This is a genomic window from Paraburkholderia sp. JHI2823 (assembly GCF_038900695.1).
Taxonomy (GTDB): Bacteria; Pseudomonadota; Gammaproteobacteria; order Burkholderiales; family Burkholderiaceae; genus Paraburkholderia; species Paraburkholderia mimosarum.
This window is the reverse complement of the sequence record NZ_JAYMRY010000044.1, coordinates 1-55,813: the sequence shown is the minus strand read 5'-3', so window position 1 is coordinate 55,813 and position 55,813 is coordinate 1. Positions and strand designations below refer to the sequence as shown.

The following is a 55,813-nucleotide window of genomic DNA, read 5'->3' as shown; positions in this document are numbered from 1 at the left end:
CGGCATCGGACGATGCCGTCACTGCATCTGCGTCGCGAGCCAAGGACGGCCACCACCAGCGGTTACCTCACTCAGGTCACCAACTATGGGAACTGCCAAGGTGCACGATTGACCTTCATCCGGGATGATGACAATCGTGCCTAAGGTGCACTGCGTCAAACGCAACGGTGACCTGGATGCGCGCTAGTCCCAGCCCTGACTCCCCGGCAAGGTTGCCGCGAACGCCGTGCCTTGCGGAAGGCTTTTGCGGCGCTACACGCCCGCGAGACGTTGCCGGGCGATCCTGGTATCAGCGGAATCGCGTCGTCTCCCCCGTGCGGCCGCTCGTCCACTACAAGATGTGCGTCCACAGACTTACGAAGATGATCCATTCTTCATTGCCGCGATGCCGATGCGTCGAGAGCGACAACCAATGATTGGGTACGACAGCATCAGGATCGCCAAGTCGTTGGTTCGTGCGCGAGCCGACCATTCATTCTCCCGCCCACCTCTTGAAACCAGATACTCGACGAGTGACAAGCGCCGGATGCGCGAAGTGCGGCCCGTGCGATGGCACTGCAAACGGCCTGCGCGCCGCTCGTGCACCTGCGCACGTTGCTCGCGCGTCGCTGCTTGACTCAAGCGCGCACTGCAACGAGTCCACTGTCGCCAGGTACCAAACCTGGATCGGCGCGCCCCAAACGCGCTGCGGCTTCGCAACCATCCGGCGGCAACAACGGGTGCCGGCACTCGAATGGCGCATCCGACCGAATCACGCGCTCAGGTGAGCGCCATTGAGCGAGCAGTGAGAGGTAACCATTTGTGGGAACCGGTTACCTGACAGCGCCCGAGCCACGGGTGTTACTTTCAGGTCACCGTCACCTGGGCGTTCATTTATTGGTCGGGAGTCCTGGCGCACTTCATGCGCGGGGAGTGTGGAATGCGCGCCCACCTGCCGACCATCCCGTCCGTCCCGAACCAGTTCGTGATGCACCGCGGTCCGGGCGACGCGAAGGAAGCCGATGGTCCCGTTCGTAGCGCGCAGTTCCTGGCGTTTGCCTGCGAAATGGGGGAGTCCATTCTTGCGCGCGTTGTGAGGAGCTTCCTGTCCAACGAACTCACGTGAATGACCGAGCCGAACGAGTCTCTGACTTCATGAGATAGATCCAGGCCGTTCGATTCGCAATTCCCGAAGGGAATCGACGCTGGGAATTCCCGAACGCCAAACATGCATACAGGATGAATTATATGTATGCACAAAAATATCAATTGTTGATATGTGGCGTGCGTCGGTAATCTGGCCGATATCCCGACCAGTCAGTGCCCAGCAAGCCATGACCCGCACCGCGATCTACGAATGGTTGACGAGTTTCGTGCCCAACCCGGCCGCGCCGCGGTGGAGCGAGCGGGCACGGCGTTGCGGCGGAGCGCTCATCGGTATTGCCTTCACAGGGCTCGCCACGCACATGGTCTTCGGCGCGGCTGGCGACATTCCGCTGCTCGTCGCGCCCATGGGCGCATCGGCGGTGCTGTTGTTCGGTGCCTCGGACAGCCCCCTTGCGCAGCCGTGGTCGATTCTCGGCGGCAACTTCGTCTCTGCGCTGGTCGGCGTGGCGTGCGCGCAATGGATCGCGTCGCCGGTCGCCTCGGCCTCCGTGGCGGTCGCGCTGGCGATCTGCGTGATGTTCCTGTGCCGCTGCGTGCATCCGCCTTCAGGCGCCGTCGCGCTGACCGCCGTGCTCGGGGGGCCCGCTGTCCACGCGCTCGGCTTTCACTTCGTGCTCGTGCCGATTGCATTCCAGTCCATCGCCTTGCTTAGCGCCGCGCTTGCATTCCACGCCTTGACCGGACACCGCTATCCGCGTGCGGCGTTTCGCCCGACGCCCGAGGCGGCAGTCTTGCCGGTTGCCACGCTCACACAACACCTTCTGGAGCCGGTCGATTCTCCGCGCAAATCGTTCGAACAACTAACTTGTGAGGAGATCATGTCGATGGGTTGTCCCGCCGTACCCGCGACGATGGGTGCACGGGCTGCGCACGAGATGTTCCGCCGGCATGGCGCTTCGACGCTGCCCGTGGTCGACGCCATGGACCGCGTGGTTGGCGTGGTCGCGCATCACGCGCTCGGCGATCTGGCGCCGCCCGAGGGTCTAAGGCGCTTCTGGGCCGGGCTGCGCCGCGCAGTGCTGCGCGAGTCGGCGCGCGTCGAGGAAACGGTGGAGGCCGTGATGGCGGCCGGCGTGCACGCAGTCCATCGCGCCACGCCGCTCGCGCATCTCGTGCCGATCTTCATCGAGCACGCCTACCACGACATCCCGGTGATGGACGATGCCCGGAGGCTGGTGGGCGTAGTCAGGCATTCGGACATGATCCGCTGGCTCCATCACCACGCAGGCGCCGCGCAGGGCGCAGCCGCGGGCTGAGATCGCATCACACCACGAACAGTAACGCCGCGAACACCGCATAGAGCCAGCCGACATGCGTGAGCTGACGGCTGCGCACTTTCGGTGCGCGAAACGACCACTGCAGGAACAGGATGGCGACCATGGTCGTCACGGCCGCAAGAATCGACGGCGTGCCGAGATGCCAGGGCGTGAAGAAGAGCCCGAACGCCGTGGGGATGGTGGCCTGGATCATCATCGCGCCACTAATGTTCGCCAGTGCCAGCCGCTCCTTGCCCTGGCGCACCCAGATGATCGCGTTCATGATCTCGGGCAGCTCGGTTGCGATCGGGCTGAAGAGCAGGGCCGTCAACTGGGGGCTCAGGCCGAGCCAGGGGCCCACCGCGCCGATCTGCTGCACGAACAGATGCGAGGCCGCGAAGATCACCACGAGGGCGCCCATCGTCTGTAGCAGAATCCACATCATGCCCGGATTGTCGTCGTGCGGGCGCAGCTTCAGCGGTTCGAGATCCCCTTCCACTTCGCCGCCGTCTTCGGCCGAAAGCTCCTTCCAGCAGTAGAACGCGTAGGCGGCGAGGAAGGCCACGCCCAGCATCGGTTTGAAGCTGAACATTACGAGCCCGAGCGCGATCTTCGCGACGAAGATCGCGAGGAACCACAACTGGTCGCGACGCAGGCGGCGCGTATTCACATCGACGATGGCTGCGCGCTCGCGGCCCACGCGCGCGGCGGTCGCGAGCAGCGCGACGCCCACGACGGCGTACGCGATCGTGCTGAGCGCGAGCGGGCCTCCGATTGCGGCGCCCACGCCGATTTCCTTGTGGGCAGGATCGCCGCCGAACGCCACGGCGACCAACGTGACAACGCTCTCTGGCAGCGCGGTGCCAAATGCTGCGAGAATCGTGCCGGTGGCGGTTTGCGTGACCTTCAGCTTGTTGCCGAGCCATTCGACGCTGTTGACGAAGGTCTCGCAGGACAGATAGATGATGCCGGCCGAGGCAATGAGGAGCGCGAACGTCAGGATCATGACGAGCGCTCCGAGGCGGACAGGGGACGATGCGTGGCGCTATGCGGGGGGCGAATCATTGTTTTTGCCGTTATCTGCGAGCCGGGCACCGAAACCATGACGCATCCCTTCGCCCGGCCCGGGTGTAAGGGAAAACGTCATAGGTCTCGTCAGGCCGCGCATTGCAGTGATTTGCAACACGGCTGCCGACGCCATGGTGCACTCGCACCAATTATGTTGACGGCGGCGCAACGCCCGAGCAGGCGCTGCAGACTACTCCCCTAAGACAGGGGGCGATTATAGCCGAAGTTCGTGGCGGCGAACGATTTTGGGCGCGCTCGACCGCCAGGCGGGACGGGAATGTGGCGCACGTCGGCAATCCCTCATCGCCTGCCTGTGAAGTCGGCCGACAGCCAGCGGCGATTATGCATAACGCTTTGCCGGGACGATGTGAAAACCAGACAGGCCGTTGCCCAGCGGCGGCGCATTTTTTCTTCGGTATAGCTTGATAGTCGTTTAGCATAGCCAGGTACTCTGGGTGCTTGCGTGAGAAATGGAGCAGCGGATGGCAATGATTTCGCATGTATACATCGGGGTGGACGATTTCAAACGGGCCTTCAGGTTCTATTCGCCGATCATGCAAACGCTGGACTTCGCGCTGAAATTCTGCGAGCCCGACTACCCTTGGGCGGGCTGGATGGAGCCCGGTGTGGCGCGGCCGCTTTTTCTGGTCGGCCGGCCGTGGGACGGCAACGCTGCGCAGCCCGGCAATGGGCAGATGGTCGCGCTGCTTGCGCCTTCGCGTGATGCGGTGGACACGGCGTACGCCGCCGCGCTCGCGCATGGCGGCACGGACGAAGGCGCGCCAGGCCTGCGCCCCCACTATCACGCGAACTACTACGGCGCGTACTTTCGCGACCCCGAAGGCAACAAGCTCTGTGTTTGCTGTCACGATCCGGCCGACACTTGACCGGGCGACGGGCCATCGGAGGGCGCATCACACGAGTGTCCGATACGCTGTGCTACGCTTGCCCGGCCTTGGGCCGAGGGTGCTGAAGGGTTGCGCGCGGTCGCAGGAAGGCAATGCAACCGCGATCGCCGGCGGACGGCCCGGCGTATCGAAGTCGAAGTCGAAGTCGAAAAGCGAAGTCCTGAACCAAAGTCCCGAGCGAGGCGTGATCAGCGCGCCTTCGCGGGGACGACGATCAATAACAGGAAGAAGACCCAGATGAAAATGCACAAGATACGACGCGCAGCTTCGCGCGGCCGCTTTCGCACGCTCGTGACCGCCTTGCTGCTCGCGGGCGGGGCGCAGGCCGCGCATGCCGCCACCGAAATCCAGTTCTGGCATGCCATGGAGTCCGAACTTGGCGAGCGCGTGAACGCGATCGCGCAGCAGTTCAACGCGTCGCAGAGCGAATACAAGATCGTGCCCGTCTTCAAGGGCACCTACGACCAGACGCTCGCCGCCGGCATCGCGGCGTATCGCAGTGGCGACGCGCCCGCGATCCTGCAAGTGTACGAAGTCGGCACCGCTACGATGATGAACGCGAAAAAGGCCGTGCTGCCCGTGTACGACGTGATGAAGACGGCCGGCGTGCCGCTCGACGAAAAGGCGTTCGTGCCGACCATCGCGAGCTACTACAGCGACGCGAAGACAGGCCATCTAGTGTCGATGCCGTTCAACAGCTCCACACCGGTGCTCTACTACAACCGCGACGCCTTCAAGAAGGCTGGCCTGCCCGAGGCGCCCCCGAAGACCTGGCCCGAAGTCGCCGAGGCCGCCGCGAAGCTCAAGGCCTCGGGCATGAACTGCGGCTTCACCACGGGCTGGCAGGGCTGGATTCAGATCGAGAACTACAGCGCATGGCATGGCGCGCCGATCGCGACGCGCAACAACGGCTTCGACGGGCTCGACGCGCAGCTGGAAATCAACAAGCCGCTGCAGGTCGCGCACATTGCCTTCCTGCAGAACATGGCGAAGCAGGGCACGTTCACCTACGTGGGCCGCAAGGACGAAGCCACCGCCAAGTTCTATAGCGGCGATTGCGGCATCATGATGGGCTCGTCGGGCGCGCTTGCGAACGTGCAGAAGTATGCGAAATTCAACTTCGGCACCGGCATGATGCCGTACGACCCGAGCGTGAAGGGCGCGCCGCAGAACGCCATCATCGGCGGCGCGAGCTTGTGGGTGCTGGGCGGCAAGAATCCCGAGGTCTACAAGGGCGTCGCGAAGTTCCTCGCCTACCTGAGCTCGCCGGCCGTCGCAGCGAAGTGGCATCAGGACACGGGCTATCTCCCGGTGACGAAGGCAGCCTACGAACTCACGCAGCAGCAGGGCTTTTACGCATCACACCCGGGCGCGGATACGGCCACGAAGCAAATGCTCAACAAACCGCCGCTGCAGTGGACCAAGGGGCTGCGCCTCGGCAACATGCCGCAGATCCGCACGATCGTGGACGAAGAGCTCGAACAGGTCTGGACGGGCAGCAAGACGCCGCAGCAGGCACTCGACTCGGCCAATTCGCGCGGCAACGAGCTGCTCCGGCGTTTCGAGCAGCAGGCAGCGAACTAACCCGTAGCGGACGAGGTGACGCGACGGAGTGACGCCTGCCTCGCGACGGATAGACAGCGCCCCGGGAGCGGACTCCGGTCCAGTCCTTCGGGGCGCTGTGCTTTTGTCGGCAAGGTAGCGGGCCGCCCGCAGTGCGATGGCGGCGCGCCGCCACTCGCAGCCGAAGGGGCAGGCAGCGCGTTTAGAACCACGCGTCCTGCATGTCGAGCGTGGTGCGATCGAGCGAGGCGAGCAGATCGAACTGCGCGCCCGTCTTCGGTAGCTCCCACGCGAAGAAGTAAGCCGCGGCGGCCAGCTTGCCGCGATAGAAGTCCGCGTCTTCGCCGCTCGTCTTCGCGAGCGCCGTACGCGCGACCAGCGCCTGTTCGAGCCACACCCACGCCATGACCACATGGCCGAACGCTTCCAGGTAGACGGACGCATTGGCGAGCGTCACCGCCAGATCGCCCGCTGCCCAAAGCTGGCGCGTAACCTCCGCCAGGCGCTGCAGCGCCGCCTGGAGCGCGCGCGCGTGGGCGGCATCGCCGGCGGTGCCCGAAGCCTGCGCGCGATCGAGCGTGGCCTCTACGCGCTCCATGAAAATCTTGAGCGCCGTGCCGTCCTTCACGACGACCTTGCGGCCGAGCAGGTCGAGTCCCTGAATGCCGTGCGTGCCTTCATGGATCGGATTGAGACGATTGTCGCGATAAAACTGCTCGACGTTGTACTCGCGCGTATAGCCGTAGCCGCCATGCACCTGAATGGCGAGATCGTTCGCTGCGAGACACCATTGCGAGGGCCAGCTCTTCGCGATGGGCGTGAGCAGGTCGAGCAGCAGCGCGAGCGGCTCACGCTCGGCGCCGCTTGCCGCGTTTGCTTCGTCCACGAGCTTCGCGCACCAGAGGTTGAGCGCGAGCGCCCCTTCCACGTAGCTTTTTTGCGCGAGCAGCATGCGGCGCACGTCGGCGTGCTCGACGAGCCTCACCTGGGGCGACGCGGGATCCTTGCCGGCCGCGCCCAGGGAACGCCCCTGCGGGCGGTTGCGTGCGTAATCGAGTGCATGCAGATAACCGGTGTAGCCGAGCATCGTCGCGCCGAGCCCCACGCCAATGCGCGCCTCGTTCATCATGTGGAACATATAGGCGAGTCCATGATGCGGCTCGCCCACGAGATACCCGATCGCGCCCGCACGGCCGCCCGGCGTATGCTTCGTGCCTTCGCCGAAGTTCAGCAGGCAGTTCGTCGTGCCCCGATACCCCATCTTGTGATTGAGGCCCGCGAGCACGACGTCGTTGTGCTCGCCGCGCGAGCCGTCCTCGTTCACGAGATACCTGGGCACGATGAAAAGCGAGATGCCTTTCACGCCGGGAATGAGCTTGCCGTCGGGTCCGGGAATCTTCGCGAGCACGAGGTGCACGATGTTTTCGGAAAGCTCGTGCTCGCCGCCCGAGATCCACATCTTGTTGCCGCGCAAACGGTATTGCGCGCCGAGCGGCGACTCACACTCGAAGTCGGCGCGCGTGGCGACGTCCGAGAGCGACGAGCCGGCCTGCGGCTCGGAAAGGCACATTGTGCCGAAGTAGCGGCCTTCCAGTTCGGGCCGCACGAACGTATCGATCTGTTTTGCGCTGCCATGGGCGAGCAGCAGGTTCGCGTTGCCGATGGTGAGAAACGGATAGGCGCTCGTGCCGACATTCGCGCCCTTGAACCACGCGAAGCCCGCCTTCTCGACGACGAGCGGCAACTGCATGCCGCCGTACTCATAGTCCTGGCCCGCGGCCATCAGGCCTGCCTCGCTGAACGCCTTGAGTGCTGCCTTCACCTCGGGAATGATCGTCACCGTTTCGCCGTCGAACTGCGGCTCGTGCTGATCGTTCTTCTTGTTGTGAGGCGCGAACAGGTCGGTGGCGATCTTCTCGCAGGTGTCGAGCGCGGCGTCGAAAGTCTCGCGCGCGTGGTCGGCATAGCGCCCGATGCGCGTGAGGCTCTCGACATCGAGCCATTCATAAAGCAGAAAGTTGAGATCGCGGCGGGAAAGGATCAGCGACATGGTGGAACGGTCTCGCATCATGGAGAGAAGACGGGCAGCCTACCGAAAATAGAACGACCGTACTATTGGTATTTTCAGCAGTCTGGAGTTTGCAAATGCCTGTCATGCAAAGGGCTTCCTGAAGTTTCGCGGTCCACTGCCGTAAACTCGTGCGCGGGTTCCGATTCTTTCGCTGCACCCGCCAACGAGTGGCGCCCACGTTGACGCAGTGGTTCTTTCGCCGCGCGATTGATTCGCGTGCATCGAGAGCCGCCGGCCACTTCCGCGCTAACGTTCACATAACGCCCGCTTCGACTTTGCATCCTGATTCAAGTGTCGCTCATGCTGGCAGACTTGCCTCGCCGCGCGCAGTCGCTTCGGCTGCCCGGCTCGCTACGCGTCGTCAAGCGTGCCGCCGCGTTTTTCTCGTTGCAAGCGACGAGCGCGAAGCTGCGAGACGTGTTCGGGCTCGTCGCTTCGTCGTGATAGCGTGGCACGACGCCCCGGGGGGTGAACAAGCCGTGAACAAGGAGACCTTGCCGTTATGAGCGTTCTGGGCTGTGTCGTCTACAAGCACAACCTGTGGCTCGTCGTCGTTGCGCTGCTGATCTGCGGTGCGGGTTCGTGGGTTACGGCGCGGCTCGTCTTGCGCGCGTTTTCCACGCATGCGCTGCAGCGAATCGGCTGGTCGTTTATCGCGGCCGTGGTCGCCGCCGCCGATATCTGGTGCACGCACTTCGTCGCCATGCTCGGCTTCGAGCCCGGCGTGCCGGTCGCCTTCGATCCCGTGCTCACCATCGCGTCGCTGCTCATCGCGCTCGCGGGCAGCTTTGCGGGCTTCGTCATTGCCACGAGCCCGGTCACCCAACGGCTCACACGCGTGGCGCCCGCGCTGGGCGGCGCGATCGTCGGCCTGGCGGTCGCGCTCATGCACTACGCCGGCATGCTCGCTTATCGCGTGGAAGGCATCGTCATCTGGCATCGCGGCTGGATCGCGATATCGCTCGTGCTCGCGGTGGCGATCAGCGCGCTTGCATTGCATCTGGCCGGCGCGGCCGCCGCTCGAGCACAAGACAACGCGGCCAGCATGCGTGCGAGCACCAATGCGCCAGCCCGCCGTGTGGCGGTCGTGCTTGCGCTCGCCATCGCCGCGCTTCACTTCAGCGGCATGACGGCGTTCCAGGTCGAGCCACTCGCGATCGGCGGGCATTTCTCGAACCCGGCGGCGCTGCAGGCGCTCGCGCTTGCCGTGGCCTGCATGGCGTTCGTGATCGCGGGCGCCGGCTGCGTGAGCTTTCTGCTCGACGACAGCGTGCGCGCCGAATCGGTCGAGCATCTGCGCACGATGGCGATGAGCGACATGCTCACCGGCCTGCCCAATCGCGCGAGCTTCAACGCGCGCATCGACGCGGAACTGGCCCGCACGCAAGACACCCGCAAGCTCGCGCTGATCGGCATCGACCTCAACCGTTTCAAGGAAATCAACGACCTGCACGGCCATCACGCGGGCGACGAGGTGCTGCGCATCCTCGCACGGCGTCTGGCGAGCCTCGTGCGCGAGGGAGAATTCGTTGCGCGCGTGGGCGGCGACGAGTTCGTCGCGCTCATGCGTTTCAACACGCGCGACGAACTCGGGGATTTGCTCTCGCGCCTCCAGGACGCGCTGTACCGCCCCGTGCGCTACGACGATGCGGAAGTGCTATCGGGCGCGAGCCTCGGCGTCGCCATCTACCCGGACGACGCGACGAACAAGACGGTGCTCATCAACAACGCCGACCTCGCCATGTACCGGGCGAAGTCGGACCTCTCGCACTCGGTGTGCTTTTACGAGCCCGCGATGGACGAGGTTGCGAGGGCGCGCCGCTCGCTCACGCACGATCTGCGCGAGGCGCTTGCGCGCGGGCAGTTGAGCGTGCACTACCAGATGCAGACTTCCGTTGCGACTGGCGAAGTGTGCGGTTATGAAGCGCTGCTGCGCTGGGAGCATCCGCGCCTCGGCTTCATTTCGCCGGCGCGATTCATTCCGCTCGCGGAGGAAAACGGTCTCATTCTTGGCATAGGTGCATGGGTGCTGCGCGAGGCCTGCTCGCGCGCCGTTGCGTGGTCACCGCCGGTGAAGGTGGCCGTGAACCTTTCGCCCGTGCAATTCGCGCATGCGGACTTGCCCAAGCTCGTGGAGACCGTGCTGGTGGAAACCGGGCTCGCGCCCGAGCGGCTGGAGCTGGAACTCACCGAATCGGCCATCTTCGCGGACCGCGCCCGCTCGCTCGACGTGCTGCAGCGAATCAAGACGATCGGCGTGAAACTGGCGCTGGACGACTTCGGCACCGGCTGTTCGTCGCTCGACACGTTGCGTTCGTTCCCGTTCGACAAGATCAAACTCGACCAGTCGTTCGTGAGCGAGTCCGAGTCGAGCCGTGAGGCGACGGCGATCATTCGCGCGGTGCTGGCGCTCGGCAAGAGCCTCGGCATTCCCGTGCTGGCCGAAGGCATCGAGACCAAGGAACAGCTTTCCCTGCTCGCCGACGAAGGCTGCGACGAAGTGCAGGGCTTCCTGCTGGGCCGCCCGGCGCCGCTCAGCCAGATCGTGGCGAGCGGCCAGCTTTCGCTGCAGACCGACGACGAGCAGGCGATCCAGATGGGGCAGGGCTGAAGCGCTTCCTGCGCTGCCTCGCTATTTCGGTTGCGCCGTAGCTCACGAAGCGCCGCTGAGCGACGCGACCACGTGCGACGGACTCCATCACGCGTGCGCCGGAAGGGGGCGCCGCTCCGCCATGACGGCTCCCAGCCGTGCTTCTGGCCGCGGCCTGGAAGCGATCCGCGCCAGGCGGCGCAATCCCATGAACACCCTCCCTTAACCCCGGCTTTTCGGTCGATTAACCGTGAGGCAGGTAACCGACAATCTGTTCAAACGCACCCGCACTTATCGAGGCAGATATGTCAAGCAGCATTACGATCACGGACGAACTGGTTGCTGAAATCGCGGACCGGATGGCAGACGAGGGCCAGAAGGTGTCTCCAATGGCCATCTGGTCCGAAGTCCACACCGGTTCGGTGGTCGCGGTGGCTGCGTCACTGCGCAAGTGGCGCGAAGAACGCGCGCCGCGCGTGCCGCAGGCCGTGGAGCGCCCGGCGTTGCCGGAAGCCGTGACCGACACGATGCGCGAAGCGCTCGACCGGCTGTGGACGTCGGCGCAGGACGAGGCTGAACGGGCCGTGGCGCGGCGCCTCATTTCGATGCGCGAGCGCGTAGAGGATGCCTGCAACGAGCGCGACAACGCGCTCGAAGAGCTGCAAAACACTGTCCAGGAGCTCGACGCCCTGCAAGTCCAGCTCGATCAGATGACCCACGCGTACGAGACGAAGGCCGACGCCGTGGCGGGTCTGGAAGAGGACATCGCGCTCGCCATGCAACGGGCCGACGCTGCGGAGCAACGCGCCGAGGCGCTTGCGGAGCGCGTGTCGGCGCTCGAAGCGGAGCTGGAGGGCGCCGTCGCGGAACTGGCCGCCCAGCGTGAAGCGCATGCCCGCCAGGCGACCGAAGCGGCAACCGGTGAGGGCGAGGTGAGCGAACAAGCCGAACTCGTTGCGAGCCAGAACGACGAAGCGGAGCGCGCGGCACTGGAAGCGACGCATTCCGAAACGGTGGCCCGCCTCGAAGGCGAGCTGGAGTCGATTCGCGCGGCCCTGCAGGCCGAGCAGGACGCGCACGCGGCGCAGCGGGAAGAGGTTGCCGGCGCCCAGGCTGCACGAGATGCCGCCGCGACCGAATTGCGGAATATTGAGGCGCAGCTTGCGACCCTGACCGATGAGCGCAGCGCCGACGCCGCCGAAATCGCCCGGCTCTCGGCCAGCTTGAGCGAGGCGCAGGCGTGCGCCGACGCGGCTCAGCGGCGCGCAGACGAACTCGCTCAGAGCACGGCGGAGAGCGCAACGGACGATGGCGCAGCCGAGGCGTCGCCGACCGCTGCCGCTGCCGATCCGGAAGAAGTCGAAGCGCTGAAGGCGCAGCTCGCGCGCGAGGCCGAAGCGCACGCCAGGCAGATCGCCGAAGCGCGCGAGAACATCAAGAGGTGGTCCGAGTATGCGAACGGACTGAAGCAGCAACTGGCCCAGGCCAACGAAAAGGCGCTCGTCGTCCAGGCGCGCAGCGCGGGCGAAGCGTCGTTGAGCCGCCGTCTCGCCGCCGAGCTGGGCCAGGTCGCGCCCGAGCATGAATTGCTGCTCAAGGAGTCCCAGCAGCAGGTGGTCGTCGAAGCGATCAGCGCTCATCTCGAGCAGCAAGGCTACCGGTACGATACCAAGACCGGCATGGTGACCAGGCTGGCCGCCGAAAACGCGCCCGCCTGACGATGCGGCCGAGTCCATGATCGACGGCGCGTCGCGTCCACATCGGGCGTTTTCTCGCGCCGTCGTCATTCAACAAAAATTCAAAACGAGCTCGAAGACAGACTGGCCGCATTAATTTCCTTTGGCGATACGTGAACCATTTTTTGCGCAAGGCAGTTATGGTGCTGTTCTTCGCAAAGATTGATTTCCAATATGTAGGTGCCATCGCCTGGAAACTCGGCGAGATATCGAAAGTCCCGTGATTCGCCGGCGGGGACGTCGATTTCGGCGTCGAAATTCGATCGAGACATGAAATGAGCGGTGTGCGTTTCTTTTTCGGTAGGCTTAAAAAACGTGATCACGAAGAGATCAGGTTTTACCAGCTGACTCAGGGTCTTGCTCGCATTGTGAACCGTCAAGGTAACTTCATACTGCCTTGTCACCGGGTCCAGCGGAAGGACTGATAGATCTGCCCGAACGAAATCCGGTTCGGCGCCGACTACTTCTCTACCCTGTTCATAGTACGCGGGATTCTGGAAAATGAACGTCTGCAAGGCCCACCATGCACCAATCATTAACCCGATAACAACCGCTAAACTCTGAATACCTGCAGATAGCTTTGAGAATGAATCAATCCACACGCTCGAAGATTGCGGATTGTTCGGAGCGGCCTTGCGGCCACCAGGCGAGTATTTTATTTTATCGGGCCAACGCCAACGTGTCGAACCCCCGGTCATTCGTTTGCCAAATGGTCTCATTTGATTTCCCTGGTTTGCGTGGAGAAACCGCCGCATCTGCGAGTTGGCGTCGAGCCCCTTTTTGGGGTGCCAGCTTGCTCAAGCGTACAGTGAAGCCGCTGAAGGCTGCAAATGATCGAATGATGTTCCCATTTGAGACCCCCTCTGCGCGTCGTCGAAGGGCGAGTCTCCGGGCGTAGCCGACGCCTGACTGTGGGAACAGCCATGCGTGCAACTGACGCTTGATGGCCGACCGCCTGCGGATGCAAGCGGCCGAAGCAGGACCCAACGCGGAGCTTCTGTCATCAAGCACCGAACGACACCTTCGAGGCCGATAACTGCAGTCCGGGTGTGAGGGCTACGGCACGCCGCTCTCGTCTCTTGGGGGCAACAGCGTGTCAATCTGTGTCACGAGGTGTGCGCCGCGCTGACACAGCAGCATTCCCTTTTCCGGGAATCGCAAGCGGCGAGCGCTGCGGTCGACGAGGCGGATATTATAGGTATTCGGCTCCTCTCATAGTAAGGCAGCCGCATTGGGACAAAGTCGTCAAAGGAAGGGCGGGGCGTATCAGTTAGGTGTACTTCTAATGAGGCGAGCGGTATGCCTCGCATGCATCGAGCCTTGGCTGCGGAATGTGCGCTCGCGAGGCGCTAGAGGTGAACGATTTGCGTTCGATCAATCACGTAGCCGCCTTCTCGATACGCCCGTGCGCGGTGGCTGTGCCATTCGACATTGACTTCCGCACATAGCGTGCGAATTCCTGCGCTGCAGGCGCAACCGTCGCGGGCAATTGCAGGCAGATCGCGAACTCAGGGAGCGGGGGCAAACCCGCTGTGTGAGGCGCGAGTGCTTCCAGATTGGCGGGCACGGTGGAGGCAAGCCACGCTGTGACTGCGAGGCCCGCTTGCACTGTTGCAGCAGTCGCTTCGACGTTGCCGCTCTCAAACACCGTGCGCCATGCGATGCCCTCATCCGCGAGCGCACCGAGCACCACCGGACGAAACGCGCAGCGCTCATCCACCATCGACACCGGTAATGGCCGCTTCCGAGATGCGTCACTGCCATTCGCGGTGACCCATACCAGCGGTTCGACGCGAATCACTTCACCTATGGCTTCGCTCGCAACATATTCGACCAGCGACACGTCCAGTCGACCACCATTCACCGCCTCGCTTAACTCCGCTGACGCCACACATACTAGCGAAATTTCTACTTTCGGATGCGCTTCGGCGAAGGCCTTCATCACGGGCGCAAGCGGCGTTACGAGATCGTATGGCACTCCTACGCGCAGGCTACCGTGGAGTGATCGGCCAGTCATATCGGTCCAGATTTCGTCATTCAGCCGGAGTAGCTGGCGAGCCTTGACGAGGAATTGCTCGCCGTGGCGAGTCAGCTCCAGTCTGCGTGTCTTGCGCACGAACAAAAGGCAATCTAGCTCGTCTTCGAGGCGCTTCACTCGCTGGCTCACTGCGCCTTGCGTCATGTGCAGCAGATTCGCAGCAACCGTCATGCTACCGCTGTCGGCAACGGCGACAAAGGTACGGATCTGATCGATGTCCAGGTTTCGGCTCATGAATGCATTATGCACCGTAATGCACGGCATCAAAACTATTCGATTTTATAAAGCACTGGCAGTCCTTACAGTGCAGATCACACTCATCCGGATTGCACTAATGACCTCGATCCTGCCGCTCATTCTCTTTGTCGTCATCTCGACAGTGACGCCCGGTGGCGCGACTACGCTCGCCACTGCTTCGGGCGCCAATTTCGGGTTTTCGCGTTCCATTCCGCTAATACTCGGCATTTCAATAGGCTTGGCATCGCTCGCCGCCATCGCGGGGCTTGGGCTTGGTGGTCTTTTGCTTGAGTTTCCGTCACTGCAGATGGGGGTAAAAGCGCTCGGCTCTGCGTATTTGCTGTGGCTGGCGTCGCGCATTGCACATAGTGGGTCGCCCAACGCAGGAAAAGGACTCGCGCAGCCGATCACGCTCGTTAAGGGTTGCCTGCTGCTGTGGCTCAACCCGAAAAGCTGGGCAGTGACAGTCGGAGCAGCGGCGTCGTTCGCGCTGCTCGCGAGCACTCCGAACCGGCTCGCGATACTGCTTGGTACCATGTTCGGCGTGGCCGCGTGTATGTCGCTCGCGTTGTGGTGTTCGCTCGGAGTTCTCCTCTCCCAGCTCTTGAGGACACCTGGACACTGGCGCACCATCAATCTCGCGATGGGGGCACTGCTTACGGCATCCATAATTCAAACATGGAGATGAATAAGTCAACCAATCCGTTATCCGAATCATTCGATCTGTAAACCGCATTCGACCAACATGTCAGGTCTTCGTCGTGCGCGGACATCTGGAGATCGGGTGCGAGAAAGGGAGCGTAACTAATGCCTGGTTGTGCTGATCGAGCCCGTCAGGTTGATGGTGGATGTCTTGATCGACCAGGCCTGATTCTGATCGAAACGCACAGCCGGCCGCTCGTGCGTCAGCGGTGTTGTCCCGATAGAACAGTAAATGTAAAGCGAAGGACCTAAAAAACTCGTTTCACGGTGCGAGCGCGTCAGACTAGATTCGATCACACCCATCCCGATCTCGTGCACCACGAAGACATGCCATGCCCAATCTCGACGTCCTTTTCAGTTCCTGCAAGCTGAACGGCCTCAGCCTGGCGAATCGCATCGTCATGGCGCCGATGACACGCTCCAGGTCTCCGGGCGGTGTGCCGACCGCGGAGGTCGCCAGCTACTATCGGCGCCGCGCCGAGAATGGCGTCGGTCTCATCATTACAGAGGCGGCCGGGATCGACCGTCCGGCTGCGCTGAACGAGCCTGATATGCCGCGCTTTCATGGCGAAGCGGCGCTCGCGCGCTGGAAGAACGTAGTGGACGAGGTGCACGGGGCAGGTGGGCGCATCGTGCCGCAGTTGGTTCATGTGGGACACAAGCTCTCTAACCTCATCCCGTTTTGGAAACCATCCGCACCTTACGAAAGCCCCTCGGGAATTTCCGTGGTGGGCGAGCGCATCAGTCAGCCGATGAGTGACGCTGATGTGGCTCATGCCATCGACGCCTTCGCGCGCGCAGCGTCGGATGCCGAGCGGCTCAAAAGACTTCAGTGCCCGACTTGCAGAAACGCCGAAGGCGCTGGAACAGTGGCTTGCCGTGCTCGTCGAAGCGGGCGCGGACGCTTTCCATCTCTCGCAGCCAAAATTCTGGCAGCCGGCCTTCCCCGAGATCGATGGTGAACTGAACCTTGCCGGCTGGGCAAAGAAGCTCACAGGTGTCACCGCGATAACCGTCGGCGCTGTCGGTCTGTCGGGTGACGTCTACGAATCCTTCGGGGGCAAGATCGCGCAACGGACGCCGCTCGACGAACTGCTCAAGCGGCTGGAGCGCGACGAGTTCGATCTGGTGGCGGTCGGACGCCCGTTGCTGCAGGACCCCGCCTGGCTCGAGAAGGTACGGCAAAATCGCGTCGAGCAGATTGCCGACTTCACGCCCGGCGCGTTTGCCACCATGAGTTAATCATCACTGTGGGCGCGCCCAGGGTGACGATTGCCAAGGAGCTCGACCAGCCGTGTCTCGCATTCTGAAAACGAGTACCCGCGCCGGTGCGAGATCATGAACGTGAGGGGGCGCATGTGCCATGCGCGCCGTTGGAGTTCGACAAGAGTTCCCTTCGCGAGATCTTCCTCAACCATATGGCGCGGCATGTGCCCCCAGCACAAGCCCCCCCTGAGCAGATCATGCTTCGCGCCGAGGTCATTCACCCACCACTGGCGCTCGCTGGCGACCCCCTGTTGCGTCTTTTCGGCATCGGGCTGATTGTCGGTTACGACGAGCTGGATGTGCCGGCCAAATTCTTCCCGCGGGATCTGCCCCGCGATTGCGGCCAGCGGATGCGATGGCGCACAGACGGTCACCATGTGGGCGTCACATAAATGCTGCCTTTCCATGGTGGCTGGGCTCAACTCAGACACGTCCGTGATCGTCACCGCCAACGCACACGTGCCTTCGATCACCAGACGCTCGCCGCCCTGCATGGTCGTCATGCGCAGATTGATTGCCACCGTCGGAAAGTCCGCCTGCAGGGTGCGCAGGCATTCGATGAGGTGCGCACGCGGAAAGTAGGTATCCACGGCAATCGAGACCTGTGGGACCCCGGCTTCAGCAATCGAAACCGCGCGCATCTTCATTTCCTCGGTGCGCGAAATCACCCCACGAGCATCGGGCAGGAGGCTGCGGCCCGCGGCCGTAAGCGTCGCTTTGCGCGTGTTGCGCTCGAACAGCACTACATCGAAGGCACTCTCGAGCGCGTTGATCGCGTGACTGATCGCCGACTGTGCGCGCCTCAGCTCCCGTGCAGCCCCGGAAAAGCTTCCTTGGTCACACACGGCGACGAAGGCCCGCAGTTGATTGATGGTGACGTTGTCGAGCATAGGTATCTAAAGAGTAGATCGCAGACATACATCTTTCGTCAATTGGCTTCATGAATCAAGAGATCCACAATCTTCCTTGTCGACTTTTGTTTCGAAGGATGCATGCCATGAACAGACTCAATGGAAAGACCGCCGTGATCACAGGTGGCGGCACGGGTATCGGCCGCGCCGCCGCCAGGCGTTTCATCGAGGAGGGCGCCTTCGTCTTCATCTTCGGCCGCCGGCAGAAATCGCTCGACGCCGCTATGGCCGACCTCGGGCCGAACGCCCGCGCAGTGAACGGCTCTGTCTCCAACCTGGCCGACCTCGACCGGCTCTACACGGCGGTCAAGGCCGAGCGCGGAAGCCTCGACATCGTCTTCGCCAATGCTGGGACGGGAAGCCCGCTTCCTCTCGGCCAGATCACCGCTGCGCACATTGATGACACCTTCGACACCAATGTGAAGGGGACGATCTTTACGGTCCAGCAGGCGCTGCCGCTGATGGGAAGAGGCGGATCGATCATCCTGACCGGATCGAGCGCCGGCACCACGGGAGCCCCTGGATTCTCGGCCTACAGCGCGAGCAAGGCAGCGGTGCGCAACCTCGCCCGGACCTGGGCGGAGGACCTGAAGGGCACCGGCATCCGGGTCAACGTGCTGTCGCCCGGGGCGACGGCGACCGAACTAGCCAGGGAGGCGCTGGGCGAAGAGGGCCAGAAGGCCTACGGTGCGATGACGCCGCTTCAGCGTATGGCCGATCCGGCGGAGATCGGGGCGGTCGCCGCCTTTCTCGCGTCGTCGGACAGCAGCTTCATGACCGCCAGCGAGGTCGCCGTTGACGGTGGCCTGGCACAACTCTGAGGAGAAAGATCAAATGACACAATCGCTACAGGGCAAAACAGCGCTCGTTACCGGGGCATCACGGGGCATTGGCCGCGCCATCGCCGAACGTCTTGCAAAGGACGGTGCGACTGTCGCGCTAACGTACAACGCCAGCAAATCCAGCGCCCAGGAGGCGATCGCGGCGATCGAGAAAGCGGGAGGCACCGCGTTCGCGCTCCATGCGGATCTCGTTGATCCGGTGACCGTCCCGGCCTTGTTCGAGAGACTCGACGACGAGTTCACCAAGCGCAACGGAAGCAAAGCCCTCGACATTCTGGTCAACAACGCTGGCAATTCCGGCTGGGTTGGCTTTAAGGACGCGACGCCGGAGAGTTGGGACACCCTGATGGCCGTCTACGCCCGCGCGCCCTTCTTCATCATTCAGGCCGCTCTCGATCGTCTCGCCGATGGTGGACGCATCATCAACATCTCTTCCGCTGCCGCCACGAAGCCCGTGACGGCGGCGCCCGTCTACTCGATGGCGAAAGCGGCCATCAACACCCTGACCCATACGCTCGCAATCGAGCTGGGGCCGCGTGGCATCACCGCGAACGCCGTAGCGCCCGGATTCACGCGGACGGATGCGAACGCCGATTTTCGGCAGAATCCCGAACTCGTCAAGGCGGCCGAGGCCCAAATCGCACTGGGCCGCTTTGGCGAGCCTTCGGAAATCGCCGCCGTCGTGGCGTTCCTGGCCTCCGATGAAGGCCATTGGGTGACCGGCCAAACGATTGAAGCGAGCGGCGGTTACAAGCTCTGACCGCGCCGGGAAACGAAGGAGAAACCTATGAACTACGCCATCGTTGGCTTCGGCAAGATCGGCCACGCGCTTGCCAAGGCGTTCGCCCGCAACGGCATCGAGGTGGCCGTTGCAACTACGCGCGACCCCGAGAGCTTTGCAGCCGATGCGGCCGCGATCGGACCTACGATCATTCCCAAAACCCTGGCGGAAGCCGTCAAGGCGGACATCATCTTTTTGGCAGTCCGTTTCGAGTCGCACCCGGAGGTCGCAAAAGCACTGCCCAACTGGAAGGGGAAGACCGTCATCGACGCGATGAACACGCAGGCCCCGCTTGAGCAACTGGGCGGTCGCCCGTCCTCTGCTTTCATCGCGAAGGTGTTCACCGGAGCCAGAGTGGTGAAAGGCTTCAACCATCTGGTCGCTGCCGTCCTTGGCCAGGACCCGGCCGTACACGGTGGCAGGAGGGTGGTGTTCCTGGCGAGCGACGATGACGACGCTGCAGCGGAGATTGGTGCGCTTGCGGAAAAGCTCGGTTTCGCGCACATCCAACTCGGCAGGCTTTCTGAAGGCGGACTCCTCGTGCATGCGCGCGGGAAAAGCTGGGGTCACCTGATCTTCAAGGACTTGATCGCATTCGACCGATGAATGGTAGTGTTCGCGGTGCGGCTGGGTGGCGCGAAGCGTACCAAACGCGCGCGGGCGGTGTTTATGCGGGTTCTTCGATGGCGAGCTCGAAGCCTTCGTCGAGCCAGCCCGTTATGCCGCCGATCATCAACTTTACGGGTCTCCCGAGCTGCGCGAGGCGAATCGCACCGCGCGTCGCGCCATTGCAATGCGGCCCGGCACAGTACGTCACGAATAACGTCTCGGCGGGATAAGCGGCGAGTTTCGATGCAACGATCTTGCCATGTGGCAGGTTGACTGCGCCCGGCAGGTGGCCGCTCGCATAAAGCGCAGGACTGCGTACGTCGAGTAGCACGAAGTCCGCGGGCTCAGAGCCTGTGATTGCGGAATGGACGTCGGCGCAGTCGGTTTCGAAGTGCAGCGATGCGGTGAAATGCGCGAGTGCATCGGTGCTTTCGGCAGCGGGAACGGTGAATACCGGCGACATGATCTGGCTCCTGAGTGTCGTTTAACAGAGTCCTTATTGTGCGAGGCATGCCGCACGCCATGCCACCGGCGCGATTGCCAATATCCGGTAACATCGCGCCATGAACGAATCGACCACACATCTAGTTGCGGCGCTTGCCTACGACAAGCTTTGCACCTTTGAATTCGGCTGCGTGACGGAGTTCTTCGCACTCGAGCGGCCGGAACTGGGCGTCGACTGGTATCGCTTCGCGGTGTGCGCAGCGGAGCGGGGACCCCTGCGGGCAGCGGGTGGAATCACGCTGCAAGCGCCCTATACGCTCGCCATGCTCGACCGGGCGCAAACCATCGTCATACCGGGCTGGCGCGATCCGGACGAGAGCCCGCCCGCGCCGCTGCTCAGGAAGCTGCGCGCCGCTTACGCGCGCGGGGCGCGTCTGTGCTCGATCTGTTCTGGCGTATTCGTGCTCGCGGCTGCGGGCGTGCTTGACGGCAAGCGTGCAACGACCCACTGGCGCTATGCGGAGCGCTTGCAACAGCGCTATCCAGACGTTCGCGTTGAGCCGTACGCGCTCTATGTCGATGAGGGGCAGATTCTGACTTCGGCGGGGTCCGCCGCCGGGCTCGATATGCTGCTGCACCTCGTGCGGCGCGATCATGGGGGCGCGGTGGCCAACCGCGTGGCGCAGCGGCTCGTGGTTGCGCCGCATCGAGAGGGTGGTCAGGCGCAATTCGTGCCGCGTCCCATGCCGCGCGACGAAGCCAGCCGCCTCGCGCGGCTGATGGATTGGGTGCGCGCGAATCCGCGCCGCGCGCACAGTATCGAATCGCTGGCGGCCAGGGCGGCGATGAGTCCACGCACGCTGCAACGCCAGTTTCGCGAGGCGACCGGCATGGGGCCGTATGAATGGGTCCTGCGCGAACGCGTGGCCGTGGCGCGCGATCTGCTGGAGTCTCGGCCGCGCCTTACCATCGCACGTGTGGCCGAGCTTGCGGGCTTTGGGTCCGAGGAATCGATGCGGCGGCACTTCAGGCGGATTGCACTCACCAGCCCAACGGCGTATCGGGCGAAGTTCGGCAGCAGCGACGGTTGAGGAGCGGCCTGCGGATCGCACCGCGGGTCGAAAAAAAAGCTTGACCTGGAGTGCACTCGAAGTCTCAACATCCTTCACGTCGATGAGGAGAAGCGCATGAAGATTGGCGAACTGGCCGCGCTCACGGGCCTTTCGGCCCACACGATCCGCTATTACGAGCGCATCGGGCTGATTCCCTATGCCTTGCGCGACGAGACGGGCCAGCGCGCCTACGACCGCTCGGTGCTCGACTGGATCGGTTTCCTGGGACGCCTGAAAACCACGGGCATGCCGATCCAGGGCATGCTGCGCTACGCGCAACTGCGCGCGGCGGGCCCGGCAACCGAGCGCGAGCGTGGCGAATTGCTGGCTGCGCATCGCGACGCGGTGCGTGCGCAAGTGGCCGAACTGGAGGCGTGTCTTCTCGTCCTCGACAAAAAGATCGAAGGTTATGTCCACGCCATGCAAAGGAACGAGAATGCACGAAACGACGAAAGCGGCCAGCGCCGCCCAGCAGGAAAGCCGCCTCGCAAGAGGCCGGCGCATGTTGTCGGCGATTGACGGCCGCGCCGGCGAGAACGTGATTCAGTCGCTTGCCGACATTGCGCCGGATTTCGCCCAGTATTTGCTCGAGTTTGGCTTTGGCGACATCTACGCGAGGCCCGGCCTCGACTTGCGCTCGCGCGAAATCGCCACCATCGCGGCGCTCACGGCCATTGGCCACGCGCAGCCGCAGCTCAAGGTGCATCTTGCCGCAGGCCTGAATGTGGGGCTCACGCGCGAGGAGATCGTCGAGACGATCATGCAGATGGCCCTGTACGCGGGATTTCCCGCTGCGCTCAACGGCCTGTTCGCGGCGCGCGAGGTGTTCGCCCGCGAGTCCTGAAGCCTGGGCGCGCGGCAGATACGTGCCCTCCATCAGGAAACGCAAAACGCCTGCTGTCACTATTGAGGTCACGCGTGAGGCGACGATTGGGAGGAGCGCCAGCGCCCGGCGCTCCGTATCGGCTCGGTGCGGTGCAATGCGCCTCAGTGCCCGGCGATCTGGCCGCCGTCCACGTGGAGGATCTCGCCCGTCACGAACGGGGCCGAATCGAGGTAGAGGATGGCGTTCACGATATCGCTCATCTCGCCCATGTGGCCCATCGGATGCAGCGCGCCAAGCGCCGCATGGGTTTCGGGCGCGTGCATCGGCGACTTGATGATGCCGGGAGAAACCGCATTGGCACGAATGCCGCGCTTTGCGTACTCGATGGCAAGCGAGCGCGTTGCGGCCGCGAGACCGCCCTTGGTCAGCGAGGCCAGCACCGACGGCACGCCGTCGATCGCGTGATCGACGAGCGTCGTCGTGATCGTGACGACGTGTCCGCTCTGCTGCTTTTCCATCTCGGCAATGGCGAGCTGCGTGATATGGAAGAAACCGCCGAGATTGATGCCCGTGATCGTGGCGTAGTCTTCCGCCGTGTATTGCGTGAACGGCTTTGCCACGAAGATGCCAGCGTTGTTGACGAGAGTATCGACGCGGCCAAAGCGCGACACAGCCGTCTCGATCACACGGCGAGCCGTGGCCGGGTCGGCGATGTCGCCGGCCACGGCCACGAGATTTTCATCGTCGCTTTGCTTGATGTTGCGCGACGTCGCGACCACGTTGTAGCCCAGTGTGCGGAATGCCCTGGCAGTTTCCGCGCCGATGCCTTGCGATGCGCCCGTGACGACGACGACTTTGGATGAGTTGCTCATATCGAACCTCGAAGTAAGTTGGACCTGCGATCTGATCGGGCTGCTTGCTGCACCGATGACGGTCAATCTACGCATCCGCGCTCCGGTTTTGAATACCAGGCGCGGACAAACAGTTGTGACGCGAGGGAACAAGTCGAGCGCCATGACGCCTGGAAGTCAGAAGAGCGCCAGTTCGGGGATCGAAGCTCCGTTGCCTGCGTGCGCGGTGCGCACGAAACGCTCGATATTGGCCGTCGATGACGAGGGGAATTCAAATGGCGGCCATGCGCGCCTTGAGCCGTGGCGACATGTAATCGAGAAACGCGCGCAGCTTCAACGGCAGGGGCGCTTGTCCGGCATGCACGAGACTGACGGGCAGCGGCGCCGCTTCGAATGCGTCGAGCACGACGCGAAGCTCGTTGGCACGCACGGCGTCCGCAACCTGGTAGGAGAGCACACGTATCAGCCCCACGCCGAGAATCGCGGCGTTGATGGCGGCGTCCGCCGTATTGACGGCGAGTCGCGAATGAACCGGCACGGACTGCGCCGACTTCCCGGAGCCGAAAGACCACGCGCGCACGGACGCCAGGGCCTCGAAGGTAATGCACGGGTGACCGGCGACATCCGCGGGGACGGCGGGGGTGCCATGCGCCGCGAGATAGGCGGGGCTTGCGCAGATGACCCGGCGGACCGCGCCGACTCGCGTCGCGACCAGCGTGCTATCGGGCAACTCGCCAATGCGGATCGCGACGTCCGCGTGCTCATCCATCAGGTGAACTACACGATCGGTAAGCACGAGATTGATGTCGATCTCGGGATAGTGCGCGAGAAACTCCGCGATCACCGGCACCGCATGCAAGCGGCCAAACGCGATAGGCGCGGTGACCACGAGTTCTCCCCTGGGCGCGGCGTATTCGCCCGTTGCGGCGCGCTCGGCTTCGCCGATGTCTTCGAGAATGCGCCGGCAGGCGGCCACGTAAGCACTCCCGGCCTCCGTCAATGAAAGTCTTCGGGTCGTGCGGTGAAAGAGGCGCGTCTTGAGGTGTGATTCCAGTTCTCCCACTTTGCGGCTGACCGTTGCGAGCGGCATGTCGAGGCGCCGTGCGGCAGCCGAGAGACTGCCCGCATCGGCTACCGAAACGAGGATGGCCATGGCTTCCAGGCGGTTCATGGACCCTGCCGGATAGTGGAAGAATGAATCTCGATCGTGGGCGATTCTCCTGGTAAATGCAAGCGCGTAACGCTTAGATGCGGTACGTCGTTAGCGACGCAACTGCTCCTCGACCGTTTTCGCCATCGGCGACTCGATGTCGCCCGTATGCTTCGTCTGCACCGGCTCGATCAGCACGATCCAGCATTCGTCCTGGGCCACCGGGTTGTGCAGCGTGCCGCGAGGCACCACGTGCATCGAACCTGCCGGCAATTCGACCGCACGACCGTGTTCGTATTCGATTTTCAGATGGCCGCGAACGACGAAGAACAATTCATCTTCGTGCGCATGATCGTGCCACACGAACTGGCCGCGCACTTTCGCGATCTTTACGTATTGATCGTTGACTTGGGCCACGACTTTCGGTGACCAATATTCGTTCACGTCGCTGAATGCGGCTTCGAGATTGAATGATTCGGCAAATGGATTCATCGCTGCACCCTTCTCCACAGGTTAGTTCGCGCGCCATAGTCGACGTGCATCATCTACGGCCACAGATTCACCCCCATGGCCAACGATGCTGCGCCAAGCGGGTAGCACGCGCGACGCCATGGAGGACTGCGACCAACCCGAGGCTACGCGCAGAGGCCGCGCGCGTCTTGAACGATCGTGATGGCGCGCCGATTCGCAGTTGGCGTTCGGACACGGTCCCGCCGGCCTTGCGAACGGCCACTCAAAATCCGCGACCGCGCATTTTCCGCCAGGATGGATGTGCCCCACGCGGGAAGCGTGCCGCATGAACGATTCACGTCGGCGCGAATGCGTGGAACGGTTGTTGCCAAAGCCGTCACAGGAGCGCAAGCATGAATGCAAACGATATGAAAAATTGGATCGCCGCGATGTTGGTGGGGGGCATCGCTGTCTGCGCGACGTTCGTGAACGCACAAACCGGCACCGGTGCGTCTGACGCTGCATCCGCGCAGGCCGAGCCGGCCGCGGCGGCTTCGCAGGCGAGTCGCCCGGATAGTGCGCTGGTGCGTGATGTCCGCCGGGCCTTCACGCGCACGACCGGGCTCAATTCGTCGAACATTCACGTCACGGCACGCGACGGCGTCGTGACGTTGACGGGATCGGTGCCGCGTGAATCGCAAATTCAGCGGGCCGGCGACGCAGCACAGTCGGTCCGCGGAGTCACGGAAGTGTCGAACAAACTCACGCTGCGAACGAGTCGGGGCAGCGGGCCTTGAGCGAGCGGGCTCGCTGATGGCAAACAGGATTCACGGCGCTCGCGCGAGGCGCAGGATCAAGCCGCCGTGTTTCGAAGGATCCCGGTGGCGCGCGCGCCGTTCAGGATGCGCAGCCAGCGTGCGGGCGCGATGCCGAAGGTCTTCGTGAAGTGGCGCGTCATATGGCTCTGGTCGGTGAACCCCGCGCTGGCCGCGACCTGGGCGAGCGCCACGCCGCGCAGCATCATCGCGCGCGCGGCGTCGAGCCGCCGCTGTGTCAGGTAGCGATAGGGGCTCGTGCCGTAGAACACGCGAAAGTCGCGCGACAGGCTCCAGCGGTCGCGTCCCACGGCAAGCTCGAGCGATTCGAGCGAGACCGCTTGATGGCATTGCGCGTCGAGGTACTCGCGGGCGCGTCGCACGCTTGCGAAGTCCCCTGTCGAGCGCGCCGGCGCCGTGCCCGCGACCGCGGCGAGCGCGTGCGCCAGTTCCGCGAGCGCGTCGCCCTGCTCGAAAGGATCGAGGCCTTGCGAGATCTGCTGCAACAGCGCATCGGTTGCCGCCCACAGACGCGGGTCACCCGTCACGCCGCCCTCGATGAACGGGAGCGCGCGCCCGCCCAGCACCTCCTGGAACAACGCGGGCTGCACATAGATCATGCGGTAGCGAAAACCTTCGCCGGTTCCCGCGTGGCCGTCGTGCGGCTCGTCGGGGTGCAGCACCATCGTCTGGCCGGGCAGGCTGTGGGTCGTGCTGCGCCGGTAATTGAAGCTCTGGACGCCGGCCAGCGTGCGGCCGATCGCATAGGTGTCGTGGCGATGCATCGCATACGCCTTGCCCTGGAAGAAGGCTTCGATTCGTTCGACGCCTTCAACGGGTTCGGCTCGCAGCAGCCAGTCGTTGCGGTGCTGGGGATCGATCGGATTCATGGCAGTGGACTCGGTGCGGCGCCGCGCGGCAGGAGCCGGCTGCGGCGGCTCCGGGATTGTGGCACAGCCGCGTCGCGCCCGCCGGCATCGCGTGGGGCGATATGGCCGATGCAATCGCTTGCGGGCGCTGAACGTCGTTCTGCCCGAGTGGCAAAGCGACTGCAAGTGCTAGCATCACGTTAGCGAAATTCTTCGGTAGACAGGCCGGGCCAGTGAGCGAACGCATGGAAGAGGCGATCATGCGCGGGGCCGTCCTCGATGCCCGGCACATCGGCGGGTCACCTTCAGCAATCGGCGAGTGGCGACCGCCTGCCGTTATTCGCCGCACGGCGGCACGGAGGCAAACGATGGAGAACGGCAGACCGCCGCCGCGGCGGGTGACGTACGAGAGGGGGATCAGGATGGGCGGCGCCGGATGGTTCGGGCGATTGCTGGCTGCGGCTGTGGGCGTGATCGCGCTCGTGGCAGCCGCGATGCTTTCGATCGTGCTGCTCGCCGTGCTGTTCGGGCTGGGTACGGTCGTCGCCGGCTATGTTTGGTGGAAGCTGCGCGCCCTGCGTCGGGAGGCCCGTGCGTTCGGTGACGACGGCCGGACCATCGACGTCGAGGTGGTTCACAAAGACATGCCCAGCGACGACTCCGCGAAGCGCTGACGGTCGATCCCACGTGCGGATGCAGTCTTCGCCTTGGCGGCTCGGCACCGTCGAACCGCCATTTTCCGCGCCAAAACAGGGTTGCCACGGAGCATGAATGTGAACGCTGCGAACTGCAAGATCGGCGCGATCCTGGCGATGATCGTCATAAGTAGTGGCTCGAACCATGCGAACGCCCAAACGAGCATGAACACATGGGCCGGGGCGACGGCGCAAACGGTGGCCTACTCGACGTCGCGCCTCCAGAACAGGCCCGACAGTGCGGTGACTCGCGATGTCCGCAGCGCCCTCTGGCGCACACCGAACCTGGATGCATCGGGGATTCGGGTCAGGGCTCGTCTGGGAACGGTTACCCTCACAGGCTGGGTGCCCGAGCGCAGGCAAATCTCGCTGGCTGGCCACGCGGCAAGATCCGTGCGCGGAGTCAGGTCGGTGTCGAACCAGTTGCTATTGCGTAACAGCCGTTAAACGACGCCACGTTCGCGACGATGCCGCAGCCGATTCAGGATCTGCAGCGGCCCGCGCCGAAAACACCTCTGCGGCCAGGATCGTATTTCGGACTCCCGAGCGATTGGTTGGCCGCGTCATGTGGCTTTTTCATTACCGTCGTATTTTTTCGCACCAAATGAGTGCGGTCTCTGCGATTGCGTGCGCTACGAATCCGCCCGTTCTGGCCGGACTTGTGGGCCACGGCTTTTCCCTTTCACGAATGTAATAAAAAACCCGCAAGACACCCGGCGATTTGTATGAAGAAATAAATAGTATTGCCGATAACCCGATTACAAGCAGTGCTGCGTTTCGCGCTACGCGATGGCTCGTCGCTGCAAACAGGTGCCGCCTTCGGAGGTTCAGAGCGAAGGATGGGTTGCATGCGCTCATCAACGAGAAGTGTTGAATCTGCTTTTCCGTTCTGGTTCTTTCATCCTCACCAAAGCGAACTATGAATCTCGGCAATATGAAACTCGGCACCAAGCTGATCAGTGCTTTCATCCTGGTTTCGGTCATCAGCGCCATCGTAAGCGGAATCGGTCTGCACAACATGGCGCAGATCAGCGCGAATGCGGACAAGACCTACCGGCAGGATCTTGTCGGGCTGAACCTGATCCAGCAGGCTAACGCCGACGTGCTGCGGGTCGGCACCTATCTGCGCAACGCGGTTCTGGCCACCACTGCGGAGCAGCGCGCCGGCTCGCTGGGGCAAGCCGACAAGGCGCTCGCTTCCGCACGCGAACATCTCGATCAAGCGGAGCCGCTCGTCTATACCGACAAAGGGAAGGCTACGTTCGCGGATCTCGATCAGGGCTGGCAGGATTACATTCAGGCCTTCAACGAAATGAAAGGGAAGATCAATGCTTCCGGGCCACAGGATCGCGATAGCCTGACCGAATACATGCTGGGCGAATACCACCGCAAGGGTTTCAAGACGCTCGTGCTGATGGGCAACCTGGTCGCGCTCAAACAGGGCGACGCGCAAGCAACCGCCCAAGCCAACGACGCCGTATACGACGAAGGGCGCAATCTGATGCTGGTGCTCGTGGCGTTGTCCGTGTCGATCGGGTTGGGTATCGGCATCTGGATGATGCGCAGCGTAACGCGGCAACTGGGTTCGGAGCCGGCGACGGCCGCTGCCGTGGCCAGGAGCGTGGCCGCCGGCGACCTGAACATTCGCATCGACCTGCGGCCCGGCGACACGAACAGCCTCATGGCATCGCTGAAAACCATGTGCGATGCGCTGATTCGGGTCGTGTCGGACGTGCGCGAGAATGCCGAGGGCGTCGCGGCTGCGAGCGCGCAGATCGCCCAAGGCAACCTCGATCTGTCGAGCCGCACGGAGGAACAGGCGGCGTCGCTCGAAGAAACGGCTTCCAGCATGGAAGAACTGACGGCCGCGGTCCGCCACAACACGGACAATGCAAGGCAGGCGGCCACGCTGGCGGGTACGGCCTCGGGCGTCGCGGAACGTGGCGGCGAAATCGTGGGTCGCGTGGTCGGCACAATGCGTGAAATCTCGACGAGTTCGACCAGAATGTCCGAGATCATCGGTGTCATCGAGGGCATCGCTTTTCAAACCAACATCCTCGCGCTGAACGCAGCAGTCGAGGCCGCGCGCGCAGGCGAACAGGGACGCGGCTTCGCTGTCGTCGCGGGTGAAGTCCGCACGCTCGCGCAGCGCAGCGCTACCGCGGCGAAGGAAATCAAGGAGTTGATCTCCGACTCCGTCAGCCGGGTGGGAGCGGGCTCGGCGCTCGTCGAAGAAGCCGGCGGCGCCATCAAGGAGATCGTGCAGTCGGTGAAACGCGTGACCGACATCGTGGGCGAAATTTCATCGGCGTCAGGCGAGCAAAGCACGGGTATCGAGCAGGTCAATCAGGCGGTCAATCAGATGGACCAGGTCACGCAGCAGAACGCGGCACTGGTCGAAGAGGCTTCGGCGGCAGCCCAGACGATGGCCCAGCAAGCAGAAAGCCTGCGCAAAGCCGTCGCTTTTTTCAGCGTCAACGGCGAGAAGGCAAGCTCATCGCGCGCGACAACGCCGGCGGCGGATTCGTACCGTCCCGTTTCCTCTCGTGCAACGCCGGCAAAGGTTGAGAAGATGCCAGCCCCGTCTTCGAACAGAATTCCGGTGGTCGTTGCAACAGCGGAAACGTCGGACTGGCAGACGTTTTGAACGGTTCCGGCTGATCGATGTAACGATCGATGCCGTAGCCGCGCATCAGAGCAGAAGGCTTCGAGCGGACGGCGATCCGCGATACTCGGAACAGCCAGCGACGTGTGATTGTGGACGGAGACGCCCGTACCCGCAGATCGAGCGGGTTCGAGGAAATAGCGCGATGCCCGACTGCGGGTGGCATGCAGCGCGCTAAAGGTTGTCTCGCCGTCTCCACAACACGGAGCTGCGGCCGGGTTGCCTCGTGTAGATCCCGAATGCAGCGTGTGAATTCCAGTTGGGTGGCGGTGAGATTCGATTAACGGTATCTCGTGAGATCGTAACCAACACTATGGGATCAAACGCTTCGCTCAATGTTTCCAAAATGGTTGTGAAGTCATTGGAGTCCGCCGGAATCGATCACGTGTTCCTTGTCCCGGGAAAGCTGATCTACCCGCTGCTGGATGCAATCGACGATACGCCTTCGATTCGCGGAATCGTCGGCGCTCATGAGACGGGGAGTGCTTTCATGGCTGACGGCTATGCCCGCGCGAGCCGGAAGTTCGGCGTTTGCGCCGGAATCTCCGGCCCGGGCACCATGAATTTCGTGCCCGGCATGGCAGCCGCCCAGGCAGACCGGATACCCATGCTCTATATCGCGGGAGGAATTTCGTCGCGAGCGGAGGGGAAGGGGGCATTCCAGGATGCCACGGCGGGCGGAATATTCGAAAGCGGTGTGGTCAGCAGTCTGGTGAAGGACGTCATCGAACTGAAGAACAAGGACAATGTCCAGGCCGAGATGCGCCGTGCAACGGATGGATTGAACTGGATGCGTCGCGGTCAGTCGTTCATGAGTATTCCTGTCGATATTCAGAAGCAGGATGTACTTTCCAGCCAGGACGTCGCACGCCAACCCTACGATCAGGGTGAATTCAACGCGTGTGAAGTACCCGCGAACCGCGCCGCTTTGGAGGCCCTGTGTGATCGGTATCTGCTCCAGTCGAAGAAGGTCGCGTTTCTGGTTGGCAGTCGCGGCAACGATGCGGAAACGGCAAAGGTTCTTCTCGAGGTCGCCGAAAAATTCCGGGTGCCGGTCGCAACGACACTGTCGGGAAAGGGAGCGTTTCCGGAAGATCACGACCTTGCGCTGGGCGTGTATGGATTCTCGAGCCATTCTCGCGCGGCGCGCGTCATCAATTCGGACGAACTCGACGTTCTCGTCGTGTTCGGTAGCGATCTTAACCAGCGAGACAGCATGAACTGGAGCCGGAAGCTGACGGAGGGAAAGGAACTCCTCATCTTCGATGACAGCTTCGACCTGCCGGCGATGGGGCACATCGAGCGTCAAAGAATCTTCTCCGGAATACGCGCGAGCTTCCGCTTGCTGGCGAAGCACGCGGACACCCACGCCGTGGACCTGGCCGCACTGGCAACAAGAAGGGCATGGGCTGCCGAGGTCCACCGGATCCCGCTCTACGACCACCAGTTCGAGCAACTGGCGGCACGCGTTTCCGACGACGATCCGTCGCTCTATCCCGGCGACGTAGTGAAGCGCTTGTGCCGGCTGCTGCCGAAGAACAGCAACATCGTGGTGGATTCGGGAGCCCACCGTATCTACATGGCCCACTACTGGCTCTCATCCGGTATGGGCAACTATTTTTCGTCGAGTTCTCTTGCGCCGATGGGATGGGCGATCGCAGCCGGAATCGGCGTCAAGCTCGCTGCCCCGGAACGTCCTTGTGTCGTCGTGACCGGTGACGGATGCATGATGATGCACGGAATGGAAATTCAAACCGCGGCCCGCTACCGCGTGAAGATCATCTACGTGGTACTAAATAACTCCGCGCACGGTGCAATCCATATCGACGCGATCAGCAACGGTTCGATCTCCGAGCAGTTCACCCGCCTCCCTCGTCATAGCTGGACGGCGTTTGCTTCCTCACTCGGCGTGACGGCGCGCAGGGTCGAGCGTCTCGATGACCTCGATGATGTCCTCGAAGAGGCGTCGCAACGCGACGGCCCGTTCCTGATCGAGGTGATGACCGGGGTCTTTCCCACACCGAATCGCTACTACGCCGAAGCTGCGGCCTCTTTTTGACAGTGACACCCCGCGCAGCCGCAATTGCGCTCGGATTCCTCGACGGCGATGAATACGACCGCCTCGTCGATCCTGCTGTGCTCGCCGCGGGTGACGCGTCAAAGCGTTGATTCGGCCCGCGCCGAGCTGTGACGGGTGAATCCGCGCGCTTCGTTCGATCTGACAAACTCGGGAATCGACAGTACGACCAGCCGCTGGAATGGCGGCTCTGCACGACAGATGACCGGCAGCACATGGCCGAGAGCACCAGTTCGACGAGTTCTGCACGGTACTCCACCGTCCGCGCGAAACCGGCCAATTTCCGCCTCTCGCCTGAGTCGTAGGGTGGCTACTCGAACGGCCGGTTCAGTTCGAACTTTGCCAATCAGGGATCGTGCGTGGCAACATGGGAAGCGATCGGTCAAGACGCGCGAATTGCTCTGCCTGTCGTAGGCATCGCCAGCGGTCCCCATCGACTGTTGCACACCGGCTTCGCGGCAGCGCCGCCCGGTTGAATCCGCCCTGACTCCCCTGGTCCGAGTGCAGGATGACGCCTTCATGGCTTCGCTGCAGCAACGCCATGTCCAGTGCGCGCAGCATCAGTTCGGGTACAAATGGATCGACATTACCAGCCGAAAGGTAGCGAAAGTTATGAGCTTCCGCAGCTAGATCGACGTTCTGAGGCAACACCAGCGGCGTATAAGCTATAAAAAATAAAAAACGGGCGCATCTTGTCATCGCGCCCGTTTCATCGCTTATCGCGCCATATAACCGGTGCCGGTGTCAGACTGTCTTATTGCCAGTCTCATCAGTGCGAGTGCCCGTCCGTTGGCCTTCCACGCGCTCCACCTCGACCTCAGTACCGCGGACTGTATCGTCTATGGTTTCTGTGCGATGGCTTGATTCCTTACCCACAACAACCTCTTCGACAACTCGGGCGGTCTTGGCCACGACCGCCTGCTCGGCAGTTTCGCGAATCTCCACAGCCCCTTCCTTCAGGTCGGACGCTGTCGCGGGACGATTCACTGCTCTGCGTTCGACCGTCGCGTGCTCTTCGCGCAGATCCACCGACTCACTAACCGGTGTTTCCCGCACCCGCGAATAGACGCGCACTCCTCCTGTGTTCACTTCGCGCTTGCCAACCTCCAGCGATTCTTCAACCACTGGGAACGCCTTGCGCTCGGCTGCCACCTCTTCGTCGGTGTACGGCGGTGCATTACGATCATATCCGCCGTAACCGGCGTTGCGCCAGGCGGCGACGCGCGAGTCGATGTCCACAGCACCGGCGGCTTCCAAGGTGCTTCGGATCTTGTCAGCCGACAGCTCGTCGGCGACATCCACAGATAACAAAGCGCCCCCGCGACGTACCGCTTCCTGGTAATGACCCGTTTCCTCCGGCTGATCGTCGTCGCCGAAGATCCGCTTGAAGAAGTGTTCGATGCGGCCAACCACGCCCTCGTGGTCGTGACGGTGTGGTGCGCCCCGCGTCGCGCCTACCGCCGACGTGTCGAGACCCGCGGCCGTACCACCGCTTGTTCCAGTATCTGCGTCACGCGCATACACGTTGATGTCGGAGGGTGCAACGCCTTCGGATTCAAGCCGGCTTTTTGCGTTCTGCGCCTGAAGGTACGAGTCGAAAACAGCAACGAGAGTTTGAGTCATCCCAGATCTCCAAGAGTTCGAATATCGGACTGCGCATGCCGTCATCGCGCATGCACGGCCTCTTGCGCAACAGTCGTTCCAGGCATCACTAACTATCTTTATGCTCTGCCTGCCAGTCTCCGTCCTGCCCTTCCCGACGCTCGACCACCAGTTCTTCGGCACTTAGGGTTACGGCACGAACCACCTGCTGCACTGATTCGGTAGTCGTCACGTGCACCTCTTCTTTCAACATCAATTGCATTCTTACTACCGGCACATACTCGAAGACCGGGATGATCAGTGTGTCGCCTTCCTGACGCGGTGGCTCGCGCTCGTCCACAGCACGGTTAATGCTCACGCGTCGCACTTCGACATGCTGTTCCCGCAGCGTCACCCCGAGCGGTTGTTCCTTCTGGTGAATCACCTTCCGGACCCGTACGCCGCCGGTGTCGACCTTCCTAATCGCGACCTCGAGCTCTTCCTGCACGGCGGCTACCTGATCGGCGGGGGCCGACCGCGCCGCAGGCTCATCAGCGTCTCGCTCGGGGTCAGTGGACTCAGGAGAGTTCATGTTTGTCTCCGAAACTGAACACGCTTCCGGGCGCAAGGCGCATGCCGTTGTCGTCGATCGCTTGATGCGGCAACCGTTCTCTCGACACGACCTTCTTGCCATCGTATTGCAGCCGAATACACCAACTGCCCGGCGCCGCGCTACGACAGCAGGTACTGACGCCATAGAAGGCGAAGAAAAAGGCGATCGCGACGCTGATGCCGGGTGCGGCGCTTACGCCCCCGCAGAACGGGAATCGGACGTCTTCTTGAGGCCAGCGCCTCGCGCCACGGTGACGCGTCGCCCCCCTTCGGCGACGTACGGACGCCTGACTGCGCAAGCGAGCCGCTCGGTCCTATGCCGCACGCTTCGAGCTGTCCGCCGGAACGCAACCCGTGGAATGCCGCTTGCGGTTGTCCGGTCGCCGGATTTCCCGGCGAAATCCTTAGCACAGCAAATATGGAGATCGACCATGCGACTTCTAGCAACGCAGGATGGACTGCCACGCGTTTCGTGGGGCGCGGTGTTTACGGGCGTCGTTATCTCGCTCGTGATTTATCTGGTGATGAGCGTACTCGGTACTGCAATCGGTGCATCGCTGCTCAGTCCTTTGTCCCAGCCAGATCCCACCCGCGGATTCGGCGTTGAGTCAGGCGTCTGGCTGATTCTGACAACCGTTACCGCGGTGTTCGGCGGAGCCTATTTTGCGGGTCGATGCGCGCCCGTACTTGGCTGGTTGCATGGCCTTCTGGCATGGGCTGTCATGATTCTCTTTGTTGTTTTTCAAATGGCGACACTGATTGGCGGCGCAGTCAGCGTTGCGGGCAACGTGGCGTCGGCCGGCGCGACAGCAGGCGCCGCCGCGAGTCAGTCCGGTGCGAAGGATCACACAGTCACTTCCCTGACGCAACAGGCGCGCAGCGCTATCGCATCCGCCACAGCTGCGGCATCCAGTCCGCAAGCAGAAGCAGACGCGCGACAGGCGGCTGACACCGCGGCACGGGTTGTGGCCCGTGCAAGCTGGTTCTCCGTGGCCGCACTGGTCGTTGGGGCCATCATCGCACTCGTTGCAGGAGGCCTCGGGTTCCGGCACCAGCCGGCGGTTGAAAGCGGCGTCGCCGCACGATCGACGGACGCAGCAGGGGGGGCGCGCTTCACCGATGAGCCGGACGACGCGATGCGGCGACGGGCGCGCTAGCCGGGGCTCTGGCCAGTTTCGCACCGGCGTAGAACGGACACGCGGAGACGGGCCGCCTCGGATTCCTGTTTACGGACAGACCGCCGTGCCCGTACAAGACCGTTCTTCGCGCCACTTCCCGTAGCCTTTATGGCGCGATTTGTCAAAAGCCGACGTCGCATGAGAGTCGGCGACTAGCGTCGGAGGAACGCCCGATGCTGCTGCTTCAAAAGTGAAAAGCCCTCATTGGGCTTGCCCTGGCCGGCTCGCATTGGCCGGGCACCGATACGGAGCCGTGCCAAGAAATCGATCGCGGATGGAGGCCACATGAACTCGAGCTACCCGACCTGGTATCAGTCGCTTTGTGCTACGGCGTGCCGCGCCGTATCCTCGGGCCTCGTGGCGGGGCTGTGCGCAGCCGGCACGGCCGCCGCGCGATCGGTCAACGAAGGTAGCACCGCATTTGCGCCATTGAATGCGGTCACCCATTGCCTGTGGCCGCGCAGCGCATTCCGGCAAGAGCGCTTCAGCTTGCGCCACACCGTGACCGGTTTTGCCATCCACGAGGTGTCCGCGATCTTCTGGGGGATGTTGTTTGAGACGCTGATCGACCGCATGCCCGACGCGCGCCAGAGGCAGCAGCCGTTCGCGACCGCAACGGCGGCGGCAGCAACAGCGGCGACCGCGTATGCGGTCGACTACAAGGTCGTGCCGCGGCGCCTCACGCCGGGGTTCGAAGCGCACCTTTCCGGCAAATCGCTGGCCGCCGTTTACGTGGCGCTGGGCGCCGGACTGTTTGCGGTCGCAATGCTGCGGCGGCCGGCGTGCTAGCGGGTCGCCCAATCATTGACGCGCTCTCTTCATTGGCTTTCCGCAGGGCAATGGGAAGCGACCGCCACCTTGGCGACAACATTCCGAAGAACATTACGCCGAAGACGGAGAGGCCGAAGTCGACCGAGCCACAAGAGCCACTGGGAGGCATGCGCCGACGGGCCCGTATAGAGTCGAAAAGAGACATTCGGCAAATCCGCTTTCGATTTTTTGCTGCGGTCTCCGGCAGTGGACAGGCAAGTGGAAAATGACGACTGCGGAGAGGCTTGGGCGACTTCTGCGGGACGCCGAAGCCAGGCTACCCGGTTCAGATATGCTGGATTCTTGTGTCGCGCATATGGGACTCCGCAGGTCCGGAGCAACCTAGTCAATGTGAAACACTTTGTCCATCATTGCCCAATGCTCGCCCTGTTTTCGCGACTCAAGGGGCACTTGACATGGGGCGGTCAATTTCCACCACCTTTGTGTTTCTGGATCGGCCGCAATCGCGGCCATATCCGCCTCGAAGTCTGCCCCGACGTATTCCCAGTATCCGAAAAGAAGATTTTCCGGCTCCTTGAGAAATATCGAGTAATTGGTGATATTGGAACGCCGGATCCGCTCGACAATCGCTGGCCACGGAGCCGCGTGCAGCGCCTTGTATTCGTCGATCTTCTCGGGCTTGATGTGGATGACCATTCCCATTCGTTGCATTGAGTGTTCTCCGTGTCTCGCTTGCGTACTCGAGTGGCGATCTGTCGGGTGCGCATATTTGTCGTGCTTAGGCTGCGGCCTTCGTAGCGGCGTATTCGTCCCCAACCATCATCTTGACTACCGATTCGCCGTCGGTTTCACTCACCCGCTTTTCTCCCACGGCCTCGCCACGTCGAAGAACGAAGATGCGATCCGACACACTGAAAATATCGAGCAGATTGTGCGAGATCAGAATGACCGAGACACCTTTTTTCTTCAGCCCAAGAATCAGTTCCATCACCTTTCGCTGCTCTGGCACACCCAAAGCAGCCGTGGGCTCGTCCATGATCAGCACCCGCGCATTCCAGTAAATCGCGCGTCCGATTGCGATCGCCTGGCGCTGGCCGCCAGAGAGCATCTTGACCGGACCGTGGATCTTCTTCTCCGGAATGACGATGTCGAGCTGATCCAGCACCTCGCGTGCGACGCCAGCCATGCGCGCGCGGTCGATGGTACTGACGCCAAAGCGACGGTTCACCGGCTCACGTCCCAGAAAGATGTTGCTGCCCACATCGAGGTTGTCAGCAAGCGCAAGATCCTGGTAAATCGTTTCAATGCCTCTCGCGCGAGCGTCGTGAGGGTCGCGCATGTCGAGAGGTTGACCGTCGAAAAGCACCTCGCCTTCACTCGGTTGATAAACGCCCGAGATGATCTTGATCAACGTCGACTTACCTGCACCGTTGTCACCACACAATGCGACGACCTCGCCGGGGTAGACTTTCATCGACACTCTTTTGAGCGCCTCGACGCCTCCGAAGCGGATTGATACGTTGCGCACTTCAAGTAGCGGTTGGTTCATAATCAGACTCCGAGACGTTCCTTGTACTGGTCGATCAGCACCGACACGATGATCACGACGCCAACTGCGATGAACTGCCAGAATGCATCGACGTTGATGAATACCAGACCAAACTCGATCACAGCGATGATCAGGGCGCCGATCAACGTGCCGATCAGGTTGCCGGTACCGCCAAACAGGCTTGCGCCTCCGATTACGACCGCGGCAATGGAGTTGAGCAGCATCGGTTCGCCAGCCGTGGCCGATCCGGCAGAGAATCGAGCCGTATAGACGATGCCGCCTACTGCAGCGAACGCTGCCGCAAGCATATAGATCACGATCTTGTGCCGACGTACGTTAATGCCTGCTCTGGCAGCAGACTGCTCGTTGCCACCAACCGCGTAGGTATATTGGCCGAAGCGGGTGCGCGAAAGGATGAAGTGCATGACGGCCAGCAGGATCACCGTGACAATTACGGGATTCCACCCGGAGCCGAGCCATTGCAGTCCCGGGTTGTCCACTGATACAGTCATGCCGCTGCCTGCAGCGAGGAAGCCGGCACCGCGGGCAATACCGTACATCCCAAGCGTCCCAATAAATGCCGGGACACGATATCGCGCAACGAGCGTGCCGTTAATAGCGCCTGGAATGACTGATACAGCAATGGTCAGCGGCACAGAGAGGCCGAGCGCCCACGGGGATGAGCCTCCGAGCAAAGTGAACTGGGCAGCGCACACCGCTGCAAGGCCCATGACGAATCCGACAGACAGATCGATGCCCGCAGTGATGATCACGAACGTCTGACCAATCGCGAGAAGCATCGGTGCGCTTGCCGCAAGTGCTATCGACTGCAGGTTGTAGGCATTGAAAACGAAGGACCTCTGCTGGATCACCTGCGACCAGATTTCAAAGAAGAGGCAGAGCACAGCCAGGAATAGCCAGGGCCAGAAACGGCCAACCAGGGCCTTGTAGTCGATCGTCCTGGGAGCGGACGATGTGCCTGTCGCTCGTGGCTGACCAGAAAGTAAAGAGGCCTTTTGCATTGCAATGTCTCCAGATAGCTCTTGCAAATCACCGACGGCGGTTTCGGCCCGCCGCTGGCACAAATCAGTTGGAGTAGATGTATTGCTTGACGTCAGTGTTGTCGATGTTCGACTTGTCCATGACGACGAAACCGGTGCTTTTCTCCTTCGGGACCGGCTTTCCGCGGATTGCGTCGACTGCATACTTGACGCCGTAGTAACCCATGTCGGCTGGCCGCTGGGCAATTGCGTAGTCGACCAGGCCGCTCTTAATATCCTTGTCGATGCCCGGTACGGCGTCGAACACGATCAGCTTGACTTTGCCGCTCTTCCCGGCCATGTGGATCGCCTGCGCCACACCTTTGCCGGAAAAGGTATTCGTGCCGAATACGCCGGATAGACCAGGCTCGCGCGCCATCACACCCGATACATCCGAAACAGCCTTGTTCGCGTCGTCTTCGCTATACAGCGTCGGCAGCACCTTGATGTTCGGATACTTCTTCATTTCTTCCTGGAAGCCCTGCACCCGCGCATCGGTGCTCGAGACGCCAGGTTTGAGGCTTTCGCAGAAGACAGTGCCCTTTTCACCGATCGCCTTCGCCAGCGTTCGCGCTGCAATACGGCCGCCTTCCTTATTGTCAGACGCCACGAACGAAAGCGGGAAATCCGCGTTTCCGCTGCCCGTCTGATACCGGCCGGTGCCGATGTAGGTGTCGACAGTGATAACCTTGATTCCCGCGTTCTTTGCTTCCGTCAGGGGCTCGATCAGTTGCTGTGCATCCACGGGAGAAACCAGGATCGCATCCGGACGCTTGGCAATGAATGCCTTGAGAATCGGCACCTGCTCCGTTGTGTTCCAGCTTTTCGGAAGCTGGAAAAGCAGCTGGGTGTTGTCCTCCGCCGCCGCCTTCTGGGCACCGCGGTACATCGTGAAATAGAAGGGATCGACCACTCCGGGCAACAGGGCCACAACGGGGTGCTCCTTGTCTGCATGGGCCGGGGGTGCGGCAAGCGCCGAGAGCATAAGCGCGCCCATTACTGCACTGATCAAACGACGGCGTGTACGCACGGGATGTGTTGTACACAGCGGTTTCGTCAAGCTGTCCATGTCTGTCTCCTGTCTCTTTCCGGGTTTGAAAGCTCAGCGGGGTGCCGGGTTTTCCGGCGAAACGTTTAGCGAAACGTTTCGTTGAATCTAAGACCTCTTGTGCACGAAGTCAATTAACCTCGGGTAAACATGAACAGATCGGAGCGAAAAGCGGCTAGTAGGACGCCGAATTTTTGACTTGCGTGGTGGAAACCCGGATGTCTCTCTCGACCCGTGCTTGCTATAAATCACTCAAACGAAACGTTTCGCTAAACGTTTCGCCCGCTAACGAAATTGACGGAGACGCGACTCATGTACACGAGGCAGGCGATGCATGAACTGGATATCGAAGACACGTTGGCCAGCGAGCAGCTGAAGGAGCTCGACGAGAATGGATTTTTCGTCGTCGAAGATGTGCTGAGCCCGGACGAGTGCCGTTCGATGGCCCGCGAATTTGAGCGGCTCCATGAAGCCGAGCGCCTCACGGGCGGACATGAAGTTCACGTCGAGCCCGGCGCGCGGCGCGTGTCTAACATCTTCAACAAGACGTCAGTGTTCGACAAGTGCCTGGAACTGCAGCCGGTGCTGGCCGCAGCACATAAGCTGCTGGGGGAGATCAAGGTGCACGGCGCCAATCTCCGCGATCCGGTGCAAGGGTTCGGTCACCAGCAATTGCACGTCGACGTGCCAAAGTACTTCGAAGATGACTGGTGGGTCGTTAATGCCGTCATCCTGTTTGACGACATGACGCTGGATAACGGCCCGACACGGGTTGTGCCCGGGTCGCACAAATGGGCACCGATTAACGTGCCTGTTGTCAACCAGGGCGACTGGGAGCCAGGCCCCATTTCCGAAGCAGATCGCAAACGGATTCCCGCCGATCTGGACGCGCCGTATCCAGGTGAGGTCTATCTGACCGGTCGGGCTGGCACCGTTTTCATCATGAACGCGTCGGGCTGGCACAGCGGTACACTCAAAAAGAACGACGCAAACCGCCGGGTACTGCATCTAACGTATACTCGGCGCGACCTCCCGCAGCAGCTCGTCCAGATCGACCATCTCACCCCGGAACTGTACGAGCGGATGTCACCTGCACAGCGGTTCCTGCTCGAAATCGAGCCGCCCCGCACGGCGGAGGGCATCTTGCGGCAGCCGAAGCGCGAGCATGCGGGATGGTGGAACTGAACGGGCAGGAAGCTCGGGGCACAACTGCGTAGCGGGAAAATCATGGCAACAATGAAGGATGTCGCACGTCTTGCGGAAGTAAGTCTGGCGACCGTCTCGGCGGTCCTGTCGGGATCGACCTACGTGAGTCCCGACCTCACGGAGCGAGTGCGCGTCGCTGTCAAGGCGTTGGGTTACGCTCCGAACACAGTCGCAAGCAGCCTGAAAAAGGGGACCACCAAGCTATTGGGCTTGGTCGTCCCTGACATCACTAACCCATTCTTCACCGAGTTCGTGCATTCCATTCAGAAACGCGCTCATGTCCAAGGCTACTCTGTACTGTTATTCGACAGTGATCGGGATGTTGAGCACGAGCTCGCCTATCTTCGCATGCTCCGCGCCCATCTGGCCGTCGGCACGATCCTCTGTGCATCGGCACCGGAAGAAGCCTACGAAAAGGTTTGTTCCGAGATCGGCGTCATGCCTGTTGTAGCGGTCGACCACGTGGTGTGCCCCAACGAATGGGATTCGGTTGCTCTCGATAACGTTGCCGCAGCACGCCTTGCAGTTCAGCACATCCTGGAATTTGGCCATCGGCGCGTCGCAATCATCTCCGGTCCGCAGAACCTTCTGCCTGGTCGTGATCGGTTGCGCGGCTTCACCCAGGCGCTCGCAGCCGCGAATCTGCCGGTCAATCCCGACTACGTGAGACAGGGTGCATTCGGTGAGCACGACGCCTATACCGCAGCGCTTGAGCTAATGGATCTCCCGGAGCCGCCGTCAGCCATCTTCGTGGCCAATAATCAGATGCTGATTGGCACGATGCGCGCATTGGCGGAAAAGCGTTTGGCGTGTCCCAAGGACATATCAGTCACCGCGATCGACGATTTTCCATGGGCGAACGCTTTCTCCCCCGCACTGACCACAGTCCGGCAGCCCGTTGACGCGATGGCCGAAGCGGCGCTCAACATGCTGCTCGAGCGCATCAGGGGAGACGAGCGAAGCCCTCGGCATATGGTCTTTCCGCCGGAACTGGTCGTGCGTCAATCGTGTAGCAGTCCAGCGGCGTTCGGCGAAACGGAAAGTCAGGGGGCCGGCCGGACTGCAAGCGCGACGGCACGCGACAGTTCCAACAAAAAGTCGCGCGTGAAGAAAACGGATTTAGCGGGAACGGAAGAAAACATCGTTCTTCCGACGGCTGCCCGCTGACTGTCATACATATTCACGCCTGGCACTCCAGTCAAAGCTGACGGCTGAGTTTGATCAGCGCATTACATATGCGATATCCAGATGATTAGGATGCCAAATTGGTAATGTCATCATTTAACTCTCGAGTCAATCGACGCACTAATGGTAAAAGGAGCCGTCATGAAGGTTGATGCACATCAGCACTTCTGGACGACTGCGCGAAGCGACTATGGCTGGCTCACCCCTGATCTCGCTCCACTATGGCGAGACTTTTTGCCATCGGACCTTGCGCCACTTGCGCCACTTGCGCAGGCGAGCAAGTTCTCCGGCATGGTGACAGAGGCGCCACCGGGTTATGCCGACGATGCTTTCTCGCCCTACTTCGCTTTCCTGCTCTCGCGATCTGGCGCTCAGCGCCTGATGTGGGGGAGCGACTGGCCGGTCCTGAATCTGAACGGCGATTACGTGTCGTGGCACGCATGCGTCGAACGACTGTCCTCCAGTCTCGTCGAGGAAGACCGGGCGGCAATCTTTGGCGAAACAGCCCGCTCGTTTTACCGGCTGTGAGATCACGCCCACGCCGGTGAGACTGGAATCAGCGGGCAGCGTGCTATGCGCAATCCCTCGGTCAAGGATCATCTGCACTTGCCTTGCGTTCAGCGCGGCGAATCGAATGCGAAGGAGACAAAATGGAAATCCAGAAACGACTGTTCCGGCCAGCAAATGGCGGTGCTTTCCCCAACCCGATCGGCTTCGGAGGCGCGCCTCTCGGCAACCTCTTTTCAGTCGTGCCCGACCAGCTTGCTGAGGAGACGATACGGGCCGCGTGGGACAGCGGAGTCAGATATTTCGACACGGCACCCTTCTATGGCACCGGCCTGTCAGAGCGGCGTATGGGGCAGATACTCCGTGAGATGCCGCGCGATGACTTTGTTCTGTCGACGAAAGTCGGCAGACGGCTCATCCGTGATGAATCGGTGCCGTCGACGCAGCATGGCTACGTCCATGGCCTGCCTTTTCGCGTCGAGTACGACTACTCATCCGACGGTGCGTTTCGTTCCATTGAGGATAGCCTGAACCGCCTGGGCGTTGACCGGCTCGACGTCGTGTACATCCACGATATAGCCGAAGACACGCACGGCCCCGATTGGGAAAGGCAATACCGCACTGCTATCAACGGCGCAGCCCGGGCGCTTTCCGATATGCGCGCACAAGGCTTGATCCAGTCGTGGGGCCTTGGCGTCAACCGGGTTGAACCGTGTGTCAGGGCTCTGGCTGACTCGGACCCCGACATCTTCCTGCTCGCGGGGCGTTACACCTTGCTGGATACAACGGCCCTGAACAGTCTGATCCCCGCGTGTATGCGGTGCGACGCGAAACTGGTGATCGGCGGCCCCTATAACTCCGGGCTCCTTGCTGGTGGCACAACGTTTGAATACAGCACCGCGCCAAGGGAAATGGTTGAAAAGGCATCCCGGATGGCAGTGCGCTGCGCTGAGTTTGGCGTGAGCCTCAAGGCCGCAGCGTTGCAATTCTGCAGCGCCCCCGAGCCTGTTTGCGCGGTAATTGCAGGGGCACGAAATCCTGACGAAGTTCATGAGAATGTGAAACAGATGTCCGTGCGCATCCCACGAGGTCTCTGGCAAGCGTTGAAACACGATGGCCTGATCCCGGAGCACGCGCCCGAACCCACGCCGCGATAGACGCATCGGCGCGCGCCGCACTACAAGTATCAGACGATCGGAGGCAGTATGAAGACCTCAACAGCAGACGCAGATGTCACCGTGCGACTGCATCCCGATGACGATGTGATCATCGCGCTGCAGCAGCTTGTGGGTGGCACAACGGTGGACGGTGGCCGCGTAACCGTCCGGGGGCTGGTGGCCCCTGGTCACAAGGTCGCCTCACGTGCCATCCAGCAAGGCGAGCCGGTTCGACGGTACGGGCAGATCATCGGCTTTGCCTCGTGCGACATCGGCTGCGGCGACCACGTCCACACGCATAACCTGTCGATGGGCAGCTTCGACCGCGACTATGCGTTTGGAAAGGACGCAAAGCCAGCGCCCGTCGCGAGCCGTGCGAGCTTCATGGGTATCGTCCGTCCTGATGGACGCGTCGCGACGCGCAATTACATCGGCATTCTTACGTCAGTGAACTGCTCTGCGACCGTCGCACGTGCCATTGCAGACCACTTCAAACCTGAAGTGCTACGCGACTATCCAAACGTGGACGGGGTCGTCGCACTCACGCATGGCCAGGGTTGCGCGATCGACTCACAAGGAGAAGGCCTGGCACTGATCCGTCGAACGCTCGGTGGGTACGCACGACATCCTAATTTCGCGGCGGTGCTCATCGTCGGACTCGGGTGCGAGACCAACCAGATTGGGGGCCTGCTCGAAAGTCAGGGTCTTGAGGCGGGCAACGCGCTGAAGGTCATGACCATTCAGGCTACCGGTGGCACGTCGCGCACAGTGGCGGCTGGCATCGACGCCGTGCAGGCGCTGCTGCCAGAGGCCAATCGCGTGAAGCGGGAGGCAGTCGACGCAAGTAATCTCGTGGTTGGTTTGCAGTGCGGCGGGTCCGACGGCTATTCGGGTATCTCGGCGAATCCGGCGCTTGGTGCTGCGGTCGACCGTCTTGTTGCCCACGGCGGCGTTGCCATTCTGTCCGAGACACCGGAAATATACGGCGCGGAGCACCTGCTCACCCGCCGCGCCATTTCACGCGCGGTCGGAGAAAAGCTGATCGAGCGCATTCACTGGTGGGAAACATATTGTGCACGCATGGGCGCAGACCTGAATAACAACCCGTCGGCGGGTAATAAGGCAGGTGGCCTGACGACAATTCTCGAGAAGTCGTTGGGCGCTGTGGCCAAAGGCGGCACGACGAACCTGATTGCTGTTTATCGCTATGCGGAGCCGGTATCGGCACACGGTCTGGTTTTCATGGACACCCCGGGCTATGACCCCGTCTCGGCAACCGGCCAGGTAGCAGGCGGAGCCAACCTGATCTGCTTTACAACGGGGCGCGGCTCTGCATACGGCTGCGCGCCTTCGCCCTCGCTGAAACTGGGCACCAACAGCGAACTATGGCGCAGACAGGAAGAAGATATCGACCTGAACTGCGGAGAGATCCTCGACGGAACGAGGAGCGTCGACGAAATGGGCCAGGAGATTTTCGAGCTCATGCTGGCAACCGCATCGGGTATGCGATCAAAGAGTGAGCTTCACGGCTACGGACAAAATGAGTTCGTACCCTGGCAGATCGGCGCGATCACCTGACCTTCACACAGAGACATCATGAATGCATCAACCCAGCCCAACTGGCTGCCGTTTGATCTGGACTCAGCGCTCCTCGTCGGCCGCATGTGGCGACATACCGAAGCGGGAGAAGGCCCATGTGTGATCGCTATCCGTAGGGGAGAGGTCTTTGACATTACGGAGTCCGCATCGACGATGGCGGACCTGCTCGATCGCGCTGACCGCGTGCAAATCGCCAGCCAGGCGCCAGGGGAAGCTCTTGGGCCCGTCACAGAACTCCTGACGCAGACCCGCGCGGCCCGCGCTTGCGGCAAGCAATATATTCTCGCGCCATGCGACCTGCAGGCTATCAAGGCATGCGGCGTCACCTTCGCAGTTAGTCTCATCGAACGCGTGATCGAGGAAGAGGCTGGCGGCGACCGCGACAAAGCGGCTAGTGTGCGAGAAAACATCACCGCGCTGATCGGCACGGATCTGTCGAAAATCCGCCCAGGTTCTGATGCCGCGGCAAGACTGAAGGAAGAGTTGTTGCGCCGTGGCGCGTGGTCGCAATACATGGAAGTCGGTCTTGGGCCGGACGCTGAGGTCTTCACCAAGTCGCAACCGATGTCGGCCGTGGGCTTCGGTGCCCCAATCGGATTGTTGGCTTCGTCGGGCTGGAACAACCCCGAGCCTGAAATCGTTCTGGCCGTCGACAGCAAGGGCGAGCCAGTAGGCGCCACGCTTGGTAACGACGTCAACCTGCGCGATATCGAAGGACGCTCTGCGTTGCTGCTCGGCAAATGCAAGGACAACAACGCCTCCTGCGCGATCGGCCCATTCATCCGCCTCTTCGATGGCGACTTCACTCTGGACACTGTTCGACAGACGAGCGTGTCTCTGCGCGTGGAAGGCGCTGATGATGATTTCGTGCTGGAAGGTGTGAGTCACATGAGTCAGATCAGCCGCGACCCGGCAGATCTCGTCGCGCAAACCCATGGCGATCACCACCAGTATCCAGATGGATTCATGCTCTTTCTCGGCACGATGTTTTCGCCGATCATGGATCGTGATGCCCCGGGATCGGGCTTTACCCACCACCTCGGTGACCTCGTGACAATCTCGGCTCCGCCCCTTGGTGCTCTGGTCAACACCGTCGGTTTATGCACGGAAATCGCTCCGTGGACCTTCGGTGTTCGTGCGCTGTATCGCAATCTCAGCAGCCGGGGACTAACAGGTCTTTGACCGGCATCGTAGCGCCCGTCGGCCTTCACATTGGCACCCGATTATTCTGGGAGCACAGACATGACTCGATTTGATAATTTCATTGGTGGGGAGTGGGCAACATCCATTGCATACTCCCGCAATATCAACCCATCCGATACAGACGACGTGGTCGGTGAATTCGCCCAGGCTGACGCGAAGCAAATGCACGCCGCAATCGGCGCGGCCCGGCGAGCGTTTCCGAAGTGGTCGCAAACGACGCCCCAGCAACGTTTTGATGTTCTCGATCAGGCGGGTACGACCATCCTCGCCCGCCAGCAGGAACTCGGGAACTTGCTTGCGCGCGAAGAGGGCAAGACGTTGGCGGAAGCCGTCGGTGAGGTAACGCGCGCAGGACAGATCTTCAAATTTTTCGCCGGCGAGGCCCTGCGTGTCGGCGGTGAAATCCTCCCGTCAGTGCGCCCCGGCTTGACCGTGGAAGTGACGCGCGAGCCCGTCGGCGTAGTTGGTTTTGTCACACCATGGAATTTTCCTGTCGCAATACCGGCGTGGAAAATGGCGCCGGCTCTCGCTTTCGGCAATTGCGTCAGGTTCGCCACACCGGGTGGCAGGCCGGCTTCACAAACCGCTCAAGGATGCATCTCAGTTAGAGATGTCTCGAACGCGTCGTGATGCCGCGCGCATTCGTTGGCACTTCTGTTTTTCCAACCATTTCAGCGATTCCTGCACGACCTCGGTAGGAACGTCATTGAATGACGCGCCGCGAAGCAGCGCCTCGCTTGCTGCAATGTCGTTGAACTGCCCCAGCTTGTTCTGCACGGACGTCAACTCCTTGATGGTACGGCCGTGCCCACCTTTGATGATGGGTTGAAAAAACTCGAGCAGGTACCTCAGCTTTTTGCCGGCTTTTCTAACGTCGTGGAGACCTTCCTCATCGGCCGACTCGCTACGTGCTGCGCGTTTGCATCGCTTTTGAAGCGTGCGCTGCGCGAGGCGGACGCGCTTCTCGGCGAACGCCCGAATGGGTCGATCGCTGCAACTCGACTGCAGTGTGGTCTGCGCGCGAAGGAGGGCATCGTTCAGAAACGCCTCGACATCGTCGCTCTTGATCATCGTCTGGCTGTGCGCCACCGCCTGCGCACGTTTCTCGCGTGCTGCGGCCACAAGGAGTTCGACCGAGGCGCCGGACTCCTGGGCAGTTCGGAGTAGATCGCCTGCAATGTCCCAATCGCGCGTGCAGCCAGCCACCTCCGCAAGACGCTTGAATTCTGCCGTGGCTTGCACGGTTGCTTCCTCTCCGATGTAAGGGGAGTACGCCCAATACAACGCGCGAAGCTTTCTGAAAGCGACTCGAAGCTGATGAAACCCTTCCGGGTCGCGCTCCGTGGAGAGCTCTCGCGCTCTTTGCACTGCTTCGGCAGCCACCGGCGCTGCCAGAGACGAGAACGTGCTGGCGATGGAGCTTGCTTTTGAGAGTGACGAACCAGCCGTCCGGCGTTTGACCTTGAAGAGAGTGTTCGGCTTTGGTAACGACCAGTCACCATCCATATCCATTGAAGCCTCGAGGCGGACAGAAAATAGACGTCCCCAGACGTTACCACATCGAACTTCGAACGTCGAAACTGTGACACGTTGATGAAAGACTTCAAGATGCCGCCGGCTATCCCCGCTTCATAGCACCACCAGTTTGTGCTGTTCTGTATTAGGATACGAAGCTACGTCCAGTTACCGCCCGATACGCTGCCACGTCGTGCGCGCCCCGAGAATATCTGGGGCACAAGTAGGAGTCCGGTTTGAAGAAGCGCGCCACCGTCATCTGCCGCAGAGGTAAGCGAATCCTCCTTGTCGCACGTAGTCAATCGAAGTGGGCGTTGCCAGGCGGGATCCTCAAGCGCGGAGAAGATCGCACGGACGCCGCGCTTCGGGAACTTAAAGAAGAAACCCAACTAGCCGGGAAGTCAGCCAAACACCTCTTTGACTTCCATGGGAAGCAGAAGCACCATCACGTGTTTTCCTGCGAAATCTCACAACGCGCCAAAGCTCGTCCAGGTAACGAAATCTCCAGGTGTCGCTGGGTCCACCTGGACGACATTCCTCGCCTCATCACAAGCGGCCCCACGACAGATATCGTGAAGCTGATTAGTCAGCGACGCAGGAAGTAGCCCAGGTACGAGCTACATATCCGATGTCCTGCGTACTACCCATTAGCGTGTTGCACGCTTGCCGGATCGACGTTCTCGGCGAAGCGATGGAAGACGGCGAACCAGATTTTTGAAAGAAGTACACGCGTGCCAGGATACCGGGTGAGGCCTTGCGCCACTACTGCCGCAGCAATGCGCAGTCGATTAAGCTGGAAGGCACGAAGGAGTTGTGGCTCGGACAGGTCACTGGCGCTATCGACTCGACGTAAATGATGCACGGCATGACCTCGCGTTACCGTGCACTACGGATGTTGCGGATGTTCAAGGAAAAAGCGGAGCATTTCACCACTCGCATCCGGCCCGCTCGTGTCCGTATAACTCCCGCGCGCACTGCCGCCTGCCCAGGCGTGCGGCGCGCCGTGAATGGTCCACAACTCGGCATCCACGCCGTCGCGGGAAACCAGCCGCGCTACCGTGCAGTCACGCCGGCCAGCCCCGCTACAACGCTCTTCGTCGACGCCATCGTGTTGTCGTTCGAAGCCGCGTACGATTCGGGCGGCATTCGACGGGTGAACCGTGGCATCGGCATCACCATGAAAAACGATCATGGGCCGTTGCGGCACAAACGAATGGCGTTGCGCGCGTCGCGCCTCTGCGGGATGCGTGCCGCCTTTCATCGCGGCAAGCGCAGTGGGTAAGTCATGCGCGCAATGCGCAGCGAGACCGGAATGTACGCCGGCCGCGGCGTACAGTTCGGGATACTCGCTAATCATGATTGCCGCCATTGCACCGCCCGCGGATAGGCCCGCCACATACACACGTGAAGGGTCGACATTGTGCGCGGCAATAATCTCCCGCGTGATTCCCGCGATGAGAGACGGCTCGCCGCGTTCGCGCGACTGATCACTCGGCCGGAACCAGTTCCAGCACTTTGACGGGTTGGCCTGCTTCGGCTGTACCGGATACGCCACAAGAAACCGGTGACGCTCGGCGAGCGCATCCATCTGAGTACCGGCTGCAAAGTCATCAGCGTCCTGGGTACAGCCGTGCAGCATTACAACGAGCGGCATCGGCGTGCTCGCGGTCCCTGCGGGCACATAGAGCCGATATTGCCGGCGACCAGCAGCGTTCGAATACCGGTGCACGCTGAAATGCCCGCGATCTTCCACATCTGTACGTACCCGTTCCGTCGCATGCGGAGGGACGTCGTATCTGTTCGTCCGGTAAAGCGGGGCGCCCACGGGACTGGATACCGTTACATCCGACATGTCGTTCGCCGCCGGATTGCCTTCGCCGCGCAACGCGCGTTGTATTGCCGCCGTCGCTTCGGCGGGGCCGCGTGTACGCAGCAAGGTCATCGCTTCGTGCATCGAGTTCAGAAAGCCTTCATTCAGTTTCATGGTGTGGTCCGGTGAGCAGGGTAGATGTCGGGTGGGGCGGCGTGGGTTACCGGATACGATCGGCGAGCGCTGCCTTGACGGCAGGCGTTGCGTGAAATGCCCCCAGCACCGCGATACTTCCAATAGTTGCGCGCGCAAGTTCCGGTGAGACGTCAGCCGCAATGCTTGCCAGCCCGAGCACCTGGATGTCGAGGCGCTCGCGCGCCGTGCGTACTGCCTCAAGGTCCTGTCTGGAAAAATGCTGCATGCCGAGCACTAGCGCGCGGCGTGTGACCGTCTCCTGAACGACCTGGGCGTGCAGTGCAAGCTGGTTGCGGATGGCCGTCCGTATCAGGTCGGTACGGTTCGAATAGAACCCTTCTTCAACGAGAAGATCGATCTGACCAAGGTCTACCGGGACAAGATTGATCGTGATTTTTTCGGACTCTCCGCCTTTGGCGCGAGGTGTCTCGCGAATCGCTGCTTTTTTCATCTTCCATCCAGTTGCCATCCATGTGGATGGTTATAGGATGGATTTTGCTGCTATGCAAGATTTTTAGCTTCGGCTGAAATCGTGCCAGGTGCGCTTCCGGCAGCGGCGCGCCAATCGCAGTCCGGCCACGCCTCGGCACACGCGCGTCTTCCATTGGGTCGCCAGGTATGCGGAAGGGTGCGATTGGGTCACCATCAAGCGTTGCAATGCCCCGTTGCCATACCGCTACGGCATGGCGACCGTGTCTATAGTGGAGGCAGCCCCCTTTTCTGCGAGCCCCAGGCCATGCTTTTTCGCAGGACAGTTCTCCCTGTGCTCATAACGATCTGCGCGATTGTCGTGCTGCTTTTTGTGCCACTACCCCGGCAGCCGATGACGCAAATTCACAGCGAGGTCATGATCCAGCGAGCGCCTGAAGAAGTGTTCGAATATGTGTCGACACCCGCAAACTGGCCGGCATGGCATCCATCGTCGCTGGCAGTGCGTGGCGCCACCGATCATTCGCTGCAAGTTGGAGAAAAGGTGACCGAGGACTTCAGGGTGGCGGGCCGCAATGGAACGGTCGTCTGGACGGTGGCGGGACGCCGCGCTCCGACATTCTGGAGCATTGACGGCGACATCGATGGGAGGAAAGCAGGAACCGTCACATACACGCTGACGCCGGTCGGCGCCGGCACGCGGTTCGAGCGCGATTTTACCTACCGGGCGCCAACTCTGCTGTTCTCGCTGCTCAACTGGGCGGCTCTGCGCAAGCAGATCGATGCCGAATCGGCTGAAGCGGTGCGGCGCCTCAAGGTCAAGCTCGATGGCGGCGCATAGATGGATTGCCGCGACTCGCCGCCCGCGACGCAAAAATGCGCACGCAGACCCGCAGCAGCCGCCACGAAATGAGTCATCTTGCTGGTGAATCGTCGCACGCGACGCTGCTCACTTATTCTTTGCCTTCAAGACGCTTTATTTCCTGTTGAGCTACGTGCGCCACCATGGCCATCGCCGCTCTCTGAATGGCGATGCCCCCGGGGCTGGCGACAAGTGTGGCGATCCGCTGAATCGCCACACCCAGCAGAATATCCAGCTCGGGCCCCCAGGGCGGAATATGAACGATATGTCCGCCCACGATCTGGTCCCCGCCGCCGTCCTGAATGATGCCGTCTAGAATCTGGGCAACCTGCCCGTACAGACCGGGCGGAATCGTGACCCGCGCATGGGCCTGCACAATGTCGGTCCAGAGTTCCTGAATACCGGTCCGCGTATCTGTCCAGAGCGGATAGAACCCCCGGGTGCTGGCGTCCAGCCCGAAGTAATCGCCGATAAACGTGACGTTAGAATCTCCATGAGACCACGGCGCGTCGATGGCCGGATCCCAAGGCTGGTCAGTCACGGTAGCCCGACTGAACGAAGCCCCACCGTCAACGGACTGGGCGATGATCACATCGATGAGCGGCGTGGACGGTTTGGGGCCAAACTCATAAAAGGCACACCCGATCACGCCACCGGGATCGAAGACGATCTGCGGGTGAAAGTGTTGCAAACTGGTGCTTATCGGTTCCGCCAGTAATGGCTTTCCGGACAGGCCGGTGGGCCAGCTGGCTCCGCCGTCAGTCGACACTGCGCAGTAGATGCGGGACACACCTTCGCGGAAGTCGGCCCATGCCACGGCGATCGTGCTCCCGAACACACTGGCTGATGGAATCGTCAGCACGCGAAAGGTTCCGCCGGGAAACACCGGCCACCCATGCGGCGCCGGCAATCCTGCGTCGAGCGTCGTAACCCCTGTGGCAGGCGATGTGGCGGGCGAAAAACTGTCACCTCCGTCCGTCGAGACGATCATCTTGATCTCGTTTCCCGCGATCCAGACGATATAGATGTCGCCGTTAGCGGCGACGTTGATCTCCGGCGAAAACGAATCGTTGACGAGTACCGTACCCGCCGGGGTGGCGCCCACGCCTGTGCCGACCCAGGTCGCGCCATGGTCTGTGGTGCGTGCAAAACGCATGTCGGATCCGTCGTCCCATACCGCGTAGACGCGGCCATGAAACGGACTCGCCGGATTCGCATCGCCTGCCGCCCACTGCTTGTCGTCGCCAGCGCTGTTGTGGATCGGCTTCGGCGCACTCCAGGTCTGCCCGCCGTCCGTTGACCCGTAGATCACGATGCCAGCGGTATCGAAGGTCGGCGGATTGTTCCCTGACAGACCAACTAGATAAACGTTTCCGACGTCGTCCCATGCGAGGGCAGGGTCAGTGAGAAGCGTAAAACCAGATAGCGTAAAGGCAGCAGAATCATGCCACGAGAGACCGCCATCCGTGGAGTATTCGGTTGCCAGAATAAAGTCGTAGTTGTGAATGTCCTTGAACTTCTTGGAACCCGCGACGATCTGTTTCGGGTTGTTGGGATTGACGACGATATTGCTTTCGCTTCTAGCGTTGTTTACGCTCGAATCGTGCGTGACCTGGATATTCGACATGATCCCCCCTGTCGGTGAGAGTGCGCCGCAAATCCTCCGTTCATGGTTCTGGTCACGAAGACGTGACCAGAACCATGGAAAGGACACCGATGGTACCGCCTGTTGGGGCTCTGCACCCCAGCTTGATCAATCCGTCTGCCGAAGGAGTTTTGCAATTGCATCAGTACAGAACGGCGTAGGCAGGCCGGTCTTATGAATTGCATTCAATGAACACGAAAAGTTGAGTCGTGCGTGGTGTCATCGCCCCTTTTTGCGCGTCGAAGAATCACGTTTTTCAGGGTCGTGGTTCGCGTGGTTAGCGTGAGCGCGAACAAGTTCCAGGATGGCGCTGCCGGTCATGACATGGCTGTCGTTGCGCTGGAATAGGGTCACTTTGGCCGGCGCATCGAGATCGAAATTTTCTGGAATCCTGACCGATAACTTTAGCCGGAGCATCTGCCCTGGCTCAATCGCAAAGCCGACTCCAGCCACTCGATGGGTCAGGTTCCAATGCTTGCCAGCAAGCTTGGCGCCATGCATGTGGTTCCTGTCAGGTACAGATGGTTTCTCCCCCTTCCTGGGCGGAAGCTGTTCGAGAATCATCGGCACGTCATCGAGCCGGTTGTCCTTGTGGACGATAACCTCGATCAGCCTTGCGTGACTGTACGGGCTGCCGATGATGAAGGGAAACTCGACCAGGCTCTCGGCCTTGGCGAAGACATGTGCGTATGACAGGTTGCGTTGACAGACGTTGTTGTCACCCCAGAAGTAGCTGCCGTAATCGCACGTACCGGGCGCGACCAGCACTGGCGCTGCATTGAGCCCACCCGCAGAGTCATTGTTGTTTCCACGGGACTCGGCCAGAAGGCATGGGTGCCATGTGCCCTCCTGAGGAATTTGCGCGGCCGGCCAGCGAATGGGGCCGAAGATACGCGTAGCGCCCACCGCGAGATTCAGCGGTGCACCCTCACCCAGATACAGGTGCCTCTGCTGGACCGCCGCCGTCTGCCAGTCGCCCGGATACCAATCCTGCGGGTAACGAAACTCCAATCCGGGCAGCGCATCGAGCGCGGGATAGTTGCCTACGGTGACCGCAAGCGTGACGTTCTCCGCGGGATTGGGCCCAAGGTTCGTTATCTTGCCGTAGATGAAATGATCCGTTACACCGTCCCGCAACAGATCCTGATCGATCCAGACAGTATTCCCGTCCTGCTGCCGGCGTACGATCAGGTCCGGTGCTTCCCAATGATAGCCGGGTGACGGGACCATTCCCGTATCGCTTGAGGAGTCACGGATGTAGACGTTCGCGGGGCGGACCGCGACACGTGCGGTAAACATTTCCTGGGTTCCGGTACGCGTATCCAACCAGAACGGGAAGAAGCCAAGCGGACTCGCCGCGAGACCGAAGTAATCACCAATGAAGGTGACGTTGGGATCTCCGTGCGCCCAAACGGCATCGACTGTCGGGTCCCAAGGCATCTCCGTCACCGTAACCCGGTCCACGAAAGTTGCCGCGTTGTCGGCGGACACTGTCAGGACCACGTCGATCAGCGGCGTCGTTCCGCCTCCCTTAGGCCCGAAGAGATAGAAATCGCAGCCAACGTCTCCCTGAGGCGTGCAGGCGAGTTGAGGCTGGAACTCGTGCTGATCCGGCGCAGAGACAGCGCCACCGCTCATCAGCGGCATGCCGGAGCCGCTGCCCGCCTGCCAGGCGGCACCACCATTGTTGGATCGCGCATAGTAGATGCGTGCGACGCCCTGTCGATAGTCGGCCCAGGCAACAACCATGTCGCTCGCATTTGCTCCAACACAGGCCGTTGCGACCGTGGGCGTTCGGAACGTCCCCCCGGGTAGCTGGCCAGGTAAACCCGTGATGCCGCTCGCGACGGTAGTCGGGTTCGAGAACGAATCCCCACCATCGGTGGATTTGACAAACTCAATGTCGTTGCCAGCGATGAAGAAGATGTAGACGCTGCTGTCCGCAGCCACGACGACTTGAGGTCCGAAAGAGTCCGGAGCAAGGGACGTTCCGACCGGGTTCGCACCGGTGCCGCGCCAGCTGGCGCCGTAGTCGATCGTGCGCCCGAAGAGCATGCCACCCGGACCGTCCCAAGCGGCGTAAACACGGCCATGATAGGGGCTTCCCGGATTCGTATCGCCTGCGGCTGATTGCTTGTCATCGCCCGGCGCCGAGTGAATGAGGTTCGGAGGGGACCAGGTCAAACCACCGTCCGTAGACTTGTACACCGCGATGGCCATCGGCTCGGGTCCCTGAAACGGAAGAGCAACGAGATACGCACCTCCGACATCGTCGAAGGCGACCGTCGGATCTGAAACGCCGTCCCAGCCTGCGAGGAGCCCGAGGGGCGCCGCCTCCTGCCACGATCGGCCCGCGTCGAATGTCGAATACGTGGCAAGCGAGAACGCATAGGTGTGCGGGTCGGTGAATCGTTTGGACGACCCGACCATGTTGTACGGATTGGTCGGATTGACTTCTATCGTCGATTCACTTCGGTCGTTGCTTGGGCTGGCATCGCAGGTGACGCGGATGTTATATCGTGGTCCAAGAATGAGCGGGAGCATGGTTCCCTCCTGGGTAGCGGCATCGACAGTAGCCTCTCTGTTTTCTTATTCAACTCGGGAAATAGCTTTGCGACCGTGGCCGGCACTCGCAGACGGATTGGACTACGAACCTCCATATTTGCTGGCTCGAAGACGAACTGGTTCGGCTAGCTCGGAACGCGATTGGACGTTTGATGAAGTCTAGGTAGCCCGAGCAGGTCTAGCAAGGTAACCTATCTTCAAGCGACGTCACGGCAAGCTCAAAGATACTGGTGACGACGCTGGGCCTGTAGAGCGACTCAAGGAGCTCTCCCGGAACCCTCCGGGAGACATCCCCTCTGTGGCCAATGTCCGCTTTCTCGCGTCCAATCCGAATCCCGGGATGACCGCATTGGGTGTGCGCCGTGAAAAGGTGGCGCTTTCCAGCGGGTGCAAGCCCCGCCCGGCAACCGCTCCAGCCGGAAGCAACCGGAGCAGCTATGGAGGCAACGAAGTGGCTGAAGCCTTCGGTGATGCGTGT

Annotated in this window: 53 protein-coding genes, 2 pseudogenes and 1 riboswitch; of the genes and pseudogenes, 33 read left to right on the top strand and 22 right to left on the bottom strand. The window is 61.7% G+C overall.

Annotation, left to right across the window (positions count from 1 at the left end):
- Positions 1-919 precede the first annotated feature (919 nt).
- Entirely contained in the window at positions 920-1,105 is a 186-nt protein-coding gene (locus VSR34_RS31795) for a hypothetical protein (RefSeq protein ID WP_154671418.1), read from the top strand.
- 208 nt (positions 1,106-1,313) lie between these two features.
- On the top strand, positions 1,314-2,402 hold the full coding sequence (locus VSR34_RS31790; RefSeq protein WP_028232500.1) for an HPP family protein: 1,089 nt from the start codon (positions 1,314-1,316) through the stop codon (positions 2,400-2,402).
- Between the two features lie 7 nt (positions 2,403-2,409).
- Here the strand turns inward: VSR34_RS31790 and VSR34_RS31785 are convergent, their stop codons facing one another.
- Positions 2,410-3,408: a sodium:calcium antiporter gene (locus VSR34_RS31785; RefSeq protein ID WP_342964487.1), complete on the bottom strand. Its 999-nt coding sequence runs from the start codon at positions 3,406-3,408 to the stop codon at positions 2,410-2,412.
- A gap of 152 nt (positions 3,409-3,560) precedes the next feature.
- Positions 3,561-3,681, bottom strand: a riboswitch (yybP-ykoY riboswitch).
- 277 nt (positions 3,682-3,958) lie between these two features.
- Between VSR34_RS31785 and VSR34_RS31780 the strand changes: the two genes are divergently transcribed.
- A complete protein-coding gene (locus tag VSR34_RS31780; protein ID WP_342964491.1) occupies positions 3,959-4,357 on the top strand; it encodes a VOC family protein in 399 nt (132 codons plus the stop codon).
- 258 nt (positions 4,358-4,615) lie between these two features.
- Positions 4,616-5,962, top strand: a complete 1,347-nt coding sequence (ugpB, locus tag VSR34_RS31775; protein ID WP_342964486.1) for a sn-glycerol-3-phosphate ABC transporter substrate-binding protein UgpB — start codon at positions 4,616-4,618, stop codon at positions 5,960-5,962.
- A 181-nt stretch (positions 5,963-6,143) separates the two neighbouring features.
- Here the strand turns inward: ugpB and VSR34_RS31770 are convergent, their stop codons facing one another.
- Positions 6,144-7,991 (bottom strand): acyl-CoA dehydrogenase, encoded by a 1,848-nt coding sequence (locus VSR34_RS31770; protein ID WP_342964485.1) that lies wholly within the window; start codon positions 7,989-7,991, stop codon positions 6,144-6,146.
- A 321-nt stretch (positions 7,992-8,312) separates the two neighbouring features.
- Between VSR34_RS31770 and VSR34_RS31765 the strand changes: the two genes are divergently transcribed.
- The 3 genes from VSR34_RS31765 to VSR34_RS31755 all read left to right on the top strand — a co-directional run bounded on the left by VSR34_RS31765 (position 8,313) and on the right by VSR34_RS31755 (position 12,320).
- Positions 8,313-8,456, top strand: a complete 144-nt coding sequence (locus VSR34_RS31765; protein WP_342964484.1) for a hypothetical protein — start codon at positions 8,313-8,315, stop codon at positions 8,454-8,456.
- 58 nt (positions 8,457-8,514) lie between these two features.
- On the top strand, positions 8,515-10,623 hold the full coding sequence (locus VSR34_RS31760; protein WP_342964483.1) for an EAL domain-containing protein: 2,109 nt from the start codon (positions 8,515-8,517) through the stop codon (positions 10,621-10,623).
- A 284-nt stretch (positions 10,624-10,907) separates the two neighbouring features.
- Positions 10,908-12,320, top strand: a complete 1,413-nt coding sequence (locus VSR34_RS31755; RefSeq protein WP_342964482.1) for a DNA-binding protein — start codon at positions 10,908-10,910, stop codon at positions 12,318-12,320.
- Between the two features lie 80 nt (positions 12,321-12,400).
- On the opposite strand, the gene VSR34_RS31750 is transcribed toward VSR34_RS31755, so the two are convergent.
- The 3 genes and pseudogenes from VSR34_RS31750 to VSR34_RS31740 form a co-directional block, all read right to left on the bottom strand.
- Positions 12,401-13,057, bottom strand: coding sequence for a hypothetical protein (locus VSR34_RS31750; RefSeq protein ID WP_342964481.1), 657 nt, complete (start codon positions 13,055-13,057; stop codon positions 12,401-12,403).
- Positions 13,058-13,427: 370 nt separating this feature from the next.
- A pseudogene (locus VSR34_RS31745) lies at positions 13,428-13,526 on the bottom strand (LysR family transcriptional regulator); the annotation flags it as partial.
- Positions 13,527-13,716: 190 nt separating this feature from the next.
- The gene (locus tag VSR34_RS31740; RefSeq protein WP_036020787.1) at positions 13,717-14,610 is read right to left on the bottom strand and encodes a LysR family transcriptional regulator; all 894 of its coding nucleotides are present in this window, start codon (positions 14,608-14,610) and stop codon (positions 13,717-13,719) included.
- A gap of 100 nt (positions 14,611-14,710) precedes the next feature.
- Between VSR34_RS31740 and VSR34_RS31735 the strand changes: the two genes are divergently transcribed.
- The 3 genes from VSR34_RS31735 (at position 14,711) to VSR34_RS31725 (ending at position 16,557) form a co-directional block, all read left to right on the top strand.
- Positions 14,711-15,301 (top strand): LysE family transporter, encoded by a 591-nt coding sequence (locus VSR34_RS31735; RefSeq protein WP_342964490.1) that lies wholly within the window; start codon positions 14,711-14,713, stop codon positions 15,299-15,301.
- A 346-nt stretch (positions 15,302-15,647) separates the two neighbouring features.
- Positions 15,648-16,277, top strand: a complete 630-nt coding sequence (locus tag VSR34_RS31730; RefSeq protein WP_342964480.1) for a hypothetical protein — start codon at positions 15,648-15,650, stop codon at positions 16,275-16,277.
- Complete coding sequence (locus VSR34_RS31725; RefSeq protein ID WP_244884671.1) at positions 16,195-16,557, top strand: hypothetical protein; 363 nt, start codon at positions 16,195-16,197, stop codon at positions 16,555-16,557. Before VSR34_RS31730 ends, VSR34_RS31725 begins: the two co-directional genes overlap by 83 nt.
- Here VSR34_RS31725 and VSR34_RS31720 read toward each other — a convergent pair.
- Positions 16,554-17,471 (bottom strand): LysR family transcriptional regulator, encoded by a 918-nt coding sequence (locus VSR34_RS31720; protein ID WP_028232083.1) that lies wholly within the window; start codon positions 17,469-17,471, stop codon positions 16,554-16,556. The genes VSR34_RS31725 and VSR34_RS31720 overlap by 4 nt on opposite strands.
- A 107-nt stretch (positions 17,472-17,578) precedes the next feature.
- Between VSR34_RS31720 and VSR34_RS31715 the strand changes: the two genes are divergently transcribed.
- From VSR34_RS31715 to VSR34_RS31705, 3 genes are read left to right on the top strand one after another with little or no spacing between them, the layout of a single operon-like run.
- Positions 17,579-18,313: an SDR family oxidoreductase gene (locus tag VSR34_RS31715; protein ID WP_028214440.1), complete on the top strand. Its 735-nt coding sequence runs from the start codon at positions 17,579-17,581 to the stop codon at positions 18,311-18,313.
- A 13-nt stretch (positions 18,314-18,326) separates the two neighbouring features.
- Positions 18,327-19,094, top strand: coding sequence for an SDR family oxidoreductase (locus tag VSR34_RS31710; RefSeq protein ID WP_342964479.1), 768 nt, complete (start codon positions 18,327-18,329; stop codon positions 19,092-19,094).
- Between the two features lie 27 nt (positions 19,095-19,121).
- A complete protein-coding gene (locus tag VSR34_RS31705; RefSeq protein ID WP_342964478.1) occupies positions 19,122-19,721 on the top strand; it encodes an NAD(P)-binding domain-containing protein in 600 nt (199 codons plus the stop codon).
- A 61-nt stretch (positions 19,722-19,782) separates the two neighbouring features.
- Here VSR34_RS31705 and VSR34_RS31700 read toward each other — a convergent pair whose 3' ends face one another.
- On the bottom strand, positions 19,783-20,187 hold the full coding sequence (locus tag VSR34_RS31700) for a rhodanese-like domain-containing protein (protein WP_342964477.1): 405 nt from the start codon (positions 20,185-20,187) through the stop codon (positions 19,783-19,785).
- Between the two features lie 100 nt (positions 20,188-20,287).
- Here VSR34_RS31700 and ftrA point away from each other — a divergent pair, with 100 nt between their 5' ends.
- The 3 genes from ftrA to VSR34_RS31685 all read left to right on the top strand — a co-directional run bounded on the left by ftrA (position 20,288) and on the right by VSR34_RS31685 (position 22,124).
- Positions 20,288-21,259, top strand: coding sequence for a transcriptional regulator FtrA (ftrA, locus tag VSR34_RS31695; RefSeq protein ID WP_342964476.1), 972 nt, complete (start codon positions 20,288-20,290; stop codon positions 21,257-21,259).
- A 96-nt stretch (positions 21,260-21,355) separates the two neighbouring features.
- Complete coding sequence (locus VSR34_RS31690) at positions 21,356-21,799, top strand: MerR family transcriptional regulator (RefSeq protein WP_342964475.1); 444 nt, start codon at positions 21,356-21,358, stop codon at positions 21,797-21,799.
- Entirely contained in the window at positions 21,783-22,124 is a 342-nt protein-coding gene (locus tag VSR34_RS31685; protein ID WP_342964474.1) for a carboxymuconolactone decarboxylase family protein, read from the top strand. Before VSR34_RS31690 ends, VSR34_RS31685 begins: the two co-directional genes overlap by 17 nt.
- Before the next feature lie 143 nt (positions 22,125-22,267).
- Here the strand turns inward: VSR34_RS31685 and VSR34_RS31680 are convergent, their stop codons facing one another.
- The 3 genes from VSR34_RS31680 to VSR34_RS31670 form a co-directional block, all read right to left on the bottom strand.
- The gene (locus VSR34_RS31680) at positions 22,268-22,978 is read right to left on the bottom strand and encodes an SDR family oxidoreductase (protein ID WP_342964473.1); all 711 of its coding nucleotides are present in this window, start codon (positions 22,976-22,978) and stop codon (positions 22,268-22,270) included.
- 250 nt (positions 22,979-23,228) lie between these two features.
- Positions 23,229-24,128, bottom strand: coding sequence for a LysR family transcriptional regulator (locus VSR34_RS31675; RefSeq protein WP_342964472.1), 900 nt, complete (start codon positions 24,126-24,128; stop codon positions 23,229-23,231).
- A gap of 90 nt (positions 24,129-24,218) precedes the next feature.
- Complete coding sequence (locus VSR34_RS31670; protein ID WP_036020775.1) at positions 24,219-24,599, bottom strand: cupin domain-containing protein; 381 nt, start codon at positions 24,597-24,599, stop codon at positions 24,219-24,221.
- Positions 24,600-24,970: 371 nt separating this feature from the next.
- Here VSR34_RS31670 and VSR34_RS31665 point away from each other — a divergent pair, with 371 nt between their 5' ends.
- Positions 24,971-25,354, top strand: coding sequence for a BON domain-containing protein (locus tag VSR34_RS31665; RefSeq protein ID WP_342964471.1), 384 nt, complete (start codon positions 24,971-24,973; stop codon positions 25,352-25,354).
- A 56-nt stretch (positions 25,355-25,410) separates the two neighbouring features.
- Here the strand turns inward: VSR34_RS31665 and VSR34_RS31660 are convergent, their stop codons facing one another.
- Positions 25,411-26,262, bottom strand: coding sequence for an AraC family transcriptional regulator (locus VSR34_RS31660; protein ID WP_028214429.1), 852 nt, complete (start codon positions 26,260-26,262; stop codon positions 25,411-25,413).
- Between the two features lie 224 nt (positions 26,263-26,486).
- Between VSR34_RS31660 and VSR34_RS31655 the strand changes: the two genes are divergently transcribed.
- The 4 genes from VSR34_RS31655 (at position 26,487) to VSR34_RS31640 (ending at position 31,660) form a co-directional block, all read left to right on the top strand.
- On the top strand, positions 26,487-26,915 hold the full coding sequence (locus tag VSR34_RS31655; protein WP_342964470.1) for a hypothetical protein: 429 nt from the start codon (positions 26,487-26,489) through the stop codon (positions 26,913-26,915).
- 93 nt (positions 26,916-27,008) lie between these two features.
- Positions 27,009-27,383: a BON domain-containing protein gene (locus VSR34_RS31650; RefSeq protein ID WP_028232090.1), complete on the top strand. Its 375-nt coding sequence runs from the start codon at positions 27,009-27,011 to the stop codon at positions 27,381-27,383.
- Between the two features lie 487 nt (positions 27,384-27,870).
- Entirely contained in the window at positions 27,871-29,583 is a 1,713-nt protein-coding gene (locus VSR34_RS31645) for a methyl-accepting chemotaxis protein (RefSeq protein WP_342964469.1), read from the top strand.
- Positions 29,584-29,947: 364 nt separating this feature from the next.
- Positions 29,948-31,660 carry a thiamine pyrophosphate-binding protein gene (locus VSR34_RS31640; protein ID WP_342964468.1) on the top strand — a complete coding sequence of 571 codons (1,713 nt, stop codon included), beginning with the start codon at positions 29,948-29,950 and terminating at the stop codon, positions 31,658-31,660.
- A 762-nt stretch (positions 31,661-32,422) separates the two neighbouring features.
- Here the strand turns inward: VSR34_RS31640 and VSR34_RS31635 are convergent.
- Positions 32,423-33,301, bottom strand: a complete 879-nt coding sequence (locus VSR34_RS31635; RefSeq protein WP_342964467.1) for a YsnF/AvaK domain-containing protein — start codon at positions 33,299-33,301, stop codon at positions 32,423-32,425.
- An 88-nt stretch (positions 33,302-33,389) separates the two neighbouring features.
- Positions 33,390-33,851 (bottom strand): YsnF/AvaK domain-containing protein, encoded by a 462-nt coding sequence (locus tag VSR34_RS31630; protein ID WP_028215003.1) that lies wholly within the window; start codon positions 33,849-33,851, stop codon positions 33,390-33,392.
- 451 nt (positions 33,852-34,302) lie between these two features.
- On the opposite strand from VSR34_RS31630, the gene VSR34_RS31625 reads away from it, so the two are divergent.
- Both VSR34_RS31625 and VSR34_RS31620 read left to right on the top strand, forming a co-directional pair.
- Positions 34,303-35,028, top strand: coding sequence for a hypothetical protein (locus VSR34_RS31625; RefSeq protein ID WP_042291322.1), 726 nt, complete (start codon positions 34,303-34,305; stop codon positions 35,026-35,028).
- A gap of 306 nt (positions 35,029-35,334) precedes the next feature.
- Entirely contained in the window at positions 35,335-35,838 is a 504-nt protein-coding gene (locus VSR34_RS31620; RefSeq protein ID WP_028232093.1) for a hypothetical protein, read from the top strand.
- A 363-nt stretch (positions 35,839-36,201) separates the two neighbouring features.
- Here the strand turns inward: VSR34_RS31620 and VSR34_RS31615 are convergent, their stop codons facing one another.
- The 4 genes from VSR34_RS31615 to VSR34_RS31600 all read right to left on the bottom strand — a co-directional run bounded on the left by VSR34_RS31615 (position 36,202) and on the right by VSR34_RS31600 (position 39,478).
- Positions 36,202-36,516 (bottom strand): L-rhamnose mutarotase, encoded by a 315-nt coding sequence (locus VSR34_RS31615; RefSeq protein ID WP_244145419.1) that lies wholly within the window; start codon positions 36,514-36,516, stop codon positions 36,202-36,204.
- An 82-nt stretch (positions 36,517-36,598) separates the two neighbouring features.
- Positions 36,599-37,369 carry an ATP-binding cassette domain-containing protein gene (locus VSR34_RS31610; RefSeq protein ID WP_028215000.1) on the bottom strand — a complete coding sequence of 257 codons (771 nt, stop codon included), beginning with the start codon at positions 37,367-37,369 and terminating at the stop codon, positions 36,599-36,601.
- 2 nt (positions 37,370-37,371) lie between these two features.
- Complete coding sequence (locus VSR34_RS31605) at positions 37,372-38,391, bottom strand: ribose ABC transporter (RefSeq protein WP_051381500.1); 1,020 nt, start codon at positions 38,389-38,391, stop codon at positions 37,372-37,374.
- Positions 38,392-38,455: 64 nt separating this feature from the next.
- Positions 38,456-39,478 carry an ABC transporter substrate-binding protein gene (locus VSR34_RS31600; RefSeq protein WP_081716248.1) on the bottom strand — a complete coding sequence of 341 codons (1,023 nt, stop codon included), beginning with the start codon at positions 39,476-39,478 and terminating at the stop codon, positions 38,456-38,458.
- Positions 39,479-39,769: 291 nt separating this feature from the next.
- Between VSR34_RS31600 and VSR34_RS31595 the strand changes: the two genes are divergently transcribed.
- The 7 genes and pseudogenes from VSR34_RS31595 to VSR34_RS31565 form a co-directional block, all read left to right on the top strand.
- Complete coding sequence (locus VSR34_RS31595; RefSeq protein ID WP_342964466.1) at positions 39,770-40,642, top strand: phytanoyl-CoA dioxygenase family protein; 873 nt, start codon at positions 39,770-39,772, stop codon at positions 40,640-40,642.
- 42 nt (positions 40,643-40,684) lie between these two features.
- Entirely contained in the window at positions 40,685-41,830 is a 1,146-nt protein-coding gene (locus tag VSR34_RS31590) for a LacI family DNA-binding transcriptional regulator (RefSeq protein ID WP_342964465.1), read from the top strand.
- A 159-nt stretch (positions 41,831-41,989) separates the two neighbouring features.
- Positions 41,990-42,376, top strand: coding sequence for an amidohydrolase family protein (locus VSR34_RS31585; RefSeq protein ID WP_028232097.1), 387 nt, complete (start codon positions 41,990-41,992; stop codon positions 42,374-42,376).
- Between the two features lie 122 nt (positions 42,377-42,498).
- A complete protein-coding gene (locus VSR34_RS31580; protein ID WP_042291318.1) occupies positions 42,499-43,512 on the top strand; it encodes an aldo/keto reductase in 1,014 nt (337 codons plus the stop codon).
- A 48-nt stretch (positions 43,513-43,560) separates the two neighbouring features.
- Positions 43,561-45,090, top strand: a complete 1,530-nt coding sequence (locus VSR34_RS31575) for an altronate dehydratase family protein (protein WP_342964464.1) — start codon at positions 43,561-43,563, stop codon at positions 45,088-45,090.
- 18 nt (positions 45,091-45,108) lie between these two features.
- The gene (locus VSR34_RS31570) at positions 45,109-46,293 is read left to right on the top strand and encodes a fumarylacetoacetate hydrolase family protein (RefSeq protein WP_342964463.1); all 1,185 of its coding nucleotides are present in this window, start codon (positions 45,109-45,111) and stop codon (positions 46,291-46,293) included.
- Positions 46,294-46,353: 60 nt separating this feature from the next.
- Positions 46,354-46,860 (top strand): annotated as a pseudogene (locus VSR34_RS31565) (aldehyde dehydrogenase family protein); the annotation flags it as partial.
- A gap of 54 nt (positions 46,861-46,914) precedes the next feature.
- On the opposite strand, the gene VSR34_RS31560 reads toward VSR34_RS31565, so the two are convergent.
- Positions 46,915-47,826 carry a CHAD domain-containing protein gene (locus VSR34_RS31560; RefSeq protein WP_028214994.1) on the bottom strand — a complete coding sequence of 304 codons (912 nt, stop codon included), beginning with the start codon at positions 47,824-47,826 and terminating at the stop codon, positions 46,915-46,917.
- 239 nt (positions 47,827-48,065) lie between these two features.
- Here VSR34_RS31560 and VSR34_RS31555 point away from each other — a divergent pair, with 239 nt between their 5' ends.
- On the top strand, positions 48,066-48,434 hold the full coding sequence (locus VSR34_RS31555) for an NUDIX domain-containing protein (protein ID WP_028232103.1): 369 nt from the start codon (positions 48,066-48,068) through the stop codon (positions 48,432-48,434).
- 281 nt (positions 48,435-48,715) lie between these two features.
- Here the strand turns inward: VSR34_RS31555 and VSR34_RS31550 are convergent, their stop codons facing one another.
- Positions 48,716-49,813: a PHB depolymerase family esterase gene (locus tag VSR34_RS31550; RefSeq protein WP_028214993.1), complete on the bottom strand. Its 1,098-nt coding sequence runs from the start codon at positions 49,811-49,813 to the stop codon at positions 48,716-48,718.
- Positions 49,814-49,859: 46 nt separating this feature from the next.
- A complete protein-coding gene (locus VSR34_RS31545) occupies positions 49,860-50,285 on the bottom strand; it encodes a CopG family transcriptional regulator (RefSeq protein WP_342964462.1) in 426 nt (141 codons plus the stop codon).
- 285 nt (positions 50,286-50,570) lie between these two features.
- Between VSR34_RS31545 and VSR34_RS31540 the strand changes: the two genes are divergently transcribed.
- The gene (locus VSR34_RS31540) at positions 50,571-51,104 is read left to right on the top strand and encodes an SRPBCC family protein (RefSeq protein ID WP_342964461.1); all 534 of its coding nucleotides are present in this window, start codon (positions 50,571-50,573) and stop codon (positions 51,102-51,104) included.
- 112 nt (positions 51,105-51,216) lie between these two features.
- Here VSR34_RS31540 and VSR34_RS31535 read toward each other — a convergent pair whose 3' ends face one another.
- Both VSR34_RS31535 and VSR34_RS31530 read right to left on the bottom strand, forming a co-directional pair.
- Positions 51,217-52,752, bottom strand: a complete 1,536-nt coding sequence (locus VSR34_RS31535) for a sialidase family protein (RefSeq protein WP_342964460.1) — start codon at positions 52,750-52,752, stop codon at positions 51,217-51,219.
- A 237-nt stretch (positions 52,753-52,989) separates the two neighbouring features.
- The gene (locus VSR34_RS31530) at positions 52,990-55,314 is read right to left on the bottom strand and encodes a sialidase family protein (RefSeq protein WP_342964459.1); all 2,325 of its coding nucleotides are present in this window, start codon (positions 55,312-55,314) and stop codon (positions 52,990-52,992) included.
- 319 nt (positions 55,315-55,633) lie between these two features.
- Here VSR34_RS31530 and VSR34_RS31525 point away from each other — a divergent pair.
- The coding region (locus VSR34_RS31525; RefSeq protein ID WP_342964458.1) for a hypothetical protein at positions 55,634-55,813 on the top strand (180 nt) is incomplete at its 3' end.

What these genes read in the sequence shown, in the direction of transcription:
- VSR34_RS31750 (WP_342964481.1), bottom strand. Translation starts at nt 13,057, where the DNA reads ATGAGACCATTTGGCAAACGAATGACCGGGGGTTCGACACGTTGGCGT.
- VSR34_RS31715 (WP_028214440.1), top strand. Translation starts at nt 17,579, where the DNA reads ATGAACAGACTCAATGGAAAGACCGCCGTGATCACAGGTGGCGGCACG.
- VSR34_RS31595 (WP_342964466.1), top strand. Translation starts at nt 39,770, where the DNA reads ATGTACACGAGGCAGGCGATGCATGAACTGGATATCGAAGACACGTTG.
- VSR34_RS31580 (WP_042291318.1), top strand. Translation starts at nt 42,499, where the DNA reads ATGGAAATCCAGAAACGACTGTTCCGGCCAGCAAATGGCGGTGCTTTC.
- ftrA (WP_342964476.1), top strand. Translation starts at nt 20,288, where the DNA reads ATGAACGAATCGACCACACATCTAGTTGCGGCGCTTGCCTACGACAAG.
- VSR34_RS31710 (WP_342964479.1), top strand. Translation starts at nt 18,327, where the DNA reads ATGACACAATCGCTACAGGGCAAAACAGCGCTCGTTACCGGGGCATCA.
- VSR34_RS31550 (WP_028214993.1), bottom strand. Translation starts at nt 49,813, where the DNA reads ATGAAACTGAATGAAGGCTTTCTGAACTCGATGCACGAAGCGATGACC.
- VSR34_RS31665 (WP_342964471.1), top strand. Translation starts at nt 24,971, where the DNA reads ATGAATGCAAACGATATGAAAAATTGGATCGCCGCGATGTTGGTGGGG.
- VSR34_RS31585 (WP_028232097.1), top strand. Translation starts at nt 41,990, where the DNA reads ATGAAGGTTGATGCACATCAGCACTTCTGGACGACTGCGCGAAGCGAC.
- VSR34_RS31760 (WP_342964483.1), top strand. Translation starts at nt 8,515, where the DNA reads ATGAGCGTTCTGGGCTGTGTCGTCTACAAGCACAACCTGTGGCTCGTC.
- VSR34_RS31755 (WP_342964482.1), top strand. Translation starts at nt 10,908, where the DNA reads ATGTCAAGCAGCATTACGATCACGGACGAACTGGTTGCTGAAATCGCG.
- VSR34_RS31730 (WP_342964480.1), top strand. Translation starts at nt 15,648, where the DNA reads ATGCCCAATCTCGACGTCCTTTTCAGTTCCTGCAAGCTGAACGGCCTC.
- VSR34_RS31610 (WP_028215000.1), bottom strand. Translation starts at nt 37,369, where the DNA reads ATGAACCAACCGCTACTTGAAGTGCGCAACGTATCAATCCGCTTCGGA.
- VSR34_RS31545 (WP_342964462.1), bottom strand. Translation starts at nt 50,285, where the DNA reads ATGAAAAAAGCAGCGATTCGCGAGACACCTCGCGCCAAAGGCGGAGAG.
- VSR34_RS31770 (WP_342964485.1), bottom strand. Translation starts at nt 7,991, where the DNA reads ATGTCGCTGATCCTTTCCCGCCGCGATCTCAACTTTCTGCTTTATGAA.
- VSR34_RS31570 (WP_342964463.1), top strand. Translation starts at nt 45,109, where the DNA reads ATGAATGCATCAACCCAGCCCAACTGGCTGCCGTTTGATCTGGACTCA.
- VSR34_RS31590 (WP_342964465.1), top strand. Translation starts at nt 40,685, where the DNA reads ATGGCAACAATGAAGGATGTCGCACGTCTTGCGGAAGTAAGTCTGGCG.
- VSR34_RS31640 (WP_342964468.1), top strand. Translation starts at nt 29,948, where the DNA reads ATGGTTGTGAAGTCATTGGAGTCCGCCGGAATCGATCACGTGTTCCTT.
- VSR34_RS31740 (WP_036020787.1), bottom strand. Translation starts at nt 14,610, where the DNA reads ATGAGCCGAAACCTGGACATCGATCAGATCCGTACCTTTGTCGCCGTT.
- VSR34_RS31720 (WP_028232083.1), bottom strand. Translation starts at nt 17,471, where the DNA reads ATGCTCGACAACGTCACCATCAATCAACTGCGGGCCTTCGTCGCCGTG.
- VSR34_RS31645 (WP_342964469.1), top strand. Translation starts at nt 27,871, where the DNA reads ATGAAACTCGGCACCAAGCTGATCAGTGCTTTCATCCTGGTTTCGGTC.
- VSR34_RS31620 (WP_028232093.1), top strand. Translation starts at nt 35,335, where the DNA reads ATGAACTCGAGCTACCCGACCTGGTATCAGTCGCTTTGTGCTACGGCG.
- VSR34_RS31785 (WP_342964487.1), bottom strand. Translation starts at nt 3,408, where the DNA reads ATGATCCTGACGTTCGCGCTCCTCATTGCCTCGGCCGGCATCATCTAT.
- VSR34_RS31690 (WP_342964475.1), top strand. Translation starts at nt 21,356, where the DNA reads ATGAAGATTGGCGAACTGGCCGCGCTCACGGGCCTTTCGGCCCACACG.
- VSR34_RS31705 (WP_342964478.1), top strand. Translation starts at nt 19,122, where the DNA reads ATGAACTACGCCATCGTTGGCTTCGGCAAGATCGGCCACGCGCTTGCC.
- VSR34_RS31685 (WP_342964474.1), top strand. Translation starts at nt 21,783, where the DNA reads ATGTTGTCGGCGATTGACGGCCGCGCCGGCGAGAACGTGATTCAGTCG.
- VSR34_RS31535 (WP_342964460.1), bottom strand. Translation starts at nt 52,752, where the DNA reads ATGTCGAATATCCAGGTCACGCACGATTCGAGCGTAAACAACGCTAGA.
- VSR34_RS31635 (WP_342964467.1), bottom strand. Translation starts at nt 33,301, where the DNA reads ATGACTCAAACTCTCGTTGCTGTTTTCGACTCGTACCTTCAGGCGCAG.
- VSR34_RS31530 (WP_342964459.1), bottom strand. Translation starts at nt 55,314, where the DNA reads ATGCTCCCGCTCATTCTTGGACCACGATATAACATCCGCGTCACCTGC.
- VSR34_RS31790 (WP_028232500.1), top strand. Translation starts at nt 1,314, where the DNA reads ATGACCCGCACCGCGATCTACGAATGGTTGACGAGTTTCGTGCCCAAC.
- VSR34_RS31630 (WP_028215003.1), bottom strand. Translation starts at nt 33,851, where the DNA reads ATGAACTCTCCTGAGTCCACTGACCCCGAGCGAGACGCTGATGAGCCT.
- VSR34_RS31655 (WP_342964470.1), top strand. Translation starts at nt 26,487, where the DNA reads ATGGAAGAGGCGATCATGCGCGGGGCCGTCCTCGATGCCCGGCACATC.
- VSR34_RS31780 (WP_342964491.1), top strand. Translation starts at nt 3,959, where the DNA reads ATGATTTCGCATGTATACATCGGGGTGGACGATTTCAAACGGGCCTTC.
- VSR34_RS31680 (WP_342964473.1), bottom strand. Translation starts at nt 22,978, where the DNA reads ATGAGCAACTCATCCAAAGTCGTCGTCGTCACGGGCGCATCGCAAGGC.
- VSR34_RS31650 (WP_028232090.1), top strand. Translation starts at nt 27,009, where the DNA reads ATGAATGTGAACGCTGCGAACTGCAAGATCGGCGCGATCCTGGCGATG.
- VSR34_RS31625 (WP_042291322.1), top strand. Translation starts at nt 34,303, where the DNA reads ATGCGACTTCTAGCAACGCAGGATGGACTGCCACGCGTTTCGTGGGGC.
- VSR34_RS31765 (WP_342964484.1), top strand. Translation starts at nt 8,313, where the DNA reads ATGCTGGCAGACTTGCCTCGCCGCGCGCAGTCGCTTCGGCTGCCCGGC.
- VSR34_RS31575 (WP_342964464.1), top strand. Translation starts at nt 43,561, where the DNA reads ATGAAGACCTCAACAGCAGACGCAGATGTCACCGTGCGACTGCATCCC.
- VSR34_RS31735 (WP_342964490.1), top strand. Translation starts at nt 14,711, where the DNA reads ATGACCTCGATCCTGCCGCTCATTCTCTTTGTCGTCATCTCGACAGTG.
- VSR34_RS31560 (WP_028214994.1), bottom strand. Translation starts at nt 47,826, where the DNA reads ATGGATATGGATGGTGACTGGTCGTTACCAAAGCCGAACACTCTCTTC.
- VSR34_RS31660 (WP_028214429.1), bottom strand. Translation starts at nt 26,262, where the DNA reads ATGAATCCGATCGATCCCCAGCACCGCAACGACTGGCTGCTGCGAGCC.
- VSR34_RS31670 (WP_036020775.1), bottom strand. Translation starts at nt 24,599, where the DNA reads ATGAATCCATTTGCCGAATCATTCAATCTCGAAGCCGCATTCAGCGAC.
- VSR34_RS31615 (WP_244145419.1), bottom strand. Translation starts at nt 36,516, where the DNA reads ATGGTCATCCACATCAAGCCCGAGAAGATCGACGAATACAAGGCGCTG.
- VSR34_RS31700 (WP_342964477.1), bottom strand. Translation starts at nt 20,187, where the DNA reads ATGTCGCCGGTATTCACCGTTCCCGCTGCCGAAAGCACCGATGCACTC.
- VSR34_RS31540 (WP_342964461.1), top strand. Translation starts at nt 50,571, where the DNA reads ATGCTTTTTCGCAGGACAGTTCTCCCTGTGCTCATAACGATCTGCGCG.
- VSR34_RS31600 (WP_081716248.1), bottom strand. Translation starts at nt 39,478, where the DNA reads ATGGACAGCTTGACGAAACCGCTGTGTACAACACATCCCGTGCGTACA.
- ugpB (WP_342964486.1), top strand. Translation starts at nt 4,616, where the DNA reads ATGAAAATGCACAAGATACGACGCGCAGCTTCGCGCGGCCGCTTTCGC.
- VSR34_RS31605 (WP_051381500.1), bottom strand. Translation starts at nt 38,391, where the DNA reads ATGCAAAAGGCCTCTTTACTTTCTGGTCAGCCACGAGCGACAGGCACA.
- VSR34_RS31795 (WP_154671418.1), top strand. Translation starts at nt 920, where the DNA reads ATGCGCGCCCACCTGCCGACCATCCCGTCCGTCCCGAACCAGTTCGTG.
- VSR34_RS31675 (WP_342964472.1), bottom strand. Translation starts at nt 24,128, where the DNA reads ATGAACCGCCTGGAAGCCATGGCCATCCTCGTTTCGGTAGCCGATGCG.